This is a genomic window from Microbispora sp. ZYX-F-249, from assembly GCF_039649665.1.
Taxonomy (GTDB): domain Bacteria; phylum Actinomycetota; class Actinomycetes; order Streptosporangiales; family Streptosporangiaceae; genus Microbispora; species Microbispora maris.
Genome location: NZ_JBDJAW010000049.1, coordinates 1 through 54,951 on the forward strand (window position 1 = coordinate 1; position 54,951 = coordinate 54,951).

Consider the following 54,951-nt stretch of genomic DNA (forward strand, 5'->3'; position numbering starts at 1 on the left):
CGACCTGGACCAACACCGCCCTGGTCCGCCGCCTCCCGATCCTCAAGTAACCCCACCGACTCCGGTGCCCACCCCCAGCCCCCTGGGGGTGGGCACCGGCATGTCCGGGATGCGGACCCGCCATCACGAAGGACCGCGCTTCCGGCGCGCCGGGGAACCTACTGCTCGCGGGGCAGGCCGGGCGGATTGACCAGGGATTCGGGGACGGCCTCGTTGGACAGACCCCACCGGGCGAGGACCTTGCCGTAGGCGCCGTCCTTGATGAGGGCGTTGAGGGCCTCGCTGATCGGTTTGGCCAGCCCGCTGCCCTTCTGCGTCATCGCGGCGATGAGCCCCTGGAGCGACGGGCCGGCGCCGGAGTAGGTACCGACGATCTTCGTGTCGCCGCTCACCGCGGCGTGGTACGCGGAGGTGGGATTGGGGGCGAAGTACGCCTGGATCCGGCCGGACTTCAGCGCGAGGTAGGTGTCGGCCGGCTGCTTGTAGTACTGGATCTGGGCGGGCTTCAGCCCGGCGGTGCGGTTCTGCTTGTCCCAGCCCAGCAGGATCTTCTCCTGGTTGGTGCCCGAGCCCACGGCAACGCTGAGGCCGGCGACGTCGGACGGCTTGGCGATCGAGGTGATCGTGCTGTCCTCCGGCACCTCCCAGGCCAGCTGGTCCAGGCGGTAGGTGGCGAAGTCGTAGATGTCCTTGCGCTCCTCGGTGACCGTGATGTTGGAGAAGCCGGCGGCGTACTTGCCGGACCGCACGGCGAGGAACAGGTTCTCCCACGAGGTGGCCTCGAAGCGCGGCTTGAGGCCGAGCACGTCGGCGACGAGGGAGGCGATGTCCTCCTCCACCCCGATCGGGGTGACGTTGTCGTCGGCGAGGAACGACAACGGCGGGTCGAACGTGGTGGTGCCGACCAGGAACTCCCCCTTGGCCCGGATCGCGGCGGGGACCTGTGCGGCGATCGCCTCGACCTTCGCGGCCCGGAACCGGTCCTGCTCCGGACTCGTGTTGATCTTCAGTACGCCGGCCGCGGCCGCGGGGGCGGCGTCGGTCACGGCCTCATCGGGGATCGTGCCGCAGGCGACGAGCAGCAGCAGGGCGGACAAGCCGAGCACGGACAACCGGGATGCGGATGACATGCGATTTCCTTGGAAGTCAGAGCACCTTGCTGAGGAAGGCGCGGGTACGGTCGTGCCTCGGCCGGTCGAGCACCTGCGGGGGCGGGCCCTGCTCGACGATCCGGCCGGCGTCCATGAAGACCACGGTGTCGGCGACCTCGCGCGCGAAGCCGATCTCGTGGGTCACGACGATCATGGTGGTGCCGCTGCGGGCGAGCGCCTTCATGACTTCCAGCACCTCTCCCACCAGCTCCGGGTCGAGTGCCGAGGTGGGCTCGTCGAACAGCACGACCTTGGGCCGCAGCGCCAGGGCCCGAGCGATCGCGACGCGTTGCTGCTGTCCCCCGGACAGCTGCCGCGGGTAGGCGCCGGCCTTGTCGGACAGGCCCACCTGCTCGAGCAGCTCGGCCGCCAGCGCCTCGGCCTCGTCGCGGGGGCGGCCCTGGGCCGAGACCGGGGCCTCGGTCACGTTCTGCCGGACGGTGAGGTGGGGGAAGAGGTTGAAGTTCTGGAAGACGAAGCCGATGTGGGTCCGCTGGCGCAGGATGTCGCGTTCCCGCAGCTCGTACAGACGGTCTCCGGAGCGCCGGTAGCCGATGAACTCGCCGTCGATGGTGACGTATCCGCGGTCGATCTTCTCGAGGTGGTTGATGCTGCGCAGCAGCGTCGACTTGCCCGACCCGGAAGGACCGATGACGACCGTCACCTCGCCGGGCCGGACCCGCAGGTCCACCCCGCGCAGGACCTCCAGCGGGCCGTAGCTCTTGTGGACGCCGCGCACGTCGACCATGGGCGTGCTCATCGCTGTCCGCCTCCGCTCGCGGCCAGGCGCCGGCGCCGGGCGGCCCGCCGTACGGTGAGGATCCGGCGCACCCGCTGCACCGGCGTGGGGGGCAGGGTCCGCGCGAGGCCCCGGCCGAACCTGCGTTCCACGTAGTACTGCGCGGCCGACAGGACCGTGGTGAGGACGAGGTACCAGATCGCGGCCACCAGCAGCATCGCGATCACCCGGCCGTTGCGGTTGTAGATCACCTGCACCTGGTAGAACAGCTCGGGCAGCGCCATGATGTAGACGACCGAGGTGCCCTTGACCAGGCCGATGATCTCGTTGCCTGCGGCCGGGACGATCGACCGCATGGCCTGCGGAAGCCGGATCCGCAGGATCTGCCTGGCCCTCGGGATGCCGAGCGCGGCGGCCGCCTCCAGCTGGCCCGGTTCCACCGACAGGAAGCCCCCGCGCACGATCTCCGCGGCGTACGCCGCCTGGTGCAGCGCCAGGCCGAGCGCGGCCGCCGTCACCGGTCCGATCAGCTCCATCGAGTCGACGGAGAAGAACGCGGGCCCGAACGGCACGCCGAACGAGATCCGCTTGTACAGCGCGGCGAGGTTGTACCAGAACAGCAGCTGCAAGATGAGCGGCACCGAGCGGAACAGCCACACGTAACCCCAGGCCACCGACGCGAGCAGCGGCACGCGGGACAGCCGCATCAGCGCGAGCACGGTTCCCAGCAGGAAGCCGAGCACGATGCCGAGCGCGGTCAGCTCGACGGTGAACAGCACCGCGTGCAGCACCGAGGGATGGAACAGGTACGCGCCGACGACCGGCCAGTCCCAGGCCGGGTTGGTGATCAACGCGTTGACCGCCATCGCCAGGAGCACCGCCACCGCGGCGCCGGCGAGCCAGCGTCCCGGGTGACGCGCCTTGACGACGGCCAGGGAGCCGGCGGACTCCGCCGTCTCCTCCTCGATCACGGCGGGGGCGGTCATCGTGCCTCCGCGGTGGCGAACGAACGGACGGTGTCGAGCACGTGGGGCGTGGGGGTCATGATCAGTCCTCCCGGCGACCGCGTCTGATCGCGGGTATCCGACATGTCCCTATCTTCAGCACAGGGATCGATATACCGTCAAGACCTACTTGTTTAGTAGGTAATGCTCTACGATCTCTCCGCAGGCGTACGAGCGACAGGAGGTCCGATGCCGAAGACGTACGCGATGACCCGATACGGCGGCCCCGAGACGGAGGCGCAGGCACGAGGAGAGCGCGCGGGCGCCGGCCACGGCGACAGGGCGCGGGGAGAGCCACGGTGAGCGACCGGCACCTGCTGGACAACCCCGTGTGGGCGTCGCTCACCGGGCCGCACGCGGGCTTCGCCGAACGGCACGGCAACGCGCTGCGCTACCCGGACGACGTCTCACCGTTCTTCGCGCTGCCCGGCGAGCCCGGCCCCGCGGACTGGGACGACCTCGCCGCCCTCGCCGGGCCCGGCGCGGTCGTCCCGGTCACCGGCGGCGCCCTCGCACCGCCGGACGGGTGGGAGGTGGTGGCGCGGGGCGCGGGCGTGCAGCTGACCGGCGACGACGTGATCCCGGCGCCGGACGAGGAGGCGGTCCGCCTGGGGCCGGCGGACGTGCCGGAGATGCTGGACCTCGTCGCGCGCACCCAGCCGGGCCCGTTCCGGCCGCGCACCGTCGAGATGGGCACCTACCTGGGCATCCGCCGTGGCGGCGCGCTGGTCGCGATGGCCGGGGAGCGGCTGCACCCGCCCGGATGGACGGAGATCAGCGCGGTCTGCACCGATCCGGCCCACCGCCGCCGGGGTCTGGCGTCGCGGCTCGTGCTGGCGGTCGCCGCCGGCATCCGCGCCCGCGGCGAGACCCCGTTCCTGCACGCCGCCGCGAGCAACACGTCCGCGATCCGGGTGTACGAGGGCCTCGGCTTCCGCCTCCGCCGCCGGACGACGTTCGCCACCGTCCGCGTGCCCGCCGACGTACCGGTCGCCTGAACGCCCACCGGCCCGCAGGCCGTCGCCTGCCACCTTCCTTGCCGCATTGGTGACGATTGACGACAAAACCCTATATCCCTACTGTATTAATAGGTTTCGCCGGGCCGAGCTATCAGGAGTCCCCGTGACCAAGCAGATCCATCTCGCCGCGCACTTCCCCGGCGTGAACAACACGACGGTCTGGTCCGACCCCGCGTCGGGCAGCCAGATCGACTTCGACTCGTTCCGCCACCTGGCCCAGACGGCCGAGCGCGGGAAGTTCGACTTCTTCTTCCTGGCCGAAGGACTGCGGCTCCGCGAGGCGAAGGGCCGCATCCACGACCTGGACGTGGTGGGACGCCCGGAGTCGCTCACGGTCCTGTCCGCCCTGGCCGCCGTCACCACCCACCTGGGGCTCGCCGCGACGGTCAACTCCACCTTCAACGAACCGTACGAGGTGGCGCGGCGGCTCGCCACGCTCGACCACCTGAGCGGCGGCCGGGCCGCGTGGAACGTGGTGACCAGCTTCGACGCCTTCACCGGGGAGAACTTCCGCCGGGGCGGCTTCCTGGCCGAGGCCGACCGCTACACCAGGGCGAAGGAGTTCCTGCGGACCGCCAGGGAGCTGTGGGACTCCTGGGCGCCCGACGCGGTGGCCGCGGACCGGGAGTCGGGGCGGTTCCTGCGGCCCGGCGGCGTCGTGCCCTTCCGGCACCGGGACCGGCACTTCGACATCGAGGGACTGTTCACCACGCCGCGAGGCCCGCAGGGCCACCCGGTCATCATCCAGGCCGGCGACTCCGACGAGGGCCGGGAGTTCGCCGCGTCGTCGGCTGACGTGATCTTTAGCAGGCACAGCAAGCTGGAGGAGGGCCGCGCCTTCTACCGGGACGTCAAGGGCAGGCTCGCCGCCCACGGACGGCGGCCCGAGGACCTCAAGATCCTCCCCGCGGTGACGTACGTGCTCGGCGACACCGAGGCCGAGGCCCGGGAACGGGCCGTCGAGATCCGGCGCGCGCAGGTCGGCCCGCAGACCGCGATCTACTTCCTGGAGGCCGTGTGGGGCCGCGACCTGTCGGGATACGACCCCGACGGCCCGCTGCCCGACATCGAGCCGAACCTGGACGAGGGCGTCACCAAGGGACACGCGGCGTTCCGCCGCGACCGGGGTGAGGTGGTGGCCAAGTGGCGCGCCCTCGCCGAGGAGAAGAACCTGTCGATCCGCGAGCTCGCCATCGAGGTCTCCGCGCCGCAGACCTTCATCGGCACGCCGCGCGCGGTGGCCGACGAGATCGACCACTTCGTGCAGACCGACGCGGCCGACGGCTTCATCTTCGTGCCGCACCTGACTCCCGGCGGTCTCGACGACCTGGTCGACAAGGTGGTTCCCCTGCTGCAGGAGAAGGGCGTGTTCCGGGCCGACTACACCGGGCCCACGCTCCGCGACCACCTCGGCCTCTCCCCCCGCACCCCGAACCGCACCGAGACTCCGCACCCCACCGAGACTCCGAACCGCACCGAGGAGATCTGATGACGCTGCATCTCGCCGTCGCGCTGGACGGGGCGGGCTGGCACCCGGCCGCGTGGCGGGCCGAGGACGCGCAGCCGGACCGGCTGTTCACCCCCGGCTACTGGGCCGATCTCGTCGCCGAGGCGGAGCGCGGCCTGCTCGACTTCGTCACCTTCGAAGACGCCCTCGGTCTCCAGTCCTCCCTCCTCAACGAGCCCGACGAACGCCTCGACCAGGTGCGCGGGCGGCTCGACGCGGTGCTGATCGCGTCGCGCGTGGCCCCGCTGACCTCGCGGATCGGCCTCGTCCCGACCACGAGCACGACCCACACCGAGCCGTTCCACGTCGCGATCGGCATCGCCTCGCTCGACCACATCAGCCGCGGCAGGGCCGGATGGCGGCCGCAGATCTCCGCCCGCCCCGACCAGGTCGCCCACTTCGGCCGCCGGGCGCCGTTCCCGCCGCAGGACTACTCCCCCGATCGGGATCCCGCCTTCCGCCGGCACGTGCGGGACCTGTTCGCCGAGGCCGCCGACGTGGTCGAGGTGGTCCGCCGGCTGTGGGACAGCTGGGAGGACGACGCCGAGATCCGCGACGTCGCGACCGGCCGTTTCATCGACCGCGACAAGCTGCACTACATCGACTTCCAGGGCGACCGGTTCAGCGTGAAGGGTCCCTCGATCACGCCGCGCTCCCCGCAGGGCCAGCCGCTGGTCACCTCACTCGCCCACGACACGGTGCCGTACGAGTTCACCGCGCAGGGGTCGGACGTCGTGTACGTCACGCCCCGCGACCGCGAGGACGCCACCGCGATCGTCGAGCGCGTGCGGGCGGCGGAGGCGGCCGTCGGGCGCACCGAGCCGCCGCTGCGGATCCTCGCCGACCTGGTGGTCTTCCTCGACGCCCGAGACGCGGCCGGCCGTAAGACGCGGCTGGACGACCTCGACGGCGCCGAGCTCGAGTCGGACGCCCGGATCTTCACCGGCACCCCCGGGGAGCTCGCCGCGCTACTGCTCGGCTGGCGCGACGCGGGGCTGGCCGGGTTCCGCCTCCGGCCGGGCGCGCTGCCCCACGACCTGGCCGCGATCACCCGCGGCCTGGTGCCCGAGCTGCAGGCGGCGGGCGCGTTCCGGACCGCGTACGACACGGGGGACCTGCGCGGACGGCTCGGCCTCGCCCGCCCCGCCAGCCGCTACGCCAAGGCGTCATGAGCGCCGCGTCCAGCGCGGGAAAGGCGCGAGGGGCCGCCGCGCCGGCGCGGACGGTCCACGCCACGAAGGAGGACGGCCGGTCGTGAAGTTCCTCGCGATGACACTCGGATTCCATCTGCCCCACCCGCTGACCGGCGAGCTGAAACCGGTCACCGAGCGGTTCCGCGAAATCGTGGCCGCCGCCGTCGTCGCCGAGGAGCTGGGCTTCGACGGGTTCGCCTTCGGCGAGCGGCACGAGCGGCCGTTCCTGTCCTCGGCCCCGCCCGTGGTGCTGAGCCACGTCGCGGCGCACACCAGCACGATCAGGCTGTTCACCGCGGTGACCACGCTGAGCCTGCTCGACCCGGTCCGCGCGTTCGAGGACTACTCGACCCTGGACCACCTGTCCGGCGGACGCCTGGAGCTGATCATCGGCAAGGGCAACGGGTCCGCCCAGGCGCAGCTGTTCCACGTGACCGACCAGGACCAGTGGGACCGCAACCGCGAGGGTTACGAGCTGTTCCGGCGGCTCTGGCGGGAGGACAGGGTGACCTGGTCGGGCCGCTTCCGCCCGTCCCTGACCGACGCCGAGGTGCTCCCCCGGCCGCTGCAGCGGCCCATCCGGATCTGGCACGGGAGCGCCACCAGCAGGGAGTCGGTGGAGCTCGCCGCCCGCTACGGCGATCCCCTGTTCTCGGCGAACGTGACCAACCCCGTCGAACCGTACGCGGAGCTGGTCGCCCACTACCGGGAGCGGTGGGAGCACCACGGCCACGACCCGGCCGACGCCCTGGTCGGGGCGGGCAGCGCCGGCTACTACGCCACCCCGAGGTCGCAGGACGCCGTCGAGACCTACCGGCCGATCTTCGACGCCCGGGTGGCGTTCCTGCGCAAGCAGGGGCTCGACCCGGTCTTCCCCACGCTGGAGGACGCCGTCGAGCGCGGCTCCCTCCTCGTCGGCAGCCCCCAGCAGATCATCGACAAGGTGCACCGCTACCACGAACGGCTGGGCCACGAGGTGATGCACGTGTCGGCGGAGGCCGACGGGCTGACCGGCGCGCAGCACCGGGCGTCGCTCGAACTGTTCCAGAGCGACATCGCCCCCGTCCTGCGCAAGGAGATCCCCAGCAGGCCGTTCCCCACCGGAGGTCCGTCATGACCCGCCTGTCCATCCTCGACCTCGCCCCCATCCCGTCCGGCGGCACCGCCGGGGACGCCCTGCGCAACACCGTCGACCTCGCCCGCCGGGCGGAGGACGCCGGATACCACCGCTACTGGCTGGCCGAGCACCACCTCACCCCCGGCGTGGCGAGCTCCGCGCCGGCGGTGCTCATCGGCGCGGTGGCCGCCGCCACCCGGCGGATCCGGGTCGGCTCCGGCGCGGTCCAGCTCGGGCACCAGACCCCGCTGACCGTCGTGGAGCAGTTCGGGACGCTCGACGCCCTGTATCCCGGCCGCATCGACCTGGGCATCGGCCGCTCCGGGCAGCGTGCGCGCGAACTGCGGGATGCGCCGCCCGAGCCGGCCGCCCCCGCGACGGCGCGGAGGGTCAAGGGCCTGCTGATCCCGCCGCCGTTCTCGTTCACCCCGGCCATCACCCAGGCGCCGATCTTCGCGCTGGCGCTGGCGCTGCTGCAGCAGCCGGGGGCCCAGAGCCCGGACTTCGCCGAGCAGGTCGACGACATCGTCGCATTCCTCTCCGGCACCTACCGCTCGGACGAGGGACACGAGGCGCACGCCCAGCCCGGGGAGGGCGCCGACCTGGAGCTGTGGGTCCTGGGCAGCAGCGGCGGCCAGAGCGCGCAGGTCGCGGCCGAGCGCGGGCTGCCGTTCGCGGCGAACTACCACGTGAGCCCGGCCACCGTGCTGGAGGCGGTGGACGCCTACCGCGACGCGTTCAAGCCCTCGCAGGCCTACCCCGCGCCGCACGTCATGGTGTCCGCCGACGTCCTGGTCGCCCCCACCGACGAGGAGGCCCGCCGCGTCGGCGAGCCGTACGGGCTGTGGGTGAGGAGCATCCGCACCGGCGCGGGGGCGATGAAGTACCCCTCTCCGGAGGAGGCGTCCGCGCACGAGTGGACCGAGGACGACAGGGCCCTCGTCGCGGACCGGCTGGACACCCGGTTCGCGGGCACGCCGGAGAAGGTGGTGGAGGGGCTGCGGGTGCTGAAGGAGGCCACCGGGGCCGACGAACTCCTCGTCACCACCATCGCGCACGACCACGCGGACCGCGTCCGGTCGCAGGACCTGCTCGCGCAGGCGTGGGCGGACGCCGGCCTCTGACGGACCGCCACCGCGACGAAGCCGGGCCGGCGCCGTGTCTGCGGCGCCGGCCCGGCCGGTCATCGGACCGCGTCAGTGAGCCCGCAGGGCCTTCAGCACGTCCGGCAGGGTGTGCGGGGCCGCCCGCAACTCCGGGGTCTGGGTGACGTGGAGTTCGACCGCGGTGACACCGGGATGGACGTACCGGGCGATGTGGGCCCGGCACTCCTCCGGCGAGCCGTGCACCCACAGCTCGTCCACCACCGAGTCCGGCAGCGCCTCGGCCGCCCCCCGCCGGTCCCCCGCGTCCCAGGCCGCCCGCGACGCCGCCAGCGCCTCGCCCCGGCCGAGCCAGTCGTGGAACGCCCGGTAGGGCGGCTGGTTGAGTATCCAGCCGAGGAAGGCCCGCCCGGCGGCCCTGGCGTGTGCGGCGTCCTCGGTGGGCGTCACGAAGATCTTGACGACGAGTTCCTGCCCCTCGCCGGGCGGGCCCGCGGCCTCGACGATCCTCGGCACCTCGTGAGCGGCGAGCACGTTGGTGATCGCGCCGTCTCCCTCGGCGAAGGCCAGCTTCAGCATGCCGGGCCGCAGCGCGCCGACGATGACCTTCGGCCGCACCGCGGGACGCCGCCGGAGCCCGAAGTCGATCGAGAAGGTCTCGTACGTCTCGGTGACGTGCTCGCCGTCGAAGACCCTGCGGAGGAACCGCAGCAGGTCGCGCACGTGCGCGTACGGCCGGCTGTGCGGGCGGCCGTTGAGCGCCGTGACGTGCGCGGGCACCGACGAGCCGATGCCGAGCAGCACCTCGGCCTGGCCGAGCTCGGCCATCGAGGCGGCGGTCTGGGCGAGCACGCCGGGGCCCCGGGTCTGGGCGGGCAGCACCCCGGTGCCCGCCCGCAGCCCCGGCGACCAGGCCAGCGCGGCGGTCAGCGCGGTGAGGCCGTCGTAGCCGCCGCCCTCGCCGGTCCACACGTCGCGGTACCCCAGCGAGGGCAGCGCCTCGACGATCTCCCTGTGCCGGTGCAGTCCGAGTCCCGGCAGGGGGAGGGTGACCCCCCAGGACACCTCTGTCACGCGTGCTCCCCCGCGAGCGCCTCGCGTCCGTGCGGCTCGTCCCAGTCGGCCTCGTGCGGCTCGACCGCGATCCGCACCGGCCCATCACCGAGGTGGGCGGGCCTGGCGGTGAGCCGGAACGCGGCGAAGTCGGTGGTCTCGCGGAACGCGGGGATCCCGTAGAGGTCGCGGGCGTACGCCCAGAGGTGCCGGAAGGCGGTCAGCGGGCGTTCGGTGATCCCGGCGAGCGGATTGTGCAGCAGGTCGTATCTGACCAGGAACACCCACAGCTGCACGTCGGACTCGGTGAGGCGGTCCCCGAACAGGTACCGCCGGCCGGCCAGGCGGGCGTCGAGGCGGTCCAGCGCGGCGGCGACCCCGGCGCGCCGCCGCTCGTAGTCCTCCTGGGTGGCGGCCCTGGCGACCAGGTGCACGCCCTGGCCGAGGTCGCGTGCGATCTCCTCGTCCAGGGCCTCGATCTCCTCGCGCAGGTCCTCGGGGTAGAGGTCCTCGGTGGCCCACTCGGCGAACGCGGTGCCGAGGTCGGCGGGGATCCGGGCGAAGTCGTTGCTGACGATCCGCTTCGTCCGCCGGTCCCACAGCACCGGCACCGAGAGGTGACCGGGATATCCGGGCTCGGTGGCGTCGTACGCCTCGGCGAGGAGCGTGAAGCCGTTGACCGGGTCGGGACCGCGCCGCTCCCGGAACGCCCAGCCGCGCGCGTCGCGGTCGTCGTCGACGTAGGACACCGACACGACGTCCCGCAGTCCGGCCAGGTCGCGCACGATGACGGCGCGCTGCGCCCACGGGCACGTGTACGAGGCGTAGAGGTGGTAGCGGCCGGGCTCGGCGGGGTGGCCGCCGAAGCCGTCGGCGGTGATCCGGCCCCGGAAGGGATAGAGGGGTCCCGGCCGGTCGGTCCTGCCCGGCCCGTACGGACCGTGGGCGGCGACGTCGGCGGGACTCGCGTACGCGGGCGTCTGGGTGGTCATGGAATCTCCTTACGGTGGCGGGCCGGGTGACGGCCGGTGGTCGGCGGGGTCAGCCGAGGATCCGGGCCGCGCCGAACCCGGCGGGCAGGTCGCCGCCGGTCGCGAAGCGGCCGGGCCCGAAGGCGGCGAGGCGGGGGTCGGGGTCGTCCAGGAGCAGCCGGGCGACGTGGTCGCCCCAGGCGGGCGCGAGCTTGAAGCCGTGCCCGCTGGTGCCCGCGTCGACGAACAGGTGCTCGCCGACCCGGCCGGCGACCGGCTGCCAGTCGGGGCTCACGTCGTAGAGCGAGGCCCAGCCACCGGCCACCCGGGCGCGGCGGCGCGCCGCGGAGCGGGCGGCGGAGGCCGCGGCCAGCCGGTTCAGCTCGCCGGCGAGCGGGCCGGGGAAGTCGTCGGGGTCGGCGGCGGAGGCCGGGACGACCCCGCCGGTGAGGTACTGGGTGCGGGGCTGCGGGGTCGTGTAGTAGCCGCCGGGGATGTCGATCAGGACATGCGGCACGATCTCGGCGCCGTCGGCGGGGTCGTGCTCGGAGACGGCGACGACGTGCCGTTCCACGGTCAGCGGCAGGTAGACGCCGAGCGGCCACAGCAGCGGCGCGGTCCACGGCCCGGCCGCCACGAGCAGCCGTCCGGCCCGGTGCACCGCGCCGTCGGACGTCGTCACCGCCGCCCCGCGGCTCTCCTCGGCGAGCGCGACGACCGGCCTGTGGGTGTGGAACACCGCGCCGTGGCGCCGCGCCCCCGCGGCCAGCCCGGTCGTCGTCGCGTACGGGTCCGCGTAGCCGGCGTCGGCCTCCCAGACCGCGACGGCGACGCCGTCCAGGTCCAGGTGGGGCAGCCGGGCGGGCAGCGCGCCGGCGGCGACCAGCTCACTGGTGACGCCGAGCGAGCCGAGCCGCGCGGCGGTCCCGGCGGCCGACGCCGCGTCTCCGGGGCCGTGCAGGTAGAACGCGCCGGTCCGGCGGAACCCGGACTGGTGCCCGCCGGTGTGCTCCTCGAACTCGGCGAGGAACGCGATGCCGTCCCGCGCCGTCTCCGCCAGGAAGGGGTCGGTGTAGTAGGCCCGGCAGATGCCGCCCGACCGCCCCGTGGGACCGCCTGCGACCGGCCCCTTGTCGAACACGGCCACGGACACGCCGCGCCGGGCCAGGTGGAAGGCGGCGGCCGTGCCGTGCACCCCGGCCCCGACGATCGCCACGTCGTACGTCATGCGACGGCCTCCCGGTCGCTCGGCCGGTGTCGCGGCAGCCGGGGGATCGCGGCCAGCAGCTCGCGTGTGTACGGCGCGCGCGGCTGGGTGAAGACCTGGCGGACGTCGCCGGACTCGACCACCCGGCCGTCCTTCATCACCAGCACCCGGTCGCTGACATGGTGGATCACCCCGAGGTCGTGGGAGATGAACAGGCAGGCCACGCCGAGCTCGGCCTGGAGGTCGGCGAGCAGGTCGAGCACCTGTGCCTGGATCGACACGTCCAGCGCGGAGACCGGTTCGTCGCAGACGATCACCTGGGGCCGGGGGGCCAGCGCCCGCGCGATCGCCACCCGCTGCCGCTGCCCGCCGGACAGCCGCAGCGGCCTGCGGTCCAGGACCGACGTGTCCAGGCCGACCTGTGCGAGCAGCTCGGCCGTACGGTCCCGCCGGGTCCGGCGCGGCTCGCCGCCCGCGGCGAGCGCCTCGGCGAGGATCCGCCGCACCGTGAAACGGGGGTCGAACGAGCTCAGCGGGTCCTGGTAGACGACCTGGATCCGCCGCCGCAGCGCGCGGCGCTCGGCGGAGCCCAGCCCCCGCCAGGACCTGCCGGTGATCTCCACCTCGCCCGCGTCCGGCTCCAGCAGCCCGAGCACCAGGCGCGCCGTCGTGGTCTTGCCCGATCCCGACTCGCCCACCAGCCCGAGGGTCTCCCCCGCCCGCAGCTCGAACGACACGTCGTCCACGGCCGCCCGGGGCAGCCCGTCCGGCCCGGTGAACGACTTGGCGAGGCCGGACGCCCTGATCACCACCTCGCCGGGCCGGGCCGCGGGAAGCGGAGCGGGCGCGGAGCGCGGAGCGGGGACGGAGAGCGGAGCGGGCGCGGAGAGCGGAGCGGGGACGGAGAGCGGAGCGGTCGCGGGGGCGGAGCCGTCCCCGGGGGTGGTCAGCCGGGTGCCCCGGCCGTGCTCGGAGGGCACCGCGGCCAGCAGCCTGCGGGTGTAGGCGTGCCGCGCGGCACCGAGCACGTCGCGCGTGGGCCCCTCCTCGACGACCTCGCCGTCCTTCATGACCAGCACGCGGTCGGCCAGCTCGGCCACCACCGCGAGGTCGTGGCTGATCAGCAGCAGCCCGGCTCCGGCCCGCCGGCGCTCGGCCAGCAGCCGCAGGATCTGCGCCTGCACGGTCACGTCCAGAGCGGTGGTCGGCTCGTCGGCGATCAGCAGCGGGGGCGCGCAGGCGACCGCGGAGGCGATCAGCGCCCGCTGGCGCAGCCCCCCGGAGAGCTGGTGGGGATACTGCGCGGCCCGCAGCTCCGGCTCCGGCACGCCCACCTCGCGCAGCAGCTCCACCACGCGCCGCCGAACGCCGGCCCGCGGCACGACCCGGTGCAGCCGCAAGGTCTCGGCGATCTCCTTGCCGACCGGGCGCAGCGGGTCGAGCGAGACCAGCGCGTCCTGCAGGACGTAGCCGACCTGGCCGCCCCGCAGCGTCCGCCACTGCCGCTCGCCGTACGAGGACACGTCGCGGCCTCCCACGACGAGCGACCGCGCGGTGATCTCGGCGCCGGCGCCGGTCAGCCCGATCAGCGTACGGGCGGTGACGCTCTTGCCCGAGCCGGACTCCCCCACGATGGCGACGCATTCGCCCGGGCTCACCGTGAAGGAGATCGACCGGACGGCCCGGACGGGGCCGAACGAGACCCGCAGGTCGGACACCTCGACGATCGGGTCGGCCCGCTGAGTGGTCACGACAGTCTCCCTTCGACGCGCCGCTGCAGGTGACGGCCGACGACCGTGACGGACAGGACGGTGAGCGTGATGGCCAGCCCAGGGAAGACCGCGACCCACCAGGCGACGGAGAAGTAGTCGCGTCCGGCCGCGAGCATCGCCCCCCATTCCGGGGCGGGCGGCCGGGGACCGAGGCCGAGGAAGCTGAGCGAGGACGCCGCGACCAGCGCGGTGCCGACCTCGATCGTGGCCAGCACGAGCAACGGCGCGAACGCGTTGGGCAGCACGTGCCGCACGATGATCCCGGTCCTGGTCAGGCCGAGCGAGACGGCGGCCTCGACGTACCCGGACCGGCGGATGACCATGGTCTGCGCGCGGACCAGGCGCGCGTAGCCGGGCAGCGTGTACGCGGCGATGGCGAAGACCGCGTTGAGCGTGCCCGGCCCGACGACGGCGATGACCAGCAGCGCCAGCAGCAGCCCCGGCAGCGAGAGCAGGACGTCCACGACGCGCATGGCGACCTCGTCCAGCACCCGCCCCCCGAGCGCGGCCGGCAGCCCGACGAGGGTGCCGCCGGTGACCGCGAGCGCGGTGGCGGCCAGCCCGGCCAGCACCGACGGCCGTGCGCCGTACACGATCCGGGTGAAGATGTCGCGCCCGTTTGCGTCGGTGCCGAGCAGGTGCTCGCCGTCCGGGGGCCGGAGCGCGGCGAGGGCGTCGGTGACGTCGGGCGAGCCGTGCGCGACCAGGCCGGGCGCGATCGCGATCACCGCCACGACCAGCAGGAACGCTGCCGCCGCCCAGACGCCGGCGCGCGGGACGCGCCGCCGCCCGCGCCCGATGACGGTGACGCCGGGGCCGGTGGCGGCGATGGTGGAGGCGGTCACTCAGGCACCTCGCAGTCGCGGGTCGATGGCCAGGTAGAGCAGGTCGAGCAGGATGTTGATGACGACGTAGAGCAGCGAGGCGATCAGGACCACGCCCATCACGACCGGCAGGTCCTTGTTGGCGACGGCGGTGAGGGTCAGCCGCCCGATGCCCTGCCGGGAGAAGACCGACTCGGTGATCACGGCGCCGCCGAACAGGTAGCTGACCATCCAGCCGGCCAGCGTGACCGTCGGCAGCAGCGCGTGCCGGAGCGCGTGCCGCAGGCGCACGCCCAGGTCGGACATGCCGCGCGAGCGCGCGGTGAGCACGAACGGCTCCTCCAGCGTGAGCTCCAGGCCCTCGCGCAGCACCTGGCTGAGCGTCGCGACGACCGGGATCGCCATCGCGACGGCCGGCAGGACCAGGCTCTCCGGTCCCTCACCGCCGGTGGCCGGGAAGAGCCCGAGCCCGAACGAGAAGACGGTGAGCAGCAGGATCCCGGCCCAGAACGACGGGATGGAGATCCCGACCAGCTCGACGCCGGAGAAGATCGCCCGCGCCCACCGGCGCCCGGCGGTCAGCACCGCGACCGTGACGGCGACCACGACCGCCAGCGCGAACGAGGCGAGCATGAGCTGGACGGACGCGCCGATCTGCGCGCCGATCGCCGAGGCGACCGGCTGGTGCAGCTGGTACGACTGGCCCAGGTCGCCGTGGAGCACCCGGCCCAGGTAGGTGGCGTACTGGACGAGCAGCGGCCGGTCCAGCCCGTAGACGGCGATGATCCGCGCGCGGACCTCGGGCGTGACGGTGCTGCTGCCGATCAGCAGGTCCACGACGTTGCCCGGAGTGAGGTGGAGCCCGGCGAACGCGACCGTCACCGCGCCCCACAGCACCAGGACGGACGTGCCCAGCCGCACCAGAACCGGGCGGACCACCCGGGCTCGCGCCCGGGCGGCCGGTACGGCCACGGCGGTCATGCCTGCTCGACCCAGGCGTCGTAGAAGGTCGGGTACGCCTGGGGCTCCCAGCCGATGCCGTGCACCTTCCTGCCGGCGCCGAGCAGGTAGTTGAACACGTACACCGGGAAGACCGCGGCCTCGTCGGTCACCCGCTGCTGCACCTTGGCGTACAGCCCGGCCCGCTCGGCCTGGTCGGTCGTGTCCAGCGCGTCGCTCAGCCAGCCGTCGACGTCCTTGTCGGAAAGGCGGGCGGCGTTCTGCCCGAACTTGGCGGCGGTGGGGATGGCGGAGGTGTCGAACAGGTTGCGCAGGGTGTCGCCGTCGGCGCGCTGCCAGCTGAAGTCGATCAGGTCGTAGTCGCCCTTGGGGTAGCTCTCCAGCCATTCGTTGACGGTGCCGCCGACGAACTGGACGTCGAAGCCGATCTTCTTGGCCTCGGCCTGGATCTGCTCGGCCAGCGTGTCGCGCTGCTCTCTGGCGAACTCCTTGAGGAACCCCCAGCGGATCGTCAGCCGCCTGCCGTCCTTGGTGCGGTAGCCCTCGGCGTCCTTCGACGCCCAGCCGGCCTCGTCGAGCAGCCTGTTCGCCGCCGCGGGATCGTACTTCGCCTTCCCTTCGAGGGTCTTGTCGTACCCGTCGGTCGCGGGAGAGACGGGGCCCGCGGCGGGCTGGAACGCTCCGAAGTAGAGGTTCTTCACGATCGTCGCGAAGTCGATGCCGTCGCGGAACGCCTGGCGGACCCGCTTGTCCGCGAACGGCCCGGACGTGGTGTTCGGATAGTAGTTGTAGTTGCCGCCCGGCGCCTGCCGCGTGGTGATCGTCAGCCTGGGGTCGGCCCGCACCTGCCCGACGTTCACCGGCGGCACGCTGGCGATCGCGTCGACCTGCCCGCTGGTCAGCGCGCCGAGCCGGACCGAGTCCTCGGTGATGACCTTGATCTCCAGCTTGTCCAGGTACGCCGCCCCGGTGTGCCCGGCGCCCTCCGGCGCCCAGTCGTAGCCGGGATTGCGGTGGTAGGTGATGCCCTTCTGCACGACGTACTCGTCGATGACGAACGGCCCGGACCCGACGACCTTCTTGCACAGCGCGTCCTGCGGCTGCTGGAGCGACCGCGGCGACTCGATGCCGAAGTACGCCGTGGCAAGCGCCGGCAGGAACGGCGAGTACGGCCTGCTGAAGCTGACCTTCACGGTGTGCGGGTCGACGACCTCGCTGCCCTCGTACGGCTCGATGTAGCCCGCCGCGAGCTGGGACTTGGTCGCGGGATCGACGATGTGGTCCAGGTTGGCCTTGACCACCGCCGCGTCGAAGGGGGTGCCGTCGGAGAACTTCACGCCCTCGCGCAGCTTCAGCGTGTAGGTCTTCTGGTCCTCCGAGACGGTCCACGAGGTGGCCAGCCAGGGGTGGATCCGCCCCTCGGTGTCCAGCGACACCAGCGAGTCGAGCACGGGCCGGGTGAACAGGCCGGCCACGTCGGCGGGGCTCTGGTGCGGGTCGAGGCAGGTGGAGGGTTCGGTGTTGACGCCGAAGGTGAGCGTGCCACCCTTGACCGGCCCGCCGGGGGCCTTGGCCTCCGCCGTCTCCCCGTTCCCCGTGCCGGAGGCCGTAGGGGCGCTCGTGCCGCAGGCGGTCAGGGTGAGCGACAGGGAGACGAGCACGGCGGCGGATGATCGGATGCTTGTGGACATCGCAGGGCGAGCCTTTCGCGTGGTTCTCTGCCGGTGGTTCTAGACGAGATCGCGGGGGTGCGGCTGCCGCACCGCCGCGGTCACCTGCGGGGCGACCCGGTCCGCCCAGTCGGCGAGGATCCGGTCGAGGCCGGGGATCTCGGCCTCGAGCAGCGCCAGGCCGGGGGTGGGCACGGACGCGCCCAGCTCGATCAGCAGGGGACGCAGGTGCAGCTCGACGGCCAGGGCGTGCCGCGGAGAGCCCATGACCATCAGCGGCAGCGCCGCCGTTCCGGTCAGCGCGCCGCCCGGGAGGCGGTCGAGGAACGCCTTGAGCAGGCCGGTGTAGGTGGCCTTGTAGGTGGGGCTGGCCACCACGAGCACCCGCGCTCCGGCGGCCAGCTCCAGCGCGACCTCCACCGTGGGAGAGGGGGTGGGGGTGAACAGGTGCGGGCCGATCGCGGACAGGTCCACGACCTCGGGCGGCGCGTCGTGCCCGATCCGGCGCCCCAGCGCCTCGGCCGCCGCCACCGCCGCGAGGTGGGTCCGGGAGCCGCCCCGCGGGTTGCCGACCAGCGCCACGACGGAGCTCACGACGTCACCCCCTCGTGCCGCGCATCGGCGGTGTGACGGGCGGGTCCGGTGCGCGGATCCGCGGGGTGCGCGTTCTCACAGAGCGTGCGGGTGGTCAACGGACGGTCCTCCATGTCGGGGAGACGGCGCTCGGCGCGGAAGCGGAAGCGGGGTCACGGGTGGGCGATGAAGCGGCCGAAGCGGCCCTGGTGGTACAGCAGCGGACGTCCCGGCGCGCGCACCTCGGCCCGGGTGACCAGGCCCACGACGAGGACGTGGTCGCCCACGCCGACCCGCTCGTACGGCAGGCAGATGAGGTGGGCGGAGACGTCGTCGAGCAGCGGCGCGCCGAGCGGTCCCTCGCGCCACCGGGTGGGCTCGGCGAACCGGTCGATGCCCTTGCGCGCGAAGCGGGCCGCGAGGTCGGCCTGGTCGCTGGCGAGGACGTTGACGGCGAAGTGGTCCGCCTCACGCAGGGACGGCCAGGTGGTGGACGCCTGGTCCACGTAGAAGGACACGAGGGGCGGGTCGAGGCTGACCGAGGAGAACGAGGTGGCGGTCAGCCCCACCGGCACTCCCCCGCTCCGCGCGGTGATCACGACGACCCCCGCCGCGTGCACCGCGAGGGCTCGCTTGTAGTCGTCGGCGTCGAGGGCGGGGCCGAGCAGAGTCTCCGTCATGGCAAACCTCCGGATGGTCGCAGCTGCTCTCGGGGGTCGATCCCGTCGGCCGGCAGCATCACGGCACGCGGGATCGGGGATTCGGATGGAGGCGGGACCGGGGCCGGACGAACGCCCTGGCTGGTACCGCAAACGTACGATCAGATGGGCCTAAAGTCAATATTTCCTACCAGCTATACATAAAATTGGCCGAGACGGGCCACCGCCGCTCCGAGCCCGCCTCACAGGGACGAGACGATCTTGGCAATCAGCTCGTAGGAGCGGATCCTGGCCTGATGGTCGGGCACCTGCGTGAGCACGAACAGCTCGTCGGCGCGGGTGCGGCGCAGGAGGTCCCCCAGGCGGGGGGCGACGTGCTCGGGGCCGCCGACGAACTGGGGGCCGATCCTCTCGCGCACGAACCGCTCCTCCGCCGCGGTGAACCGGTGGGCGGCCGTCTCCTCCTCCGTCGGCAGCAGCGTGGCCGGATCGGCCGTGCGCATGAGGATCTGGCCGTACACGAAGGAGGCGGCGAGCCGGTGCGCGCGTTCGTCGCTGTCGTGGACGACGGCGATCACCGCGACGCCGGTGCGCGGCCCGGCCAGGGCCGCCGACGGCCGGAACGCCCGCCGGTACGCCTCCAGCGCCTCCGGCGCCCCGCCGCCCACGATCGCGTGCGCGTACACGTACGGCAGGCCGAGCCGGCCGGCGTACGCGGCGCTGGACGCGCTCGACCCGACCAGCCAGATCTCGGGCGGGGTGCCCGGCTCGGGGATCGCGCGGACGCCGCCGCTGCCGCCGGCGAAGTACTCGTCCAGCTCGCGCAGCGCGTCGCCGAAGTCGAGCCGGCGCGGGTCGCCGAGACGGGCCGCGGCCGCCCCCGAGCCGCCGGCCGCGCGGCCGAGCCCGAGGTCGACCCGGCCGGGGTGAAGCCCGGCCAGCACGCCGAACTGCTCGGCCACCGCGTACGGCGAGTGGTTGGGCAGCAGCACCGCGCCCGAGCCGACCCGGATCGTGGCGGTCGCCGCGAGGATGGCGCCCGCGAGCACCGCAGGACTGGAGGTCGCGAGCGCGGGTGTGTCGTGGTGCTCGGCCACCCAGTGACGCCGGTAGCCCAGCGCCTCGACGGCCCGGGCCAGGTCGACGGAGCGGCGCAGCGCGTCGCCCGCGGTGTCGCCTCGCCAGACCGGGGCGGTGTCGTGCACGGAGACGGCGATTCCCTCGGCCAACGTCCTCTCCTTCACCGAATGGAAAGAGGCATATCCGGAGGATGCCTCACGTTGATCGGAGTAAACCTGAGGCACCCTCAGGCTGTCAACGGAGAGGCCGCGCGGACCGGCTGTGAACGGGCGCGCTCAGGTCACGACGACGGGGTGACGCACCACCGCGTCGAAGCCGTAGCCGAGCGTGTTGCAGGCCGCGCTGCCGGGCTGCCTCGCGCCCGTCTCGTCGGCGGCCCGGGCGAGCAGCCGCAGCTCGCCCGCCTGCCGGGGAGTCCAGGGGAAGGTCCACCGGACCCAGCCACGCGGATGCCGGTCGTCGCGGAGGCGGGCCGGCCGCCATGACACGCCCTCGTCGTCGCTCACCTCGACGAGCACCACCCGCCCGTGACCCGACCACGAACGGCCGCGCAGCAGATGCTCACGCCCTGCCTGGAGACGGGCCGGCCAGGGCAGTTCGAAGGCGCTCTTCACCCCCATGCGGGTCAGCGGCGGACCGCCCCCGGGCGGGTGGCCGGGGCCGTGCATCCGGTACAGCCGCGTGCTCCACGGCGACTCCAGCGGCCGCGCCGACACCTCGACGTCCCCCAGCCACTTGATCGAGGCGACGCCCGCCCATCCCGGCACCACGAGCCGGGCCGGGTAGCCGTGGTCGGGCGGCAGCGGCCGCCCGTTCATCTCGTAGGCCACCAGCACGTCGTCCAGCGCCTTGGCCACGGGAAGCGGGCGGCGCACCCTCCCCAGGTTCTCCCCCGCCTCCACGTAGTCGGCGTCGAGCCCGCGCGGCATCAGCGCGACCGCCCGGTCGCCCATCCCCGCTCTGCGCAGGATCGTCGCGAGCCGCACGCCGCGCCAGCGCGCGACCCCCACCGCGCCCAGCCGCCAGGGCGTGCCCGACACCTCCTGGCCCTGCTGCTCGCCGTACAGGACGCGGCCGTTACCCGCGCACTCGATGAACGCGGTCACCGTCTCGGCCGGCATGCCGAGGATGTCCCGGTAGGTGAACGCGACCGGCCCGCCGTCCAGCCCGTCGCCCCACAGCGTGAGCCGCCAGGTCGCCGCGTCGATCAGCGGGGTCGCGGTGTGGTTGCGGACGAAGAACAGGTCGTCCGGCGTCAGGTAGTCCGCACCGCGCAGCGCCTCCCAGCGCGTCTCCGCGTTCGTGCCGTGCACGGCGAACAGGCGTGGGGGCAGGGGTTTGCGGATGCCGGGCCGCGCGGGCGGCGCCTGCCCCGCCCGCCTCGCCCCGGGCGCCGTACGGCCGGGTTCCCGGCCGTCCTCGGCGGTGGTGGACCGTGTGTCCATGCGCCCTCCTCACCTGTGGTGTCAGCCGGCCGGCCTCCGCAGGGCGACCGCCGGCACGGGAATGGGCGGAAAGGGGTTGTCCGGCAGCAGGATCACGCGGCGCGGCCGGTCCGCCTGCCCCGCCGCGTCCAGGTGCAGCAGGGCCGCCCCGATCCCCGCCGCCCCGGTGAGGTAGCCGGTGTCGGCCGTCACCTCGCCGGGGCGGTGCCGCCGGTACGCCTGGTACCAGCGGTATCCCCTGCCGTCGTAGCCGGTCGCCCGGCCGATCAGGTGGTCGGCGAGCCTGCGGGCGAACTCCAGGTGCTCCTGGTCCCCCGTCGCCGCCCACAACCCCACGTACAGCTCGATCAGCCCCGCCGTGCCGCAGCACTGGCAGGCGACGTTCCACAGCCCCGCCGTCTGCCGGAAGGGCGCGCCGGACTCCCTGACACCCCCGGCCAGCCGCTTCACCCACTCCAGGTCGCCGCCGTCGCCGGTCACCCGATACAGCTCGTAGAACATGCGGGCGATCCCGGCGGACCCCGAGCAGTACCCCAAGTGGTCGCCGACCATCACCCCGCGCCCGGTCGCCACGCCCGCGGCCCGGACGAGGCCCGCGCCGCGGCGTGCCGCGTCGAGGAACGACTCCTCACCCGTCGCGCCGTAGAGGCGGGCGAGGAGGAACGCGGTCCCGGCCGTGCCGGCCAGGAAGCCGGGCGCGGCCGCCTCGGCGGGCAGTGCCGGGCACGCCGCGGGCCGCTCGCGGGGCGCGGTCAGCCGCGCGATCCGGCGTCCCGCCTCGATCGCCATCTCCTCGTAGGCCGGCACGCCGAGCGCCGCCGCGGCACGCAGCAGCCCCAGGACGACGCCGCCGTCGCCGCGGGGGGTGGGATCCCCCGACCAGCCGATCCCGCCGTCGTCCATCGCACGGGCGCCGCGGACGATCCTGTCGGCGGCCGCGACCGCCTCGGCCTCGAACCGCTCCTCGCCGAGCACCCAGCCGGCCTCGGTCAGCGCGAGGACGACGCCGGCCAGGCCGTGGTGGAGCGACACGCCGGACTGCCGCCGCCACGTCGCCGCGAGGTAGCGGGCGCCCGCGCGGGCGTCCTCCAGGTAGGCCTCGTGCCCGGTGCCGGCGGCGAGCTCCAGGAAGAACAGCACGATCCCGGCCGCCCCGGAGTGAAGGGACACAGAGCGGAATGAGGCGGGGGGGAGGGACGCGGGCCCGCCGGGCGCGGCCGGCCTGCCGTGCGGATCGGGATTGGCCCGCCATCGCCTGCCGTGCTCGTCGTCGACGGCGGCCGTACGGATCCACCGCCCCGCCATGATGGCGGCCGTCAGCGGAGTGTCTGCGCGCTCACCGGAGGAGCGGATCGGGTCCGGGCCCATGGGCCGATTATCCCACAAACCTGGTAGGTAATAGCAACTATATTCCCGGACAGTTTTCCGGCATTCCCTATTGACTTGGTTGGTATTTCCGCCCCACAGTCGAGCCGAACCCTCGCACTCCCCGAGAAAGGCGTCCGGCGTGAGCGACGAACACCCCCCGACCGTCGGCGAGCACACCCGTGCCGCTATCAACGAGGACTGGGCCGCCACCATCGTCGGCCTCGTCCTCCTCGTGCTGGTCATCACCGGCGTGATCCCGACCGGGCTGGTGCCGTGATGAGCGGCGAGGCGGCCGTCCCCGCCGCGACGCGGGCCCCGGCGTGGCAGTGGCCCGCCCTGGGCGTCCTCGTCGTCCTCGCCCTCGCCGCGGGCACCAGGGCCCTGGAGAAGGGCGTGCCCGAGTGGTTCGCGGGCTCCGGCCTGGCGAAGGCGATCGAGTTCCCCGTCTACGCGATCGCCCTCGGCCTGCTGGGCAACGTGGTGCTCACCGCGACCGGGCTGCGCGACCGCCTGGCGGCCGGCTTCCGCACGGAGTTCTTCATCAAGACCGGGCTCGTGCTCCTCGGAGCGTCGATCAACCTGAAGGTGATCGTCACCGCGGCCGGCCCGGCGATCCTCCAGGGCATCGTGCTGATCAGCGCGGTGTTCCTGTTCACCTGGTGGCTCGGCGGCCGCCTCGGGCTCGACGACAGGCTGCGGGCGCTGCTGTCGGCCGCGGTGTCCATCTGCGGCGTCAGCGCGGCCATCGCGGCGGCGGGAGCCGTACAGGCCAGGCGCGAGCAGCTCGCCTACAGCGCGAGCCTGGTGATCGCGTTCGCCCTGCCGTCCATCTTCGTCCTCCCCGCGCTGGCCTCGGCCCTGGGCGTGAGCCCGGAGGTGGCGGGCGCCTGGATCGGCGGCAACATCGACACGACGGCGGCGGTGACCGCGGCGGGCACGCTCGCCGGCGAGAACGCGCTGGCGGTCGCGACCATCGTCAAGGTCACCCAGAACGCCCTGATCGGCGTCGTGGTGGTCGCGCTGACCGCGTGGTTCGCCTTCCGGATCGAGCGCCGTCCCGGCGCCGAGCGGCCGGGCGCGGGCGAGCTGTGGCGGCGGTTCCCGAAGTTCGTGCTCGGCTTCGTGGCGGCCTCGGTGCTGGCCACCTGGTATCTGTCCACTGTCGGCGCGGCCGAGGGCAAGGCGGCCATCGGTGTCGCCAACGATGTGCGCACCTGGTTCCTCATCCTGGCCTTCGTCAGCATCGGCCTGGAGTTCAGGGTGGCCTCGCTCAGGGAGGCCGGCTGGCGTCCGGTCGTCGTCTTCGCCGCCGCCACCGTGGCCAACGTCCTGCTGGCCCTGGGGCTCGCCACGGTCCTGTTCAGCGGTTTCACCGTCGCCTGACCGGCAGTGCCCGGGAGATTTCCCCCGGGCCCCGGCCGGGCCCGGGGAACCCCGTCAGCGTCGCCGCGGGAGACGCCGGGGACGCCACCGTGCTACGTCCTCGTCCTCGTCCTCGTCCTCCTCCGGAGCGGCGTCGTCATCCGGCAGGTCGTACCAGTGCGTGTCGCCCGGGTAGGGGTCGCGCGGCGTGCCGGGCACCTCGGTGCGGCTCCCCACGGCGTCCGCAGGCAGGCCGACGGATGACGCTGTACGGTCGAAATCGAACACGGTCCCATCTTAGGCAGATTCCATACATACCTGGTGGGCATTGCGGGGATTGCGATCTCGCTGCGTGGCCGACGCCCGGCTCCGCGGCCGTGTCGAACCGGCCGCGAGGACGGCCAGCCCGGCGGCCGCGACACCGGCACCCACCCACAGGGGGGAGACGAAGCCGTGGCCTGCGGCGATCGCCAGCCCGCCCAGCCACGCGCCGAGGGCGTTGCCGACGTTGAAGGCCGCGATGTTGGCACCCGAAGCCAGCGCCGGGGCGTCCTGGGCGTACTTCATGGTCCGGAGCTGGAGCCCGGGCGCGGTGGCCAGCCCCGCCGTGCCCATCAGCAGCAGCGAGACGATCGCCATGACCTTGCTGTGCGCCGTCAGCGCGAACACCGCGAGAACCACGGTGGTCACCGCCATGATCGTGATCAGAGAGGCGTTCAGGGCCCGGTCGGCGAACCTGCCGCCGAGGTGGTTGCCCACGAACGTGCCCACCCCGAAGAGCACCAGCAGCCAGGGCACAACGGTGATGGCGAACCCGCTGACCTCGGTGAGCGTGAACGCGATGTAGGTGAACGCGCCGATCACGCCGCCGAAGGCGAGGACGCTGACCGCGAGGGAGACCCAGACCTGCGGCCTCCGGAAGGCGCCGAGCTCGCCGCGCAGGCCGTTCCCGGCGGGAACCGGACTCGCCGGCACGAGCAGCCGGATGCCGGCCAGGGTGACGACGCCGACGACCGTGAGCGCCCAGAACGTCGAACGCCAGCCGAGCCGCTCGCCCAGCAGGCTGCCGAGCGGAACCCCGGCCACGTTCGCCACGGTCAGACCGGCGAACATCAGCGCGATCGCGCCGGCCCGCCGGTGGGGGGCGACGAGGTCGGCGGCGACCACCGAGCCGACGCCGAAGAACGCGCCATGGCACAGGGCCGCGACGATCCGGCCCGCCATCAGTACGGCATAACCCGGCGCGAGCGCGGAGATCAGGTTGCCGGCGATGAACAGGAGCATCAGCGCCAGCAGCACCTTTTTGCGCTCGAACCGGCCGACCGCCGCGGTCAGCGCGACGGCGCCGACCGCCACGCTCAGCGCGTACCCGGACACGAGATGACCGGCGACCGGTTCGCTCACTCCGAGGTCCGCCGCTATCTGGGGCAGCAGCCCCACGATCCCGAACTCGGTGAGCCCGATGCCGAAACCTCCCAGGGCCAGGGCGAGGAGCCCGACAGGCATGACTAACCCTCCGTTGGCAGTTGCGTCGGCGGGCCTCGAGGCCCGCCGGACCGCCATGGTGCCGCTCACGCCGGCCCTCGCACGAGTGGCCCGACGGCCACCCTGTGAAAGAATCTGGCCATGCACCGAGTCGTGATCCTGGCCCTGGAGGGCGTGTATCCGTTCGAGCTGAGCATCCCGCAGCGAATCTTCAGCGTCGCCGCAGGAGCGGACGGCGAGCCGCTCTACGAGGTCCTGACCTGCGGTGTCAGCCGTACGGTCCGAACCGACGCGGACTTCTCGATCACGGTGGACCATGACGTCGACGTCATCGCGACAGCCGACACCGTGGTCATCCCCCCGTTCACCCCTGCGGGGCATAACCCGTCCGATTGGCTGCCCGCGCCGGTCGCCGAGGTCCTGGCCCGTCTTCGCCCCGGCGTGCGACTGGTGTCCATCTGCACCGCGTCCTTCGTGCTGGCCGCGGCCGGCCTGCTCGACAACCGGCCCGCGACCACGCACTGGAACGAGGCCGACCGCTTCCGGCGGATGTTCCCGGACGTGCGGCTGGACGCCGGCGTGCTGTTCACGGACGACGGCGACGTGCTGACCTCGGCGGGCGTGGCCTCCGGCATCGACCTGTGCCTGCACGTCGTGCGCCGCAACCACGGCGCCGCGGTCGCCCAGCGGGTCGCCCGGCGCTGCGTCGTTCCCCCGTGGCGCGAGGGCGGCCAGGCACAGTACGTCGAACGGCCCGTCCCGGCGATGCCCGACATGTCCACGTCGGCGACCCGGGCATGGGCCCTCGAGAACCTGCACCGGCCGATCACGCTCCGGGAGCTGGCCGAGCATGCCCGGATGAGCGTGCGCACGTTCACCCGCCGCTTCCGCGAGGAGGTCGGCATGACTCCGGGCCAGTGGCTCACCCGGCAGCGCGTCGAACTCGCCCGCCGGCTGCTGGAGAGCACCGACCTGCCCGTGGACCGCATCGCCGCCGAGGCCGGGTTCGGCACCGGCGCCTCCCTCCGCCAGCACCTCACCGCCGCGCTGGGTGTCTCCCCCACGGCCTATCGCCAGACCTTCCGGGTCGTGGAGTCCGTGGCCTGAATCGCCCAGGCCCGGCCGCCGCGAGGACGGCGCGGCTCTCTCGCTTCACACCACGGCGGGGACCACGGCCGTGACGGCGTGCGCGACGTCCAGGGCCCTGCGGGCGTAGGCGCGGACGTCGGCGTCGGAGTCGCCGAGAGCGCCGTGCAGGGCCGCGGCCACCTCGGGCCGCGCCGCCCATGCGGACAGCGCGAGCACCGCGGCCTTGCGCACGTCGAGGTGCGGGTCGGCCAGCGCCGCCACCAGCGGCTCCACCGCCAGGCCGGGATCGGCAGCGGCGAGTCCGCGCGCCGCGCCCACCCGCACCTGCCACGCCGGATCGGCGAGAGCCCGTACGGCCGCCTCCGCGAAGGCCGGCTCCCCTTGCAGAGTCCGGCCGAGCCCGGCGGACGCCTCCAGGGCCGCCGCCCGGACGAGCGGGTCGGCGTCGGCGGCGAGCCTCGCGAGGGCGGGGGCGCCGTCGGCCAGGCCGATGACACCGAGCCCCCTGGCCGCCTGCACACGCACCTCGCGGTCCTCGTCGCCGGCGGCGAGCGCCACCCGCGCCGCGTCGTCGAGCGCGACCAGCCCTCTGACCGCCTCGATCCGCACCCGCGTGTCGGCGTCCGCCAGCGCCGCCTCGAACAGACCGGCGTCGCCGAGGCGCAGGGCCCGCAGCACGTCCAGGACGGCCGCGCGCACGGCCGGGTCCCCGGCTCCACGGGCCCCCACCGCAGCGCCCTCTCCCGCGTCGGCCCCCGCCGCATCGGCCCTCGCCGCCGGCTCTGCCCGGCCCGCTCCCTCGTGTCCCGCGTAACCGGCGGCCGCGCGGAGCGACAGGCCGAACTCGGCTGTCGCGGGCAGCACCTCGACGAGCTCCCGCAGGCCGGTCGCGGCGGCGCGCCGCACCGTGCGGTGCGGGTCGGCGAGGGCCCGGGCCAGCGCCGTCTCCACACCCCGTGGCGCGGTCTCGGTCAGCGTCGCGACGGCCGCCCTGCGGACCTTGGGATCGGCGTCCTCCAGGTATGGGGTGATCTGGTCCAGCGCCGGCTCGCCGTCGGCGAGCCGCAGGAGTTCGAGGATGCGCGGCGAGCGCCCGATCGCCTCCACCGCGAGCCGCCCGCCCGCCGTGCGCCGCGCCGGGCCCGCCGGGCCGTACGCCCCGACCACGACGGGCTCGGCCGAACGGGGGGCGAAGCCCTCGACGGGCACGAGGTACGGCTCGACCGGGCGCTTGACGAACTCCATCGCCCCGTCGGCGTTCTTGCGCAGGTTGAGGTGGTAGAGCCACTCGTCGTCGTCCCGTCCGGGCAGGTCGGCGCGCTCGTGGTAGAGGCCCCACCTGCTCTCGGTGCGGACCAGCGAGGACCTGGCGGCCATCTCCGCGCAGTCCCTGATGAACGTCACCTCGGCGCAGCGCATCAGCTCGTGCGGGGTCCTGGCGCCCATGGCGGCGATCTCCTCGCGCATCCGGTCGAACGTCTCCAGGGCGATGTCCAGCTTCCTGGCGGTCTTCGGCGGGGCGACGTAGTCGTTGACGAACCGGCGCAGCTTGTACTCCACCTGCTGCTGCGGCGGGCCGTCCGGGTTGCGCAGCGGGCGGTAGACGAGCTCGTGCGCGGCGGCGACCTGGTCCTCCGGCAGTCCTGCCGGCCTCCGGTGGTGCCCGGCGGCGTGCGCCCCGGCGAGGTCGCCGAACACGAACGCGCCGATCATGTAGTTGTGCGGCACGCAGGCCAGGTCGCCCGCGGCGTACAGGCCGGGGACGGTCGTGGCGCCGTTCTCGTCCACCCAGACGCCCGAGGCCGAGTGGCCGCCGCACAGGCCGATCTCGGAGATGTGCATCTCGACGTCGTGGGTGCGGTAGTCGTGCCCGCGCCCCGCGTGGAAGGTGCCCCGGGTGGGGCGCTCGGTGGTGTGCAGGATGTTCTCGAGCGCGGTGAGCGTCTCGTCGGGCAGGTGGCTGGTCTTGAGGTAGATCGGGCCGCGGGCCGAGCCGATCTCCCTGGCCACCTCGGCCATCATCTGGCCCGACCAGTAGTCGCAGTCGACGAACCGCTCCCCCTCGGCGTTGACCTGGTAACCCCCGAACGGGTTGGCGACGTACGCGCAGGCCGGGCCGTTGTAGTCCTTGATCAGCGGGTTGATCTGGAAGCACTCGATGCCGCTGAGCTCCGCGCCCGCGTGGTAGGCCATCGCGTACCCGTCCCCGGCGTTGGTCGGGTTCTCGTACGTGCCGTACAGGTAGCCGCTGGCGGGCAGGCCGAGCCGCCCGCAGGCGCCGGTGGCGAGGATCACGGCGCCGGCGGCGACCGTGACGAACCGGCCCGATCGGGTGTCGAACCCGGCGACGCCGACGGCCCGGCCCCCGCTCGTCAGCACGCGGACCGGCATCACCCGGTTCTCGATGCGCACCTTCTCGCGGATGTCGCGGCGGCGCAGCACGCGGTAGAGCACCTTCTTGACGTCCTTGCCCTCCGGCATGGGCAGGACGTAGCTGCCCGAGCGATGGACCCGGCGCACCGCGTACTCGCCGTGCTCGTTCTTCTCGAACTTCACGCCGTAGCGTTCCAGCCGCCGGACCATGTCGTAGCCGCGCGTGGCCGTCTGATGGACCGTGCGCTGGTTGACCACGCCGTCGTTGGCCCTGGTGATCTCGGCGACGTAGTCCTCGGGCGTGGCCTTGCCGGGGATGACCGCGTTGTTCACGCCGTCCATGCCCATCGCCAGGGCGCCGCTGTGCCGTACGTGCGCCTTCTCCAGCAGGATCACGTCGGCGCCGCGCTCGGCGGCGGTGATCGCGGCCATGGTCCCGGCGGTGCCGCCGCCGACCACCAGGACCTCGCATTCCAGGTGCGTACGGTCGGCCGGGGAAGGGATGTCCACTTTCACAGCTCCTCGATGATGCGGGCGCGCAGTTCGGCGCGGTCGATGTCGGGGGTGCGCGGGTCCGGCACGGGCAGGACGCATCCGATGCCGCCGTGCCCGCCGTGATGCCCGCCGTGATGCCCGGCGTGATGCCCGCCGTGATGCCCGAGCACGACGACCCGGTCGGCGAGCAGCAGCGCCTCGTCCACGTCGTGGGTGACGAAGACGACCGTGGCGAGGGTGTCGCGGAGCACGTCCAGCAGCAGTCGCTGCATCTCGCCCCGGGTCTGCGCGTCCAGCGCGCCGAAGGGCTCGTCCATGAGCACGGCGCGCGGCGCGCCCGCCAGGGACCTGGCGAGCTGCACGCGCTGCCGCATGCCTCCGGACAGCTCCCGGGGCAGCCGGTCCTCCCAGCCGGCGAGGCCGACCCGGCCGATCCAACTCTCGGCGGCCGCCCTGCGCTCCCTCCTCGGCACGCCGCGGATGCGCAGCGGCAGCTCGACGTTGCGGCGGACCGTGCGCCAGGGCAGCAGCGCGTCGTCCTGGAAGACCATGGCCCGGCCGGGCGACGGCCCGCTGACCGGCACCCCCTGGGCGAGGACCCGGCCGGCGCGCGGCGCCAGCAGCCCCGCGATCGCCCGCAGGACGGTGGACTTGCCCGATCCGGACGGGCCGACGATCACCAGGACCTCGCCGGGGGCGATGTCGAGGTGCAGGCCGTCCAGCACGGCGTGCCGTCCGTAGCCGAGCGACACGCCCTCCAGCCGGATGGCGAGCCCGGCGTCCGCGCGCGTGGTCTCCACTGCGGGGGCGCTCAACGGGTGCCCCCTTCCCCGCGCGGCAGCCACCGGGTGAGGCGGCGGCCGAGCAGTTCGACGGAGGCCGAGGTGACCCAGCCGAGCACGCCGATCGACGCCATGCCGACGAGCACCGCCGGGTAGTCGACCACGGTGTAGGCGTGCCAGGTCCGATAGCCCACGCCGAACTCCCCGGAGATCATCTCGGCGGAGATCACGCAGATCCAGGCGACGCCCATGCCGACCGACAGCCCGCCGAAGACGCCCGGCAGCGCGCCCGGGAGGACGACGTTCCACAGCACGTGCGCGCGCCCGCCGCCCATGGTGCGGACCGCGTCCTCCCACAGCGTCGGCAGCGCGCGTACGGCGTGCCGCGTGCTCACCATGATCGGGAAGAACGCCGCGGCGAACGTGATGAACACGATGCCCTGCTCGTCGCTCGGGAACACCAGGATCGCGATCGGCACGAGGGCGATCGCCGGGATCGGCCGGACGACCTCGATCGGCGGCAGCAGCACGTCGCCGAGCCACCGGGACCGCGCGACCAGGACGCCCAGGGCGATGCCGGCGACGGCCGCCAGCGCGAACCCGGTGAGGATGCGGATCACACTCTGGGCGAGGTCGAGGTAGTAGATCCGGGTGCCCAGCTGCCGGCCGAACTCCGCCGCGACCTCGGTGGGCGAGGGCAGCCGGTCGAACCGCAGTCCGACGCGGGCGTCCGCGGTCGTCAGCCACTGCCACAGCGCGACGACGACCGCCAGGGAACCGAGCCTGACCACCCACCCGCGCAGGCCGGCCGCCGTTCTCGTCCGGGCCGTCCGCGCCGCCGGGGCGTCCGCGGCTCCGGAGGCGGCGGGAGCGAGCGTCGCGTCCAGCGCCGGAGTGCTCATCGCGACGCACCTCCCGCCGCCTTCAGCTGCCCCGCCGCGGCCTTCAGCGCCTCGTCGTAGCCGACGATCTCGGCCCCGGGGTGCTCCTTCACATAGGACTGCGCGCCGTCCTGCGTGGTGAAGGGCTTGAACCGCTCGTCCTCGCCCGCCGCCGGGTCGCGCACCCAGACCGACCTGTCCGCGAACCAGTGCGTCCCGGTGGCCGCGTCCGGCACGTACGCGGCCCGTACGGTCCTGCCGCCGGAGGTGGCGGCGGCGACCTGGCGCAGCAGGCAGGCGGGGGTGGCCGCGGGGCGCAGCCGGTCCTCCCCGGCCAGCCAGACCTCGCCCGCCTTCGCCGGGTCGCCGGCGGCGGTCCCGCAGGCCTCGTCGGTCCCGTCGATCTTCGCGGCGTTGACGGTGCTCGCGGTGTCGGCGTCATAGGAGGCGCCGTACGCCTTCCTGAGGTAGGAGTCGTTGGCGAACCTCGCCACGTCGACGCCGGCGAAGTCGGTGCCGATCGACTTGAGGTACTTCTGGTCGTGGTCGAGGGCGGCCAGCAGCCGCGGCTTCATCGTGACGTCGAACGACGCGATGCCGTCGCGGCCGTTGTAGAGGTAGACGACCTCGGCCGGCAGGCCGGTGGCCTCGGCGACCGCCTCGGCGGCCTCGACCGGATGCTCGTGCAGGTACCTCGTCGCGTCGATCTGCGCCTGCAGGAACGCCTGGACCACGTCCGGGTGCTCCTTCGCGTACGCCTGCCGTACGACGACGCCGTGGAACGTCGGCACGTCGAGCGCCGAGCCGTCGTAGACGAGGCGGGCCTGGTCCCGGAAGACGAGCAGCCCCGGCCAGGCCACGAACTGGGCGTATCCCTGCACATTGCCCGACTGCAGCGCGGACGCGCCGACCGGCGGCTGCTGGTTGACGACCTCCACGTCGGTCGCGGGGTCCAGCCCGGCCCGCTCCAGAGCCTGGACGAGCGTGCCGTGACCGGCCGACCCGGAGCTGGCGGAGACCTTCTTCCCCTTCAGGCCGGCCAGCGTCCGCACGTCCGACGACGGGGCGACGACCACGGAGTTCAGCCCGCCGCGCAGGTTGTAGCCGGTCACCGAGACGAGCTCGGTCCGCGCGGCGGCCACGCCCTGGGTGCGGGAGGCGTTGATGAGGAGCGGGTAGTCGCCCATCGACCCGATGTCGATCTTCCCGGCCACCATCTTGGCGGTGATCGGGGCGCCGGTGTCGTAGTCCTGCCACTCGACGCGGTACCCGTCTCCGAGGCGCTTTTCGAGGTAGCCGAGACCGCGCAGCAGCGTGCCCGCGGTCACGGTGTTGATGGTCTTCGACTGGTATCCGACGACGACCGTCCGCCTGCCGTCGCCGGCGCCGGCGGAGACGGAGCACCCCGCCGCGGCCAGCAGCGCCACGGCGGCGATGAGCTTGCGCATGGGATGTCCTTCTATCGGAGCAGGTAGGGGATGTTCACCGTGACGGCGTCCGCGGGGCACCGGTCGGCGCAGGGGCCGCAGTACCAGCACTCGTCCACGTGCATGTACGCCTTGCCGCTGACCTCGTGGATGGCCAGCGAGTCGAGCGGGCACACGTCCACGCACAGCGTGCAGCCCTCGATGCACAGTGACTCGTCGATCGTCACGGGCACGTCGACGCGGTTATCGACCAGGGTCATCGGTGTTCCTCCAGAGGTGGCCACGCATGGTGAGGCGGTCGCCGCGGAACCTGACGAACTCCAGGTCGACCGGGCGGCCGTCGGACAGATGGGTGAGGCGCTCGACCATGAGCAGCGCCGCGCCGCGCGGCGCGTCGAGGACGGCCGCGGTGTGGGGGTCGGCGTTCACGGCCTCGATCGTCAGCTCGGCCACGCCGAGCGGCTGCCCGGCGATCCGTTCCAGCAGCACGAACACGTCGTTGTGCACGAGATCGGCGTCGAAGAGCGGCTCCCCCACCTCGCGGACGAGATAGGTGAGGTCGAGCGAGAGCGGCAGGCCGTTGAGCCGGCGCAGCCGCTCCACGTAGACGACGTCCTCCCCCGGCGGCAGGCCGAGCCGCCCCCGCACGGCGGCCGGAGGCGGGATCAGCCCCATCGCGCGGACCTCGTTGGTCACCTCGCCGTGCTCCCGGAGGGTCTCGGCGAGGCCGAGCAGCCGGTGCAGGCCGTGCGGGTACTTCTCCGCGGCGACGGTGGTGCCGACGCCCGGGCACCGCTCGATGAGGCCCTCGTCCCGCAGCAGGTCCAGGGCGTCCCTGATCGTGTTGCGGGAGGTCCCGAACTCCCGTGCGAGGGCGGCCTCCAGCGGCAGGTGCCCACCGCCGAAGCCGCCGTGCAGGACCTCCCGCCGCAGCAGGTCGGCGACCTGGCGGGCCCTGTCCGCCCGGCGCCGTCTCGCGTCCGCCAACTCCATGAAGCATAAGCCTACTGTTCAGGTAGGGATATGCGGATAACGGCGGAATTACGCCACCCCGGCAGGTCGCCTCACCGCCGTGAGCTGCGATTTCGTCGGGAGGCAGCCGACAACCGCCACCCCCGGGAGCGGTGACGGAGCCCGCCGATCAGTCGTCCGGGGTGATCAGGCCGCTCGAGTAGGCGTACGCGATGGCGCGGGCCCGGTCGCGCAGGCCGAGCTTGTCCAGCACCCGGCCGAGGTGGGTCTTGACCGTCGTCTCGCCGAGGAACAGCCGGGCGGCGATCTCGGCGTTCGACAGGCCGCGGCCGACCAGCGCCAGCACCTCCGCCTCCCGGGCGGTGAGCCTGTCCAGGGCCGGGTCGCGCGGGCGCGGGCGCGGGGCGCCGGCGTACCGGCCGATGACCCGCGGCACCACGGCCGGGTCGAGCAGGCCGCGCCCGGCGGCCACCTCGCGCAGCGCCTCCAGGAGCTGCTCGGGCGGGGAGACCTTGAGCAGGAACCCCGCCACCCCGGCCCGCAGCGCCCCGTCGACCAGCACGTCCTCGTCGAACGTGGTCAGGATCAGCACCCGCACGCCCGGGTGCTCCGCGGCGATCGCCCCGGCCGCGCCGATTCCGTCCAGGCCCGGCATCCGGGCGTCCATCAGCACGACGTCCGGGCGCGTCGCGGCGGCCACCCGGACCGCCTCGTCGCCGTCGGCGGCCTCCCCGACGACCTCCATGTCCGGCTCGTCGGAGATCAGCATGCGCAGCCCGGCGCGCATGATCGCCTCGTCGTCGGCGAGCACCACCCTGATCATGCGATCCCTCCGGCCGGGACGGGGAACGTCGCGTACACCTCGTAACCACCGGCCTCGCGGGGGCCGGTGCGCAGCGTCCCGCCGAACATGCCGACCCGCTCGCGCATCCCCACCAGCCCGTGCCCGCCGGCGCGCGACTCGGGGGACGCGGGGGACAGGGGGGACACGGGGGACACGGGGGACACGGCCGGGGCGCCGCGGCCGTCGTCGGTCACCCGGAGCGCGACCTCACCCGTGCGGTAGGCCACCTCGATCGCCGCCCGGCCGGCGCCCGCGTGCCGCAGCACGTTCGTCAGGGCCTCCTGGGCGACCCGGTACGCCGACATGTCGAGCCCCACGGGCAGCGACACGGGCTCCCCGGTGACGGCCAGGGAGATGTCGAGCCCGGCCGACCGCACCTGAGCCACCAGGTCCTCGATCCGGCGCAGCGACGGCGGGGGCCCGAGACCGTCGGCGGCGTCGGGCCGCAGCAGCCCGACCACCCGCCGGATCTCCTCCACCGAGCGGCGGCCCAGCTCCTCCACCTGGGCGAGCGCGTCGCGTTCGACGGGACGGTCGGCGAGCCTGCGGCGCAGCACCCCGGCCTGCATCGTCATGACGCTCAGCGTGTGCGCCACGGCGTCGTGGAGCTCTCGGGAGATCCTGGCCCGCTCCTCGTCGACGGCCGCCCGCGCCCGGGCCTCGCGTTCCGCGGCCAGCGCGTCGGCGAGCGCCGCGAGCTGGGCGGACCGCGTCTGCTCCCGGCGCAGCAACGCGCCGAGACACCAGGCGCAGCTGACCAGTGCGCCGAAGAACAGGAACTCCCATGGGCTCTCGCCGGACACGGTCAGCGCCGCCGCCGGCACCAGCGCGGCCCCCGCGGCCGCGGTCAGCCCGCGGCGGACCGTGCTGCGGAATCCGGCGTGCGCCACGAGGACCAGTTCCGCGATCAGCTGGGCGCCGCCGAGACCCTCGGCCCCGGCCGCGAGCGCGAGCGGGAAGCTCAGCATCGCGATGGTCATGCCGGTCACCGGGTACAGCGCGGCGACCGGGAAGCACGCCGCGACCGCCGCCGCGAGCGCGATGTCGCGGGCGTTCGTGCCGCCGCGCCCGGGGTCCGCGGACATCTCGACCGCCGCCACGACGGCGAACAGCATCGCGGCGCCCACACCGAGCGCCAGCCACTGCCCACGCCCCTGCGGTGCGCGCACATCGCCCTCCAAACGGACAATCGCGACCTAAGTGGCCGCCACATGGAGGGTAACGGCACGCGGGCCACCCGGGGATCGGCTCCCGGGAGGACCCCGCGCGGCCGTCCGTCCTCCCCGGAGACGACCCGGCGCCGCCTTGGCCGCCTCACGGTCGCAGAGACGACGGACCCGCACGGCGATCCGCCGGACCCGGCCCCGGCCATAGCTTTCCGGCCATGACAACGACGAACACCGGTTTCGGCGCCACCGGCGCGCCGCTGCGCCGCCTCGCCGGCGCCGCTCTGATCACCGCTCCGGTCCTCATGACCGGCGGCATGCTCACCTCGCCGCCGCAGACCGGCGACTCCTCCTCCGCCTACCTCTCCTCACTCGCCGGGGACTTCGGCCTGACCGTGCTGTCGGCGAACCTGTTCCACTACGCCTGGGTGCTCATCGCGCTGGGCGTTCCGGGCGCGTTGCTGCTGCTGCGCGGCCGGCGCGGCCGGGGGCTCACCACCGCCGGCGTGGGGCTCACGATGTTCGGAGCGATGCAGATGTCCGGTCTGCTGCTGTCGGACTGGTTCACCGGGGCGATGCCGGGCGTCGTCCCCCTCGGCGACGCGGTGCGGGTCTTCGACCAGGTGACCGCCGACCCCTCGCTGAGCGCCTGGCGGCTGAGCGGCGTGGCCGGAGGCGTCCTGCTGCTGCCGCTCGTCCTGGCGGGGCTGGCCCGGGCCGGCGTCGTCGGCTGGTGGACGGTGCCGGTCGTCGCGCTCCCCTACCTCGCCGGTCCGGCCGTCCCGGTCGCCGGGCCGGTGCTGGCGCTGGCGGCGTACGCCCCGCTCATGCTGGTCGGCGCACGGCTGCTGCGCCGGTCCCGATCCGACGTGCGCACCGCCGAGGCGGCCGGCTCGCACGACTCCTCCGATCGGCCGGTCGAGACCGGCCGATAGGCCGGACCCGCCCGGCCGAGTGGCCGCCACGATGAGCCCGGAGGCGGAGGCCGAGCCTGCGGACCGTCGGACAGAGTCGGGGTGCCGCCCCCGAGAGTCCGTGAAAGGCAATGACGTGGAAGCCCTGCCCATCCTCCTTTCCGCCGGCCGCCTCGGCGCCCTCGTGCCACCGCCCGCCGCACGTGCGCGTCACGTCGTCACCGGATCGCCCGCCACCGGATCGCCCGCCCCCGCCTCCGCCTCCGCCGATCGGGGGTGGTCCCGGTGAGCGGCCGCCGCGTGCTACGGATCGCGGTCCGCGTCCTCATGGCGTTGGGCCTGCTCGCCGTCCTCGCGGTGGCGGGCGCCTTCGCCGCCGTCGGCCGCGGCGGCGCCCCCCAGACGGAGACGCGCCTCGGGGCCGATCCCCGGCTCGAGCGGCCGGACACGTTCCCGATCCCCAAGGTCAACGCGCCCGACGTGGTCGGATGGCCCTCCGGGAGGACGCCGACGGCGCCGGCGGGTTTCTCCGTCACGCGGTTCGCGGGCGGGCTGGACCACCCGCGCTGGCTCTACCTCCTCCCCAACGGCGACGTGCTCGTGGCCGAGTCCGCCACGCTGCCGAAGGCTCCCGACTCGGTCGTGACGCGGCTGTTGTCCTGGCTGCGCCGGGGCGACGGCTCGACCAGACAGCGGAGCGCCAACCGCATCACCCTGCTGCGCGACTCCGACGGGGACGGTGTCGCGGACTTCCGCGGCACGTTCCTGGACGGACTCAACCAGCCGTTCGGCATGGCCCTGCTGAGGGCGGCACCGCCGTACGCGGTCGGGCCGGACGCCGGGCCGGGCACCGAGGTCATGTTCTACGTCGCCGGCACCGACGGCGTGTGGCGCTTCCCGCACCGGCTCGGCGACACGCGGATCACCGCCCCCGGCGAGAAGGTCCTCGACCTGCCGGCGGGCGGATACAACAACCACTGGACGCGCAACCTGCTCGCCGCCGCCGACGGCTCCAAGCTCTACGTCACCGTCGGCTCCGCGAGCAACGCGGGCGAACACGGCCTGGACGTCGAGCGCGGGCGCGCCGCCGTGCTCGAACTCGACCCCGGCGGAGGCGGCGCGCGCGTCTACGCGTCCGGCCTCAGGAACCCCAACGGTCTCGGCATCGAGCCGGTCACCGGCACGCTCTGGGCCGTCGTCAACGAACGCGACGCCCTCGGCGACGACGTGTCCCCCGACTACCTGACCAGGGTCCGCGACGGCGACTTCTACGGCTGGCCGTGGAGCTACTGGGGTCGCAACGTCGACGACCGCGTCACGCCGCCCCGGCCGGATTTGGTGGCCAGGGCCCTGCGCCCGGACTACTCGCTGGGCGCCCACACCGCTCCGCTGGGGCTGGCCTTCTCCACGGGGCCGGCGTTCCCCACCGAGTATCGCGGCGGCGCGTTCGTCGGCGAGCACGGATCGTGGAACCGCGGCGACCCGGTGGGGTACAAGTCGTCTACGTGCCGTTCGCCCACGGCATGCCCAGCGGCCCGCCCCGCGACTTCCTCACCGGCTTCAAGCCCGGCCCCGGTGACAGCACGACCTACGGGCGCCCCGTGGGAGTCGTCCTCGACCGGGCCGGAGGCCTGCTGGTCGCCGACGACGCGGGCGACACCGTGTGGCGCGTCGCGCCGGAGAGCTGACACCACGGCGGCACGGCTCGGGGGTGCTGTGCCCCCGAGCCGGCTCGTGCGCCCTGCCGGGGGTCACCGCTGCCGGGCCAGAAGCCGCAGTCCGTTCCGCAGCAGCGCGAACGCGTGTTCCGCGTCGGCCACCGCGCCCGCGTAGCGCTCGTCGGCGGGCTCCCCGTACGCCAGGCGTTCGGCGTTGTCCTGCGCCAGCGCCCAGTGCACCGCGACGATCTGGACGGCGGCCAGCCGCGCCGTGAGCTCCGGGACGTCCGCCGTCTCCCGCAACGCCTGGGCGAGTGCGCGCTCGGCGCCGCTCTTGAACCGCTCCATCCGGGCCACCAGCGAGGGCGTGTCGAGGATCATCCGGTGCAGCTTCCGCACCTGGGGCGCGTCGTTGAGCCCGGTGATCGGGTCCCGCTCCCGCAGGCCGTCGAGGAAGTGCTCACGCAGCGCGGTGAGCGGGGCGGTGCGCGGCGGGCGGGCCCGCACGACGCGCGCCATCTCGGTCTCGTGGTCGGCGAGGCGATGCACCACGAGGTCTTCCTTCGCGGGGAAGTAGGCGAACAGCGTCCGTTTGGACACCTCGGCCGCCTCGGCCACCTGAGCCACCGAGACCTGGTTGAAGCCGTGTTCGAGGAACAGCGTGATCGCGGCCTCGGAGATCGCCGCGTGGGTCCGCCTCTTCTTCCGTTCCCGCAGCCCCGGCTCGCCGTCCACGACGTCACCGTAGCAAAGTATTGCCCCGGGGTTATTACTGCACCCGGTATACATTTGCCCCAAGGCGAGTTTTCCCGAGGCGAGATGGAGCGATGGCGATGGACGAGATCGAGACCGAGGTCGTCGTCGCGGGCGCCGGCCCGACCGGGCTGATGCTGGCGTACGAGCTCGCTCTGGCGGGGGTGGAGACCCTGGTGCTGGAGAAGCTGCCCCAGCGCATCGAACAGGTGAAGGGCGGCGGCATCCAGCCGCGTACCGCCGAACTGCTGGAGTCGCGCGGGCTGCTCGAACCGTTGCTGCGGCGTGCCACGCCGCGCGAGCCGGTCGGCGGGCACTTCGCGGCCCTGCCCGTCCCCCTGGACTGCACCCCATGGCGGACCAGGCACCCCTTCCCCATCGCGATCCCCCAGTGGGAGGTCGAGGAGGTGCTCGAAGAGCAGGCGGTCGCCGCCGGCGCGCGGGTTCTGCACGGGGCCGCCGTCTCCGGGGTCGAGCCCGGCGACGACGGCGTGGTCGTGACCGCGGGAGAACTGCGGGTGCGGGCGGGCTACCTCGCGGCGTGCGACGGCGGCCACAGCACGGTGCGCAAACTGCTCGGGCTGCCGTTTCCCGGCAGGCCCGGCACCCGTCGCGCGGTGCTGGCCGACATCCGCCTGTCCGCCGTCTCGCCACTGGTGCCGCGGCGGATCGGGCACATGAGCAGCCTGACCCGTCAAGCGGACGGCTACTGGGCGATGCTGGTCCCTCTGGGCGGCGACCGGTATCGGATCACCTTCGGGCGGACGGACCGGGCCGGCACCGACCGCGACACCCCGGTGACCGACGAGGAGATCATCGCCGGGCTGCGGGCCGTGTACGGCCCTGAGACCATCCTCGGCGCCGTGGACAACGCGTCCCGGTTCACCGACGCCACCCGGCAGGTGGAGCACTACCGCGTGGGCCGGGTCCTGTTCGCGGGCGACGCGGCGCACATCCATCCGCCGCTGGGCGGCCAAGGTCTCAACCTCGGCATACAGGACGCGTTCAACCTCGGGTGGAAACTGGCCGCGACCGTGCGGGACCGGGCGCCGAGCGGCCTGCTGGACAGCTACCACGCCGAACGGCATCCGGTCGGAGCCCAGGTCCTGCACCACACGTCGGCACAGCGCGTGCTGGCCGATCCCGAGCCGAGCGAGGACGTGGCCGCCCTGCGCGACATCTTCGTCGACCTGCTGCGCCTGCCCGACGCCAACCGTCACCTCGCGGGGCTGATGTCCGGCCTCTCGCTGCGCTACGAACTGCCCGGTAATCATCCGCTCATCGGGCAGCGCGTGCCGGACGCCGACCTAATCGCCGACGCCGGCCCCACCCGGGTGTCGGCGCTGTTCCGCGCGGGGCACGCCGTCCTGCTCGATCTGGCCGGAGCCGTCCCCGCCGGCCTCCGGCTTCCCCCACGAGTCGACCTCGTCCGTGCCACCTGCGCCGACGATCTGGGCGCCGCCGTCATGCTCATCCGTCCCGACGGCTACGTCTGCTGGGCCGCGGACGGCCTCACCGCCTCCGGCGACGACCTGCTCGCCGCGATCGCCGTCGCCGGCATCGCGACGCGGTGAAGATCACGAAGTGTCCGCCGGTACGGCGACGCCGCACTAAGATCGCATCCCGTGCTTCCGGACGGATTCTGGCGGATTGTCAGGACTGGATCAGTAGGTCTGGTTCTTGCGGCGGCGGTCGCGGGCCTGGTGCTCGGCGACGCCTGGCTCTGGGTGGCCGTCGAATGGTCGCCGCCGGCCTATGCGGGGTTCTACGGTCGCGGCGGGTTCGACACCTCGACGACGGTTGCGCTGCTCGTGGCCGCCCCGGTGAAGGCCGCGCTCCTGTGGCTGATCCTGCGCGCCCCCGCGCGGGGACCGCTGGACCGCCGGGCGAAGGCGCTGCGCCGGCTGCTGTATCTGGCGGTGGCGTACGCCCTCGTGCTGTGGTTCCCGATCGCGCTGCTCCCCGACGCGGTCGACGCGGCGTTCCAGCTCGCGCTGTGGACCGCGATCGACGTCCTCTACCTGCTCGTCATCCGCTGGCGGTCCCGCATGCTGCGCGCGGCGGCCGGAGCGATCTTCGCGGTCGAGCTGGCCGGGATGGCCGACGACCTGCTCGACGAACTCGACCTCCCGGAGCTCGGCAGGGGCGGCGTCGTCGGGCTGGGCTTGATGCTGGGCGGAGTGGCGGCGACCATCGTCACGCTCGCCGGGCAGCGGCGCGACGGCCGGTGGAGCCGCGGCACGCAGGCCGCCGGGTGGGTGTCGCTGGGCGTCTACGTGCTGGTGATCCCGCTCAACGTCTTCTACGGAAGGATCCCCGGCGGCGGCGATCTGGTGATGCCGGTAGTGACGGACGCGCTGGCACTCGTCGGCACCGTGTGGATCGCGGCGACCGCCCGTGAATTGCCCACCGAGGGCCGCCCGGCGGACCTTCCGCCCGCGCGGCGGCGCGCGATCCGCGTCGCGGTGGCGGCCGTGGCCCTGCTCCCGGTCATCGCGATGATCCACCCGGAGCAGACCCCGCACCTCACCTACACCGGCTGGTCCGCGGACTGCTACGACCGGCCCCGCTTCGGCGACCTGAAACCCGCGGAACGCGAGGCCGTGTTCCTGTGCCGTGCGCGGAGCACGGACGACGGCGTCTCGCCCATCTTCCCCGACAGCCTGTCGGACCAGCAGGTCCTCGCGTACGGGCGGGCGCTGTGCCGTGCGAAGGACCGCGAGGAGCAGCAGGCGATCCTGACGCGGGCCGGGAGCGCGCGGCCCGCCTGGGGCGCGGACCCGTGGGACCTCGTCTACGTCTGCCCGGAGATCGTCGGCGCCACCCATCCCGAGTTGCTGCGGTCGACCGCGGAGACGGAGGCGGCGAACGCCGCCTACATCGCCGAGGAGAACGCGAGCTGCCGCGACCCGTGGCCCCGGACGAAGGGTGTCGTCCAGGCCACGGCCAAATACTTCCTGTTCGCCGACGGGGATCACGGCTATCTGGTCCACGACCCCGATGACGAAACAGCCGGCGACGAGGCGGAGCAGGCCGTTGACGACCTCTACGACGACAACGCCCTCGTCGGGGTGGCCGGCAGCACGGCGCTCGTCGGGCATGTCGAGGACGTCATCGATCTGTGCCTCACGGTGAAGGCCCTCCGCACCCCGCCGCCACTTCGGACGGCCGGGTGGGATCAGGTCGACGAGGTACCGATCGTCAGCCGCAGCGGCAGACTCACCGTGCCGGAGATGGGCTACGATCAGGTGGGGGCGGGTGCACCCATGCCGAACCTGGCGATCGCGGGGCAGGGCCGCTACCGGCTGCGTGTCCACGTGCGGATCGGCGACGCGGGAGAGGAGCACCTGGTCGTCGTGTTCCCGGGCGCGTCGAGGAAGAGACTCACACTGAAGCCGTGAGCGGCGGCGTGGGCTGCTACGGGCGGTCGGTGGCCGTCACGCCGGGGGCCGGGATCGCGGTGGGCGGGAATATCCGATGACATCGCTCCCGGCTCTTTTCCGAATACTTGGCCGCCCGCCTCGGGTGATGCACCGTGCCAGGGGTAACGCGCACGTATGAATTCCGCGGAGTACCAAAACGAGCTGTACGCCCAAGGACGGACCGGCCGGCAGCCGCCCTATCCGATGACATTCGCGGAACTGGAGAAGAAGGCGTCGGCCGCGATGCCGCCGAAGGTCTGGGGGTATGTGGCCGGGGGCGCCGGTGACGAGCACACCCAGCGGGCCAACTGCGAGGCGTTCAAGCGCTGGGGCCTGTATCCGCGGATGCTGATCGCTCCGGCCGAGCGCGACATGTCGATCGAGTTGCTCGGGACGACGCTGCCCTCGCCGGTGTTCATGGCGCCCATCGGCGTGATCGGGGTGTGCGCCCAGGACGACCACGGCGACCTCGCATGCGCGCGGGCCTCCGCCCGGACGGGCGTCCCCTTCTTCGCGGCGACCCTGTCCGCCGATCCGATGGAGGACGTGGCGGCGGCGCTGGACGGCACGCCCGGCTTCTTCCAGCTCTACACGCCGCCGGACCGGGACCTGGCGGCGAGCCTGGTGCACCGCGCCGAGGCGGCGGGTTTCAAGGGCATCGCCGTCACCCTCGACACCTGGGTCACCGGCTGGCGGCCCCGGGACCTGCGCGGCTCGAACTACCCCCAGGTGCCCAGCGGATGCCTGCGCAACTACACCGAAGACCCCGTGTTCCGGCGGAGGCTGCGACCCGGCGAGGACGCCGTCGAGGCGGTGATCCGCACGATGCCGATCTTCGGCGGGCCGTTCCGGTGGGACGACCTCGACTGGCTGCGGTCGCAGACCCGGCTGCCGCTGATGCTCAAGGGCATCTGCCACCCCGACGACGCCCGTCGCGCCAAGGACCACGGCGCGGACGCCGTCTACTGTTCCAACCACGGCGGACGGCAGGCCGACGGAGGGCTGCCCGCCCTGGAGTGCCTGCCCGGCGTGCTCGAGGCCGCCGACGGGCTGCCGGTCCTGTTCGACTCGGGGGTGCGCAGCGGCGCCGACGTCGTCAAGGCGCTGGCGCTGGGCGCCACCGCGGTGGGAATCGGCCGGCCCTACGCGTACGGCCTGGCGGTCGGCGGCGTCGACGGCGTCGTGCACGTGCTGCGCTCCATCCTGGCCGAAGCGGACCTCATCATGGCGGTCGACGGTTACCCCACCCTCAAGGACCTCACGCCCGAGGCGCTGCGCCGCGTGCCGTGACCGGCCCGCGACGGGCCGCGGATGACGACGGCCCGCCGGAGGCGCCCCACTCGGTGATCAGTCCTCGCCGTGCCCCGGGTTCCGGCGCGCGACGTACAGGCGGTTGCCCTCGGGGCCGGTCCACTCCAGCCGTACGACGCCGGGCACGGCGGCGTCGGCGACGCGTGACGGGTCGGCCCAGTAGCCGACGTTGGGGTTGCGGAAGAACGTCGCCCACAGCTGACCGCTGCGGTCCGCGAAGATGTTGTTGTGGCCGGCGCCGACGCCCAGGGTCCACCGCTTGGAGTAGGGCCCCTCGAACCTGTCCGCGACGGCGACGACCGCGTCGTACTGGTACTGCACACGGCCCGGCGCGGCCGTGTCGTAGGCGTATCGCGTGCTGCCGTCCGTGTTCACCGACGACCGATCCCATGCGGCGTGGACGAGGTAGTACTTGCCTCCGTACTTGAAGACGTACGCGCCTTCCAGGTACGGCTCGGGCGCGTAGGGCGTCTGCTGGAACTTCGGCAGGTCCGTCGCCGGGACGATGTCCTCCATGTCATCCCGGAACTTCGCGTACAGGTTGTTGTGCAGCACGAGCCACGCGTCGTCGCCCTCGGTGTAGAGGCCGCCGTCGATGTGGTGGTAGGCGCCGGGCTCGATGAAGGCCGGCCCCCCGATGAAGGAGTCGCCGAAGGGCTTGTCGTGGTTGCCCTGGACGAGCCGATACGGACCCTCGACCCCGCCCTCGCTCACGAGCATGAACGAACCGACCTTCTGCGAGTGGTCGCCCATGCACGCGACGATGTACCACTTGCCGCGGAAGTAGTGCACCTCCGGCGCCCAGGCGTTGCCGCGCTTGCCGAACCGGTCGTCGTACCAGTACTCCTGCCACGGCGCGACGACCGTGCGCCCGGGCCGGTTCTCGCCGGCGAACTCGGGCGACCACACCTTGCCCTTCTCGGCGTCCGGCCGGATGCCGGTGGTGTCGGCCAGCCGCCACGGCCCGTGCAGGGACGGGGCCGTCCACACGAAGATGCCGTCGTTCCACGGGCCCGCCGCCTGGAGACCGGGCACCCGGGTGGTCCCCGTGGCGACGTAGACCGGACGGCCGCCGACGACGAAGCAGTTGACGTAGGTGTCCCGCATCCAGACCCGGCCGAGCTCCTCGTCGCGGGGGCGCGGCTCGAGCGGGAGGATGAAGGAGTTGTCGTCGCGCGGCCACAGGTCCGCCCGCGTGTCCGCGAGGCCGTAGGGCTCGGGCTCGGGCCAGTTCGACGGGTACCGCCCCTTCGGCGCGCCCCCGCCGGGCAACACCTTCGGGTCCGCGTGCGCGGCGGCCGCGGGCAGCGCCGCCGCGCCCAGCAGGCCCGCGACACCGGCCAGCACGGACCGCCGGCCAACGTGGAACCCGTTGCCGGAATCAGTCATCAGACACGTCCTCCCACCTCTTCGCAGGGCGCGGGTGCCCTGCCGGGAGGACACGCTAGTAAGGCGTATTTCGACAGTGAACAGACGACAGAAAGGTTTCGGTCCGCCTTCGCCGGCTCCGGCCGCGGACGTCGCCGGGGATTTCCCTATTTCCTACCGGCCGTGAATTCCTTCGTTCCCCGGCGCCGGAAACATAACGGCGACCGGAGCCGAAAACACGTTGCGGGACAGGGCCGGAACGCGGAACGCTCCCGATGTGAGAATGCACGCCGACCAGCTGACGGTGACACAGGAGACGGTGCGCGCCTTGGTGGACGAGCAGTTCCCCGAGTGGCGGAGCCTGCCCGTGACACGCGTCGGCGCCCACGGGACGGTCAACGCCATCTTCCGCATCGGCGACCGTTTCACTGCCCGGTTCCCGCTGCAGCCCGGCCCGGCCGGCGAGGTGCGGCGCCGGCTGGAGTCCGAAGCGCAGGCGGCCCGCGAGCTGGCGGGCAGCACCCGCTTTCCCACACCCGAGCCGGTCGCGCTCGGTGAGCCCGGCGCGGGGTACCCGCTTGCCTGGGCGGTGCAGACGTGGCTGCCCGGCACGGTGGCGGACGTCGAGGATCCGGGCCAGTCGATCGCGTTCGCCCACGACCTCGCCGATCTCATCACCGATCTGCGTGCGGCCGGCACGCGTGGCCGCACGTTCGCGGGCACGGGCCGGGGAGGCGACCTGCGCTCCCACGACGCCTGGATGGAGACGTGCTTCGAGCGCAGCGAACGGCTCCTGGACGTTCCCCGGCTGCGCCGGACGTGGGAGAGGCTCCGCGTCCTGCCCCGCGAGGCGCCCGACGTCATGTGCCACGGCGATCTCATTCCCGGCAACGTGCTCGTGTCCGCCGGCCGGCTGGCGGGGATTCTCGACGCCGGCGGTTTCGGGCCGGCCGATCCCGCTCTCGACCTCGTGAGCGCCTGGCATCTGTTGGAGGCGGGGCCGCGCCGGGTGCTCCGCCTCGACCTCAAGTGCGACGACCTGGAGTGGGAACGGGGCAAGGCGTGGGCCTTCGAACAGGCGATGGGGCTCGTCTGGTACTACCTCGACACCAACCCCGCCATGGCCCGCTTGGGCCGGCGCACGCTGGAACGCATCCTGGCCGACAGCGGGCCCGCCTGAGCCGGACCGATCCGATCACGGCGGCGTCAGCCGCGGGTGACCCGCACGCCGCCGAAGACGCCGTAGTTGCGCACGCGGATGACCGGTCCGGAGGAGTCCGGCGTTCCCGGGTCCACCCGGCGGCCGCCGAACAGGGTGAAGCCCTCGACCTCCACCGTGCATTCGGCGGGCACCCGCAGCCGCACGCCGCCCGCGATCGAGATCTTCGTGACCGAGGTGACCGGCGCGATCTCCGCGTCGCTGAGGTCGAGGTCGGCGCCCCCGAGGGGGGTGAGGACCACGGTGTCCGCGGGCGCCCGCCCCGGCCCTCGGCGCTTCAGACCGCCGAGAAGGGCGACGTGCCAGTCCGTACGCTGCGATGATGTCGTGTTCGTCATGACCTTCACGGTACGTACCGGCCGATGCGGCGATAAGTGCCGCGCGTCGTGTCATAACCCATGACACCTGTCATATCGGCGGCTCAGCCGTGGTGAGAGGCCTCGCGCCCGCTCATGCGCCGAGGCGGTAGACGCGTTCCGCCGTCCCCCGGAAGACCGCGTCACGCTCGGCCGCCGACAGCCCGGCGTCCGTGAGCAGCGCGCGCACGGTCTCGGCCCACAGGGGCAGCGCGCCCGCGAGGAGGCAGACGGGCCAGTCGGAGCCGAACATCAGACGCCCGGGCCCGAACGCGTCGAGCGCGACGTCGGCGTACGGCCGCAGCCGTGCCGCGTCCCAGTCGTCCCAGTCCGCCTCGGTGATCAGGCCGGAGAGCTTGGCCGTCACGTTCGGCTCGGCGGCCAGCTCCCGGACGAGAGCGGCCCACGGTTCGAGCTCGCCGGACGCGACCGGAGGTTTGGCCAGGTGATCGAGGACGAAGGTCAGCTCGGGAAGGGCCCGTACGGTCTCGATCGCGGCGGGCAGCTGGTGGGGCAGGACGAGCAGGTCGTAGACGAGCCCGGCCGCCGCCACCTGGCGCAGTCCTTCGCGGACGTCGTCGCGGGCGAGCCAGCGGGGGTCGGGTTCGCCCTGCACAAGGTGGCGGATGCCGCGCAGGAGTTCACCGCCCGGCGCGGCGGCGAGCGCGGCGAGTTCGGCGGCGAGGTCGGGCCGGGTGAGATCCGCCCACCCCACCACGGCGGCGACGGTGTCCGACCGCGCCGCCAGCGCGAGGAACTCCCGGGTCTCCTCGGCGTCGGGCAGGACCTGTACGAGCACCGAGCTCCCGATCCGCGCCTGCGCCGCGACGGCGGCGTAGTCGGAGGGGGTGAAGTCGCGGCGGATCGGCGCCATATGCGGAGGATCGAGCCAGGTCTGCGGCCGCCGGGACAGCTCCCACAGGTGGTGGTGAGCGTCGACGATCGTGCCAGTGGGTGCCGCATCGGGTGTCACGGTGGATGTCACAGCGCGTCGAAAGCCTCTCGTGCCAGTTCCCGTAATGGTTTTCCGGTGACCTGGGCCAGCCTGGCCAGGTCGTCGTGCTCGGGTTTGACCCCCCAGGGCCCGTGTTTCATCCGCACGTCCTGGCCGTACAGCCGCACGGTCTCGAAGTGCCGGGGCAGCGCCACCTTCTCGACCACGCTGCGCCGCAGCCCCAGGCTGCCCGTCTCGGCCAGGACGAGTTCCTGCAGACGGCCGGCCAGTTCGACGGGCGCGAGCACGTGCAGGACCTGCGCGGGCCGGCCCTTCTTCATGACCGCCGGCGTGGTCCACGCGTCCGCCGCGCCCGCGGCCAGCGCCCGCTCGATGACGTGCCCGAGGACCTCACCGGTCACGTCGTCGAGGTTCGTCGAGAGGACGACCTGGTGGTCCGGGGCGGCGGTGGGCGACCCGAGCATCGCCACCGTCACGTTCGGCCGGTCGGGCAGCTCACGGGTGCCCGCGCCGTACCCGGTGGCGCGCAGTTCCATCTCCGGGACCGCGCCGTACACCGGGCCGTACACCGCCCCCGCGGCGTGGAGCAGGGCCGCCCCGGTCGGCGTGACCGCCTCCCCCGCCGCTCCGCTCCGTACCCGCGCTCCCTTCAGCAGGGCGAGCGTGGCGGGAGCGGGCACGGGCAGCACGCCGTGCCGGGTCCGCACGGTGCCGCTGCCCAGTGGCAGCGGTGCGCAGTGGACGCGCGTCACGCCGAGGTCGCGCAGGGCCGCCGCGCAGCCGACGATGTCGATCAGCGTGTCGTGCCCGCCGAGCTCGTGCAGATGCACGCTGCCGGCCGCAACCCCGTGCAGCGCGCCCTCGGCCTCGGCGATCGCGGTCAGCGCCGCGTCGGCGACGGGCAGGCCGGCCCGGGCCGCCATCGCGATCAGCTCCGCGGCCGGCCGCTCAGCGGCGTCGTCCTCGACGTCGATCCGCACGCGGGTGGCGGTCAGCGCTCCGGTCCGCACCCGCTCGGCGTCCAGCCGCCACCCGGTCAGGCCGGTCAGGGCGACGGCCCGGCGTACGGCGTCGAGGGAGGCGCCCGCGTCCAATAGCGCCCCGAGCAGCATGTCGCCGGCCAGTCCGGTGAACGGATTCAGGAAGAGGATCACTTCGGCCCCCTCGTGAGGCGGAAGGCCGCGAGCGCGGCGGCGAATCCGGAGTCGATGTTGACCACGGTGATCCCCGCCGCGCACGAGGTGAGCATCGCGAGCAGGGCCGTCACGCCCTCCAGCGCGGCGCCGTACCCGGTGCTGGTGGGCACGGCGATCACCGGGGTCTCGACCAGCCCGCCGACCACGCTCGCCAGCGCCCCCTCCATACCGGCGATGACGATGACGCTGTCGGCCGCGCGCAGGTCCTCGACGGCGGCGAGCACGCGGTGCAGCCCGGCCACGCCCACGTCCCTGATCAGGGTGGTGCGCAGGCCGAGGGCGGCGGCGACGGCCGCGGCCTCGGCGGCCACCGGGCCGTCCGCGGTCCCGGCCGTGACCACGGCGACCGTGTGCCCGATCGGCCGGGCCGCACGCCAGACCAGCAGCCGGGCGTCCCGGTCGTACCGGCCGCCGGGGACGCCCCCGAGCACGGCGGCGGCGGCGTCGGGGTCCACCCGGGTCACCAGGACGGGCCCGGTGTTGCGGCCGAGCAGCGTGGTGACGATTCCGCTGATCTCGGACACCTGTTTGCCCGGACCGTAGACGATCTCGGGCAGTCCCTGGCGCGCCTCGCGGCCGAGGTCGACGCGCGCGTAACCGAGGTCGAGGGCGTCGCTCACGGGCTCCTCCTGCCCGACGGCGCGCGGCCGCGTCCGCTCCGCCTGTTCATGCCGGGACGATGTATCCGACGGTCAGCAGGAGGTTCGCGTAGAGCCGGTCGTCGCCGGTCGCCACCGCGAAGGCGACGTCGGGGCCCCTCGCGGCCTCGTAGAACTCCAGACGTCCCATGGGGTGGATGGGCCGGTCCGGGCCGAGCAACCGCCGGTAGCGGGTGAGCGCCTCGGGCTCGCCGCCTTCGTCGGGACGCATCGAGTGGACCGACTCCAGCGGCACGGCGTCCGCGACAAGCTCCAGGACGTCGTCCACGCGGACCAGCCCGGGACGCAGGTTGAGGTGGATCACCGGGGCGCCGGCCCGCACGTTGGTGGCGTGGGCGTAGTTGGCGTCGGCGAGCAGGATGCGCGATCCGTGGCCGGTGGCCGCGAGCGCCGACAGCAGCGGCGGGTGGATCAGGGGGTAGCGGAGCACGGTCATTCTCCCGCGAGGTACGGAATGGTCATGGGCCCCTCCGGCAGGACGCAGACCCTGCCGGGCAGTGCCCGCACCGCGGCGGCGATGTCGCCGGTCTGCTCCAGATGGGCGGCGGCGAGGTCGGCGTCGCTCAGATGCGAGGTGTGCATGACCACGCGGGCGTGCCGCTGGATGCGGGCCTGGATCTGGACCTGCCACTGGTCGGGCACGGTCTCGGTGCGGCGGGAGATCTCCTCGAACAACGCGTCCGGGGAGGCCGCGGAGGTGAGCACGTCCCGGTAGGAGCCGTGGTCGGGGAACCCGTCCCGGCACTCGGCGGCGCAGATGATCGTGCCGCCGGGCCTGACGACCTGAGCGGCGGCGCTCATGCCCTTGACCGACTGGTAGAGGTTCTGGTCCAGCGGGAAGCCGGCGTTGGTGGTGACGACCACGTCGAAGGGCGCGGCGACCGGGCGCATCGCGGCGGCGCGGGCGGCGGCCGTGGCGGCGGCGTGCATCGCCGGCAGGTCGCCGCCGAACGCCCGGACGATCTTCTGTTCCCGGTTGAGCACGACGTCGAGGGCGAAGGTGACGCCGGTCGCCTCCGCGATGGCCCGGACGTCGTCGTGGACCGGGTTGCCCTCGATGACTCCCCAGGTGGCGCGGGGATCACCGATGCGGGCCGCGTCGTGCAGCGTGAGCACGGTCTCCAGGGCGGCGAGGCCGGGCGCGACCAGCTTGGGGCCGCCGGAGAACCCGGCGAAGAAGTGCGGCTCGACGAAGCCGGTCGTGATCCGCACGTCGGCGTCCGTCCACTCCCGGTTCAGCCAGACCGGCACGTCCTTGCCGTGACGGCCCATCCACCTCAGCGACGCCGCGTCGCGCGCGTCGTGGTTGACGATCCGTACGGCGTCGACGACCTGGTCGCCGAACATCGCGCGCAGTTCGGCGTCGCTGTTGCCGCGGTGGGTGCCGGTGGCCACCAGGATCACCACGTCGCCGGTGTCGACGATCCCGTCCAGCTCGGCCAGGATCGCCGGGATCATCAGGTGGCGCGGCTGGGGCCGGGTCCCGTCGCAGGCCGAGATCGCCACCGTCTGCCCGGGCCGCACCCGCTCCCGCAGCGGCGGGCCCGCGACCGGCTCGCGCAGGGCCCGGCGCAGTTCGGCGGCCTCGTCCGCCACTGCGGGCCGGGCGACCGGCGCGATCACCGTGGTCCGGTCGTCCGGCAGGTCCACCACGAGCCCGTCGGCGCCGTAGGCGAGCTCAACCCGCATGGTCCAGCTCCTCCCACAGTTCGGCGGGCACGGGGGTGGCGGCCAGATCCAGGTCCTCCCGCACCTCCTCCGCGCTGCGCGCGCCGAACAGGACCGTGGTGACGGCCGGATGCCGGTGCGGGAACAGCAGGGCCGCCGCCGGCAGCGGCACGCCGTACGACGCGCAGATCCCCGCCAGCTCGCGCGCCCGCCGCAGCACGGCCGGCGGGGCGGCGTCGTAGTCGTAGGTGGTGCCCCCGGCGAGGACGCCGCTGTTGAACACCCCGGCGGCGACGACGGCGACGCCGCGCCGTTCGCATTCGGGCAGCAACTCCTCGGCGGCGGAACGGTCGAGCAGCGTGTAGCGCCCCGCGACCAGCACGGTGTCCACGTCGGTCTCGCGGACGAACCTGGTCAGCATCTCGGCCTGGTTCATCCCGGCGCCGATCGCGCCGATCACCCCCTGGTCGCGCAGCTCGGCCAGCGCGGGGTACGCCTCGCCCGCGGCCTGCTCCCAGTGGTCGTCCGGGTCGTGGATGAACACCAGGTCGAACCGGTCCAGCCCGGTGCGCCGCAGGCTGTCGTCCAGCGAGCGCAGCACGCCGTCGCGGCTGTAGTCCCGCACCCGGACGTACTGCGTGCGGCCGGGGAAGCCGTCCTCCTCGCCCTGCCCCGGCACCAGGACGCGGCCGACCTTCGTGGAGACGATCGCCTCCCCCGCGGCCCGACCGGGCAGGCCGCGCAGGAAGCGTCCGAGACGCTCCTCCGCCAGGCCGGTCCCGTAGTGCGGCGCGGTGTCGAAGTAGCGGATCCCCGCCTCCCACGCGGCGGCCAGCGCCTGCTCGGCCTGCTGTTCGCTCACCGGCGAGAACAGCCCGCCCAGCGGCGCGGTGCCCAGCCCGTACGGCCCGAGGGAGAGCTTCACGAGCTCACCGGCCTCAGCCGCAGTCCGGACATCCCGCCGTCCACGGCCAGCTCGACCCCGGCCGTGGATCCCGCGCGCGGGCTGGCCAGGTACGCGACGGCGTGGGCGACCTCCTGCGCCGTGACCAGGCGGCCGTGCGGCTGGCGGGCGCACAGCGCCGCGCGTTCGGCCTCCGGGTCGGGGGCGGCGTCCAGCAGCCGGCCGACCCAGGGGGTGTCGACGGTGCCGGGGTTGACGCAGTTGACCCGGATCCCCTCACGGAGATGGTCGGCCGCCATCGCGCGGGTGAGCGCGAGCACCGCCCCCTTGGACGCCGAGTACAGCGCCCGCTGCGGCAGCCCCGCGGTGGCGGCGATCGAGCAGGTGTTGACGATCGCCGCGTGCGGGGAGGTGCGCAGGTGCGGCAGCGCCGCCCGGGTCACCCGGGCGATCCCCACCACGTTCAGGTCGAACACCCGCAGCCATTCGGCGTCGTCGTTGTCGGCCACCGTGCCCTGCGCGCCGATGCCCGCGTTGTTCACCAGCACGTCGATCCGGCCGTACCGCTCGGCCACCGCCGCCACCGCGGCGCGTACGGAGGCGTCGTCGGTGACGTCGCAGACGAACTCGGTGTCCTTGAGGTCCAGAACGGCGACCCGGGCGCCCCGCGCGGCCAGTTCCTCGGCGACGGCCCTGCCGATGCCCGAGGCCCCGCCGGTGACGACCGCCACCAGGCCCTCGAACTCCTCACTCATGCCTGGCCCACCCGCTGGCGCTGGCGGCCGAGGCCGTCGATCTCCAGCTCCACCACGTCGCCCTCCCGCAGGTACGCCTGCGGGCCGCGGCCGAGCGCCACACCGGCCGGAGTGCCGGTGTTCACGACGTCGCCCGGCTCCAGCACCATGAACTGGCTGAGGTACCAGATCACGTGATGCACGCCGAAGATCTGGTTCTTCGTGTTCCCGTTCTGGCGCAGCTCGCCGTTGACCCACAACCGCAGGCCCAGCGCCTGCGGGTCGCCGGTCTCGTCCGCCGTCACCAGCCACGGGCCGAGCGGGTTGAACGTCTCACACGACTTGCCCTTGTCCCACTGACCGCCGCGCTCGTTCTGGAACTCCCGCTCCGACACGTCGTTGGCGATCGCGTACCCGGCGATCACTTCCGCAGCGTCCTCCGGGGAGTCCAGGTAACGGGCCGTACGTCCGAGGATCACCGCCAGCTCGACCTCGTAGTCGGTCTTCACGCTGCGCCGCGGCACCAGCACCTCGTCGTCGGGACCGACGAGTGTGTTGGACGCCTTCATGAACACCACCGGCTCGGCGGGGAGCGCCGCCCCGGTCTCCTCCGCGTGGTCGGAGTAGTTCAGGCCGATGCACACGATCTTCCCCGGCCTGGCGATCGGCGCGCCCACCCGCTCGTACGGCCCGGCCTCGGGCAGCGCGCCCTCCGCCAGGGCGGCCCGCACGCGCTCGACGCCTCCTCCCGCGAGGAACGCGCCGTCGATGTCGGCCGTCAGCGACGACAGGTCGAGCACCCGCCCGTCCGGTCCCATCGCACAAGGCCGCTCCTCACCCGCCGGACCCACTCGCAACAGCTTCACGATCTGCCTTCTCCCGCTGGTGTCACAGGTGCGTATGTTGTGCCGAGCCTGTCAGATTCATCGGGTTGAAGTAAAGCCTCTTATGGGGCATTTGCCGATTCTCTTGACCATCGCCCCCGGTGACCCTACTGTTCGATCCATATTCATCCGACCAATTGGAGTCCGCCCATGCCGGTGATCACTTCCGTGGACGTGATCGACATCAGGTTCCCCACCTCCGCGACACTCGACGGCTCGGACGCGATGAACCCGGACGGCGACTACTCGGCGGCCTACGTGGTGCTGGAGACCGACGGCGATCTGGCCGGGTACGGCCTGACGTTCACCATCGGGCGCGGCAACGACCTGTGCGTGGCCGCGGCCCGGCAGATCGGGGGCCGGCTGGCCGGGCGTGACGTGGACGCGCTGGCGGGCGACCTTGGCGGCCTTTACCGGGAGATCATGTCCGACAGCCAGATGCGCTGGCTCGGCCCGGAGAAGGGCGTGGTGCACCTCGCCGCCGCGGCCGTGCTGAACGCGGCCTGGGACCTTGCCGCACGCCGGGCAGGCGTGCCTCTGTGGCGCCTCATTGCCGACATGCCGCCCGAGGATCTGGTGGCCGCCTGCGACTTCCGCTATCTGTCCGACGTGCTGACCCCCGCGGAGGCCGTCGAGATGCTGGCCGGGCTCGCGCCGACGCGCGGGGAACGGATCGCCGAGCTCGCCGAGCGCGGCTACCCCGCCTACAACACCACCCCGGGCTGGCTCGGCTACGACGACGGCAAACTGCGCCACCTTCTCCGTGCGGCCGTCGCCGACGGCTGGACGCACGTCAAGCTCAAGGTCGGCGCGAACGTCGAGGACGACGTCCGCCGCCTGTCGATCGCCCGGGAGGAGCTCGGCGAGCGCACCCTGATGATCGACGCCAACCAGGTGTGGGACGTGCCCCAGGCCATCGAGTGGGTCAACCGGCTCGCGCCGTACGAGCCGCTGTGGATCGAGGAGCCGACCAGCCCCGACGACGTCCTCGGCCACGCCGCCATCCGCAAGGCCGTCGCCCCCGTCGGCGTCGCCACCGGTGAGCACTGCCACAACCGGGTCATGTTCAAGCAGCTCCTGCAGGCCGGCGCGATCGACTACTGCCAGATCGACTCCTGCCGCCTGGCGTCGGTGAACGAGATCGTCCCCGTGCTGCTGATGGCGGCCAAGTTCGGCGTGCCGGTCTGCCCGCACGCGGGGGGCGTGGGCCTGTGCGAGCTGGTCCAGCACATGTCCGTCGTCGACTACGTCTGCGTGAGCGGCAGCCTGGAGGGCCGGGTCCTCGAGTACGTCGACCACCTGCACGAGCACTTCACCGACCCCGTCCGCATCGAGCGCGGCCACTACCGGCTGCCCGAGGCCCCCGGCTACAGCGCCCGCATGCGTCCCGAGTCGATCGCCGGCTACCGCTACCCCGACGGCCACCATTGGGGAGGCTGAGTGGGCGCCATCGAGACGGCGATCGACACGGTCAAACAGATGATCATCGACGGGAAGCTGCGCCCCGGGCAGAAGCTTCCCGCCGAGAAGGACCTCGCCGACCAGCTCGGCGTCGCCCGCAACACTCTGCGTGAGGCCGTACGCGCGCTGATCGCCATGCGGGTCCTGCAGACACGCCAGGGCGACGGCACCTACGTCACCAGCCTGTCCCCTGGCCTC

52 protein-coding genes are annotated in these 54,951 nt (G+C 73.4%); 16 read left to right on the plus strand and 36 right to left on the minus strand.

Annotated elements, in window-relative coordinates:
• Positions 1-158: 158 nt before the first annotated feature.
• The 3 genes from AAH991_RS35050 to AAH991_RS35060 are packed head-to-tail and all read right to left on the minus strand — an operon-like array spanning position 159 to position 2,876.
• A complete protein-coding gene (locus tag AAH991_RS35050; protein WP_346230233.1) occupies positions 159-1,130 on the minus strand; it encodes an ABC transporter substrate-binding protein in 972 nt (323 codons plus the stop codon).
• A gap of 16 nt (positions 1,131-1,146) precedes the next feature.
• Positions 1,147-1,911 carry an amino acid ABC transporter ATP-binding protein gene (locus AAH991_RS35055; protein WP_346230234.1) on the minus strand — a complete coding sequence of 255 codons (765 nt, stop codon included), beginning with the start codon at positions 1,909-1,911 and terminating at the stop codon, positions 1,147-1,149.
• Positions 1,908-2,876, minus strand: coding sequence for an amino acid ABC transporter permease (locus tag AAH991_RS35060; protein ID WP_346230235.1), 969 nt, complete (start codon positions 2,874-2,876; stop codon positions 1,908-1,910). Before AAH991_RS35060 ends, AAH991_RS35055 begins: the two co-directional genes overlap by 4 nt.
• A gap of 317 nt (positions 2,877-3,193) precedes the next feature.
• On the opposite strand from AAH991_RS35060, the gene AAH991_RS35065 reads away from it, so the two are divergent.
• The 5 genes from AAH991_RS35065 (at position 3,194) to AAH991_RS35085 (ending at position 8,854) form a co-directional block, all read left to right on the plus strand.
• Positions 3,194-3,892, plus strand: coding sequence for a GNAT family N-acetyltransferase (locus AAH991_RS35065; RefSeq protein WP_346230236.1), 699 nt, complete (start codon positions 3,194-3,196; stop codon positions 3,890-3,892).
• 124 nt (positions 3,893-4,016) lie between these two features.
• The gene (locus AAH991_RS35070) at positions 4,017-5,402 is read left to right on the plus strand and encodes an NtaA/DmoA family FMN-dependent monooxygenase (RefSeq protein ID WP_346230237.1); all 1,386 of its coding nucleotides are present in this window, start codon (positions 4,017-4,019) and stop codon (positions 5,400-5,402) included.
• The gene (locus tag AAH991_RS35075) at positions 5,402-6,592 is read left to right on the plus strand and encodes an LLM class flavin-dependent oxidoreductase (protein ID WP_346230238.1); all 1,191 of its coding nucleotides are present in this window, start codon (positions 5,402-5,404) and stop codon (positions 6,590-6,592) included. Before AAH991_RS35070 ends, AAH991_RS35075 begins: the two co-directional genes overlap by 1 nt.
• A gap of 82 nt (positions 6,593-6,674) precedes the next feature.
• Complete coding sequence (locus AAH991_RS35080; RefSeq protein ID WP_346230239.1) at positions 6,675-7,730, plus strand: LLM class flavin-dependent oxidoreductase; 1,056 nt, start codon at positions 6,675-6,677, stop codon at positions 7,728-7,730.
• Positions 7,727-8,854 (plus strand): LLM class flavin-dependent oxidoreductase, encoded by a 1,128-nt coding sequence (locus AAH991_RS35085; RefSeq protein ID WP_346230240.1) that lies wholly within the window; start codon positions 7,727-7,729, stop codon positions 8,852-8,854. The genes AAH991_RS35080 and AAH991_RS35085 overlap by 4 nt, the downstream gene beginning before the upstream one ends.
• Before the next feature lie 72 nt (positions 8,855-8,926).
• Here AAH991_RS35085 and AAH991_RS35090 read toward each other — a convergent pair whose 3' ends face one another.
• The 12 genes from AAH991_RS35090 to AAH991_RS35145 all read right to left on the minus strand — a co-directional run bounded on the left by AAH991_RS35090 (position 8,927) and on the right by AAH991_RS35145 (position 22,415).
• The gene (locus tag AAH991_RS35090) at positions 8,927-9,907 is read right to left on the minus strand and encodes an LLM class F420-dependent oxidoreductase (protein ID WP_346230241.1); all 981 of its coding nucleotides are present in this window, start codon (positions 9,905-9,907) and stop codon (positions 8,927-8,929) included.
• A complete protein-coding gene (locus tag AAH991_RS35095) occupies positions 9,904-10,878 on the minus strand; it encodes a glutathione S-transferase C-terminal domain-containing protein (RefSeq protein WP_346230242.1) in 975 nt (324 codons plus the stop codon). The genes AAH991_RS35090 and AAH991_RS35095 overlap by 4 nt, the downstream gene beginning before the upstream one ends.
• Positions 10,879-10,927: 49 nt before the next feature.
• Positions 10,928-12,085 (minus strand): NAD(P)/FAD-dependent oxidoreductase, encoded by a 1,158-nt coding sequence (locus AAH991_RS35100; protein ID WP_346230243.1) that lies wholly within the window; start codon positions 12,083-12,085, stop codon positions 10,928-10,930.
• The gene (locus tag AAH991_RS35105; RefSeq protein WP_346230244.1) at positions 12,082-13,815 is read right to left on the minus strand and encodes a dipeptide ABC transporter ATP-binding protein; all 1,734 of its coding nucleotides are present in this window, start codon (positions 13,813-13,815) and stop codon (positions 12,082-12,084) included. Before AAH991_RS35105 ends, AAH991_RS35100 begins: the two co-directional genes overlap by 4 nt.
• Positions 13,812-14,681, minus strand: a complete 870-nt coding sequence (locus tag AAH991_RS35110) for an ABC transporter permease (protein ID WP_346230245.1) — start codon at positions 14,679-14,681, stop codon at positions 13,812-13,814. Before AAH991_RS35110 ends, AAH991_RS35105 begins: the two co-directional genes overlap by 4 nt.
• Entirely contained in the window at positions 14,682-15,641 is a 960-nt protein-coding gene (locus tag AAH991_RS35115) for an ABC transporter permease (protein WP_346230246.1), read from the minus strand.
• A complete protein-coding gene (locus tag AAH991_RS35120; RefSeq protein ID WP_346230247.1) occupies positions 15,638-17,311 on the minus strand; it encodes an ABC transporter substrate-binding protein in 1,674 nt (557 codons plus the stop codon). Before AAH991_RS35120 ends, AAH991_RS35115 begins: the two co-directional genes overlap by 4 nt.
• A gap of 39 nt (positions 17,312-17,350) precedes the next feature.
• Entirely contained in the window at positions 17,351-17,884 is a 534-nt protein-coding gene (locus AAH991_RS35125; protein WP_346230248.1) for an NADPH-dependent FMN reductase, read from the minus strand.
• Between the two features lie 152 nt (positions 17,885-18,036).
• Entirely contained in the window at positions 18,037-18,543 is a 507-nt protein-coding gene (locus AAH991_RS35130) for a flavin reductase family protein (RefSeq protein WP_346230249.1), read from the minus strand.
• A gap of 221 nt (positions 18,544-18,764) precedes the next feature.
• Positions 18,765-19,751 (minus strand): MsnO8 family LLM class oxidoreductase, encoded by a 987-nt coding sequence (locus tag AAH991_RS35135; RefSeq protein ID WP_346230250.1) that lies wholly within the window; start codon positions 19,749-19,751, stop codon positions 18,765-18,767.
• 126 nt (positions 19,752-19,877) lie between these two features.
• Complete coding sequence (locus tag AAH991_RS35140) at positions 19,878-21,047, minus strand: sulfite oxidase (RefSeq protein WP_346230251.1); 1,170 nt, start codon at positions 21,045-21,047, stop codon at positions 19,878-19,880.
• A gap of 21 nt (positions 21,048-21,068) precedes the next feature.
• Positions 21,069-22,415: a lanthionine synthetase LanC family protein gene (locus AAH991_RS35145; RefSeq protein WP_346230252.1), complete on the minus strand. Its 1,347-nt coding sequence runs from the start codon at positions 22,413-22,415 to the stop codon at positions 21,069-21,071.
• A gap of 139 nt (positions 22,416-22,554) precedes the next feature.
• Between AAH991_RS35145 and AAH991_RS35150 the strand changes: the two genes are divergently transcribed.
• Both AAH991_RS35150 and AAH991_RS35155 read left to right on the plus strand, forming a co-directional pair.
• A complete protein-coding gene (locus tag AAH991_RS35150; protein WP_169984971.1) occupies positions 22,555-22,692 on the plus strand; it encodes a hypothetical protein in 138 nt (45 codons plus the stop codon).
• Entirely contained in the window at positions 22,692-23,798 is a 1,107-nt protein-coding gene (locus tag AAH991_RS35155; protein WP_346230253.1) for a YeiH family protein, read from the plus strand. Before AAH991_RS35150 ends, AAH991_RS35155 begins: the two co-directional genes overlap by 1 nt.
• 54 nt (positions 23,799-23,852) lie before the next feature.
• Here AAH991_RS35155 and AAH991_RS35160 read toward each other — a convergent pair whose 3' ends face one another.
• Positions 23,853-24,065: a hypothetical protein gene (locus AAH991_RS35160; protein WP_346230254.1), complete on the minus strand. Its 213-nt coding sequence runs from the start codon at positions 24,063-24,065 to the stop codon at positions 23,853-23,855.
• A 9-nt stretch (positions 24,066-24,074) separates the two neighbouring features.
• Positions 24,075-25,283, minus strand: coding sequence for an MFS transporter (locus AAH991_RS35165; RefSeq protein WP_346230255.1), 1,209 nt, complete (start codon positions 25,281-25,283; stop codon positions 24,075-24,077).
• Positions 25,284-25,403: 120 nt separating this feature from the next.
• On the opposite strand from AAH991_RS35165, the gene AAH991_RS35170 reads away from it, so the two are divergent.
• Complete coding sequence (locus AAH991_RS35170) at positions 25,404-26,369, plus strand: GlxA family transcriptional regulator (RefSeq protein ID WP_346230256.1); 966 nt, start codon at positions 25,404-25,406, stop codon at positions 26,367-26,369.
• Positions 26,370-26,414: 45 nt separating this feature from the next.
• Here AAH991_RS35170 and AAH991_RS35175 read toward each other — a convergent pair whose 3' ends face one another.
• From AAH991_RS35175 to AAH991_RS35210, 8 genes are all read right to left on the minus strand, one after another.
• Entirely contained in the window at positions 26,415-29,234 is a 2,820-nt protein-coding gene (locus AAH991_RS35175; RefSeq protein ID WP_346230257.1) for a fumarate reductase/succinate dehydrogenase flavoprotein subunit, read from the minus strand.
• Between the two features lie 2 nt (positions 29,235-29,236).
• On the minus strand, positions 29,237-30,034 hold the full coding sequence (locus tag AAH991_RS35180) for an ABC transporter ATP-binding protein (protein WP_346230258.1): 798 nt from the start codon (positions 30,032-30,034) through the stop codon (positions 29,237-29,239).
• The gene (locus AAH991_RS35185) at positions 30,031-30,903 is read right to left on the minus strand and encodes an ABC transporter permease (protein ID WP_346230259.1); all 873 of its coding nucleotides are present in this window, start codon (positions 30,901-30,903) and stop codon (positions 30,031-30,033) included. The genes AAH991_RS35180 and AAH991_RS35185 overlap by 4 nt, the downstream gene beginning before the upstream one ends.
• Entirely contained in the window at positions 30,900-32,330 is a 1,431-nt protein-coding gene (locus AAH991_RS35190; RefSeq protein ID WP_346230260.1) for an ABC transporter substrate-binding protein, read from the minus strand. Before AAH991_RS35190 ends, AAH991_RS35185 begins: the two co-directional genes overlap by 4 nt.
• 11 nt (positions 32,331-32,341) lie before the next feature.
• Entirely contained in the window at positions 32,342-32,569 is a 228-nt protein-coding gene (locus AAH991_RS35195; RefSeq protein ID WP_346230261.1) for a ferredoxin family protein, read from the minus strand.
• Positions 32,553-33,302 carry a GntR family transcriptional regulator gene (locus AAH991_RS35200; protein ID WP_346230262.1) on the minus strand — a complete coding sequence of 250 codons (750 nt, stop codon included), beginning with the start codon at positions 33,300-33,302 and terminating at the stop codon, positions 32,553-32,555. Before AAH991_RS35200 ends, AAH991_RS35195 begins: the two co-directional genes overlap by 17 nt.
• A 148-nt stretch (positions 33,303-33,450) precedes the next feature.
• Positions 33,451-34,104, minus strand: coding sequence for a response regulator (locus AAH991_RS35205; protein WP_346230263.1), 654 nt, complete (start codon positions 34,102-34,104; stop codon positions 33,451-33,453).
• A complete protein-coding gene (locus AAH991_RS35210) occupies positions 34,101-35,294 on the minus strand; it encodes a sensor histidine kinase (protein ID WP_346230264.1) in 1,194 nt (397 codons plus the stop codon). Before AAH991_RS35210 ends, AAH991_RS35205 begins: the two co-directional genes overlap by 4 nt.
• A 215-nt stretch (positions 35,295-35,509) precedes the next feature.
• Between AAH991_RS35210 and AAH991_RS35215 the strand changes: the two genes are divergently transcribed.
• Positions 35,510-36,226 (plus strand): hypothetical protein, encoded by a 717-nt coding sequence (locus AAH991_RS35215; protein WP_346230265.1) that lies wholly within the window; start codon positions 35,510-35,512, stop codon positions 36,224-36,226.
• A gap of 264 nt (positions 36,227-36,490) precedes the next feature.
• Positions 36,491-38,038, plus strand: a complete 1,548-nt coding sequence (locus AAH991_RS35220; RefSeq protein WP_346230266.1) for a PQQ-dependent sugar dehydrogenase — start codon at positions 36,491-36,493, stop codon at positions 38,036-38,038.
• Here AAH991_RS35220 and AAH991_RS35225 read toward each other — a convergent pair.
• Positions 37,957-38,598, minus strand: a complete 642-nt coding sequence (locus AAH991_RS35225) for a TetR/AcrR family transcriptional regulator (RefSeq protein ID WP_346230267.1) — start codon at positions 38,596-38,598, stop codon at positions 37,957-37,959. The genes AAH991_RS35220 and AAH991_RS35225 overlap by 82 nt on opposite strands.
• Before the next feature lie 98 nt (positions 38,599-38,696).
• On the opposite strand from AAH991_RS35225, the gene AAH991_RS35230 reads away from it, so the two are divergent.
• From AAH991_RS35230 to AAH991_RS35240, 3 genes are all read left to right on the plus strand, one after another.
• Positions 38,697-40,190 (plus strand): FAD-dependent monooxygenase, encoded by a 1,494-nt coding sequence (locus tag AAH991_RS35230; protein ID WP_346230268.1) that lies wholly within the window; start codon positions 38,697-38,699, stop codon positions 40,188-40,190.
• Positions 40,191-40,241: 51 nt separating this feature from the next.
• Entirely contained in the window at positions 40,242-42,017 is a 1,776-nt protein-coding gene (locus tag AAH991_RS35235; protein WP_346230269.1) for a hypothetical protein, read from the plus strand.
• A 156-nt stretch (positions 42,018-42,173) separates the two neighbouring features.
• Positions 42,174-43,328, plus strand: a complete 1,155-nt coding sequence (locus AAH991_RS35240) for an alpha-hydroxy-acid oxidizing protein (protein ID WP_346230270.1) — start codon at positions 42,174-42,176, stop codon at positions 43,326-43,328.
• 57 nt (positions 43,329-43,385) lie between these two features.
• Here the strand turns inward: AAH991_RS35240 and AAH991_RS35245 are convergent, their stop codons facing one another.
• Positions 43,386-44,738 (minus strand): family 43 glycosylhydrolase, encoded by a 1,353-nt coding sequence (locus AAH991_RS35245; RefSeq protein ID WP_346230271.1) that lies wholly within the window; start codon positions 44,736-44,738, stop codon positions 43,386-43,388.
• A 262-nt stretch (positions 44,739-45,000) separates the two neighbouring features.
• Here AAH991_RS35245 and AAH991_RS35250 point away from each other — a divergent pair, with 262 nt between their 5' ends.
• Positions 45,001-45,897: an aminoglycoside phosphotransferase family protein gene (locus tag AAH991_RS35250; protein WP_346230283.1), complete on the plus strand. Its 897-nt coding sequence runs from the start codon at positions 45,001-45,003 to the stop codon at positions 45,895-45,897.
• Positions 45,898-45,923: 26 nt separating this feature from the next.
• Here AAH991_RS35250 and AAH991_RS35255 read toward each other — a convergent pair whose 3' ends face one another.
• The 9 genes from AAH991_RS35255 to AAH991_RS35295 form a co-directional block, all read right to left on the minus strand.
• Positions 45,924-46,274: a hypothetical protein gene (locus tag AAH991_RS35255; RefSeq protein ID WP_346230272.1), complete on the minus strand. Its 351-nt coding sequence runs from the start codon at positions 46,272-46,274 to the stop codon at positions 45,924-45,926.
• Between the two features lie 112 nt (positions 46,275-46,386).
• Positions 46,387-47,265, minus strand: a complete 879-nt coding sequence (locus AAH991_RS35260; protein WP_346230273.1) for an amidohydrolase family protein — start codon at positions 47,263-47,265, stop codon at positions 46,387-46,389.
• Between the two features lie 8 nt (positions 47,266-47,273).
• The gene (gene larC / locus AAH991_RS35265) at positions 47,274-48,401 is read right to left on the minus strand and encodes a nickel pincer cofactor biosynthesis protein LarC (protein WP_346230274.1); all 1,128 of its coding nucleotides are present in this window, start codon (positions 48,399-48,401) and stop codon (positions 47,274-47,276) included.
• Complete coding sequence (gene larB / locus AAH991_RS35270) at positions 48,398-49,063, minus strand: nickel pincer cofactor biosynthesis protein LarB (protein WP_346230275.1); 666 nt, start codon at positions 49,061-49,063, stop codon at positions 48,398-48,400. The genes larC and larB overlap by 4 nt, the downstream gene beginning before the upstream one ends.
• Before the next feature lie 46 nt (positions 49,064-49,109).
• Positions 49,110-49,532: an RbsD/FucU family protein gene (locus AAH991_RS35275; protein WP_346230276.1), complete on the minus strand. Its 423-nt coding sequence runs from the start codon at positions 49,530-49,532 to the stop codon at positions 49,110-49,112.
• Positions 49,533-49,534: 2 nt separating this feature from the next.
• Positions 49,535-50,791 carry a nickel-dependent lactate racemase gene (gene larA / locus AAH991_RS35280; protein WP_346230277.1) on the minus strand — a complete coding sequence of 419 codons (1,257 nt, stop codon included), beginning with the start codon at positions 50,789-50,791 and terminating at the stop codon, positions 49,535-49,537.
• Positions 50,781-51,695: an aldo/keto reductase gene (locus AAH991_RS35285; RefSeq protein WP_346230278.1), complete on the minus strand. Its 915-nt coding sequence runs from the start codon at positions 51,693-51,695 to the stop codon at positions 50,781-50,783. The genes larA and AAH991_RS35285 overlap by 11 nt, the downstream gene beginning before the upstream one ends.
• Positions 51,692-52,429, minus strand: coding sequence for an SDR family NAD(P)-dependent oxidoreductase (locus AAH991_RS35290; protein ID WP_346230279.1), 738 nt, complete (start codon positions 52,427-52,429; stop codon positions 51,692-51,694). The genes AAH991_RS35285 and AAH991_RS35290 overlap by 4 nt, the downstream gene beginning before the upstream one ends.
• Positions 52,426-53,226 carry a fumarylacetoacetate hydrolase family protein gene (locus AAH991_RS35295; protein ID WP_346230280.1) on the minus strand — a complete coding sequence of 267 codons (801 nt, stop codon included), beginning with the start codon at positions 53,224-53,226 and terminating at the stop codon, positions 52,426-52,428. Before AAH991_RS35295 ends, AAH991_RS35290 begins: the two co-directional genes overlap by 4 nt.
• Before the next feature lie 216 nt (positions 53,227-53,442).
• Between AAH991_RS35295 and AAH991_RS35300 the strand changes: the two genes are divergently transcribed.
• Positions 53,443-54,732: an enolase C-terminal domain-like protein gene (locus AAH991_RS35300; protein WP_346230281.1), complete on the plus strand. Its 1,290-nt coding sequence runs from the start codon at positions 53,443-53,445 to the stop codon at positions 54,730-54,732.
• The coding region (locus AAH991_RS35305; RefSeq protein WP_346230282.1) for a FadR/GntR family transcriptional regulator at positions 54,733-54,951 on the plus strand (219 nt) is incomplete at its 3' end.

Coding starts and splice junctions, on each gene's coding strand:
- AAH991_RS35185 (WP_346230259.1), bottom strand. CDS start 30,903: ATGAGCACTCCGGCGCTGGACGCGACGCTCGCTCCCGCCGCCTCCGGA.
- AAH991_RS35060 (WP_346230235.1), bottom strand. CDS start 2,876: ATGACCGCCCCCGCCGTGATCGAGGAGGAGACGGCGGAGTCCGCCGGC.
- AAH991_RS35170 (WP_346230256.1), top strand. CDS start 25,404: ATGCACCGAGTCGTGATCCTGGCCCTGGAGGGCGTGTATCCGTTCGAG.
- AAH991_RS35140 (WP_346230251.1), bottom strand. CDS start 21,047: ATGGACACACGGTCCACCACCGCCGAGGACGGCCGGGAACCCGGCCGT.
- AAH991_RS35290 (WP_346230279.1), bottom strand. CDS start 52,429: ATGAGTGAGGAGTTCGAGGGCCTGGTGGCGGTCGTCACCGGCGGGGCC.
- AAH991_RS35100 (WP_346230243.1), bottom strand. CDS start 12,085: ATGACGTACGACGTGGCGATCGTCGGGGCCGGGGTGCACGGCACGGCC.
- AAH991_RS35055 (WP_346230234.1), bottom strand. CDS start 1,911: ATGAGCACGCCCATGGTCGACGTGCGCGGCGTCCACAAGAGCTACGGC.
- AAH991_RS35085 (WP_346230240.1), top strand. CDS start 7,727: ATGACCCGCCTGTCCATCCTCGACCTCGCCCCCATCCCGTCCGGCGGC.
- AAH991_RS35300 (WP_346230281.1), top strand. CDS start 53,443: ATGCCGGTGATCACTTCCGTGGACGTGATCGACATCAGGTTCCCCACC.
- AAH991_RS35050 (WP_346230233.1), bottom strand. CDS start 1,130: ATGTCATCCGCATCCCGGTTGTCCGTGCTCGGCTTGTCCGCCCTGCTG.
- AAH991_RS35120 (WP_346230247.1), bottom strand. CDS start 17,311: ATGTCCACAAGCATCCGATCATCCGCCGCCGTGCTCGTCTCCCTGTCG.
- AAH991_RS35230 (WP_346230268.1), top strand. CDS start 38,697: ATGGACGAGATCGAGACCGAGGTCGTCGTCGCGGGCGCCGGCCCGACC.
- AAH991_RS35240 (WP_346230270.1), top strand. CDS start 42,174: ATGAATTCCGCGGAGTACCAAAACGAGCTGTACGCCCAAGGACGGACC.
- AAH991_RS35075 (WP_346230238.1), top strand. CDS start 5,402: ATGACGCTGCATCTCGCCGTCGCGCTGGACGGGGCGGGCTGGCACCCG.
- AAH991_RS35190 (WP_346230260.1), bottom strand. CDS start 32,330: ATGCGCAAGCTCATCGCCGCCGTGGCGCTGCTGGCCGCGGCGGGGTGC.
- AAH991_RS35155 (WP_346230253.1), top strand. CDS start 22,692: ATGAGCGGCGAGGCGGCCGTCCCCGCCGCGACGCGGGCCCCGGCGTGG.
- larA (WP_346230277.1), bottom strand. CDS start 50,791: ATGCGGGTTGAGCTCGCCTACGGCGCCGACGGGCTCGTGGTGGACCTG.
- AAH991_RS35165 (WP_346230255.1), bottom strand. CDS start 25,283: ATGCCTGTCGGGCTCCTCGCCCTGGCCCTGGGAGGTTTCGGCATCGGG.
- AAH991_RS35195 (WP_346230261.1), bottom strand. CDS start 32,569: ATGACCCTGGTCGATAACCGCGTCGACGTGCCCGTGACGATCGACGAG.
- AAH991_RS35295 (WP_346230280.1), bottom strand. CDS start 53,226: ATGGGACCGGACGGGCGGGTGCTCGACCTGTCGTCGCTGACGGCCGAC.
- AAH991_RS35130 (WP_346230249.1), bottom strand. CDS start 18,543: ATGACGGAGACTCTGCTCGGCCCCGCCCTCGACGCCGACGACTACAAG.
- AAH991_RS35245 (WP_346230271.1), bottom strand. CDS start 44,738: ATGACTGATTCCGGCAACGGGTTCCACGTTGGCCGGCGGTCCGTGCTG.
- AAH991_RS35145 (WP_346230252.1), bottom strand. CDS start 22,415: ATGGGCCCGGACCCGATCCGCTCCTCCGGTGAGCGCGCAGACACTCCG.
- AAH991_RS35255 (WP_346230272.1), bottom strand. CDS start 46,274: ATGACGAACACGACATCATCGCAGCGTACGGACTGGCACGTCGCCCTT.
- AAH991_RS35215 (WP_346230265.1), top strand. CDS start 35,510: ATGACAACGACGAACACCGGTTTCGGCGCCACCGGCGCGCCGCTGCGC.
- AAH991_RS35200 (WP_346230262.1), bottom strand. CDS start 33,302: ATGGAGTTGGCGGACGCGAGACGGCGCCGGGCGGACAGGGCCCGCCAG.
- AAH991_RS35205 (WP_346230263.1), bottom strand. CDS start 34,104: ATGATCAGGGTGGTGCTCGCCGACGACGAGGCGATCATGCGCGCCGGG.
- AAH991_RS35095 (WP_346230242.1), bottom strand. CDS start 10,878: ATGACCACCCAGACGCCCGCGTACGCGAGTCCCGCCGACGTCGCCGCC.
- AAH991_RS35115 (WP_346230246.1), bottom strand. CDS start 15,641: ATGACCGCCGTGGCCGTACCGGCCGCCCGGGCGCGAGCCCGGGTGGTC.
- AAH991_RS35250 (WP_346230283.1), top strand. CDS start 45,001: ATGCACGCCGACCAGCTGACGGTGACACAGGAGACGGTGCGCGCCTTG.